Annotated in this window: 51 protein-coding genes (1 of these 51 only partly in view); 22 read left to right on the forward strand and 29 right to left on the reverse strand. The window is 41.2% G+C overall.

Annotated elements, in window-relative coordinates; genetic code table 11:
• The 5 genes from AAEY98_RS08315 to AAEY98_RS08335 form a co-directional block, all read right to left on the reverse strand.
• Positions 1-255 carry the 5' portion of a hypothetical protein gene (locus AAEY98_RS08315; protein ID WP_059745362.1) on the reverse strand. Its footprint begins 75 nt before the window's first position, so the window shows 255 of its 330 coding nt (coding positions 1-255); its start codon is at positions 253-255; its stop codon lies off the left edge, out of view.
• Positions 256-314: 59 nt separating this feature from the next.
• Entirely contained in the window at positions 315-1,016 is a 702-nt protein-coding gene (gene tsaB / locus AAEY98_RS08320) for a tRNA (adenosine(37)-N6)-threonylcarbamoyltransferase complex dimerization subunit type 1 TsaB (RefSeq protein WP_101087574.1), read from the reverse strand.
• Between the two features lie 73 nt (positions 1,017-1,089).
• Complete coding sequence (gene yoaA, locus AAEY98_RS08325) at positions 1,090-3,015, reverse strand: DNA repair helicase YoaA (RefSeq protein WP_351016256.1); 1,926 nt, start codon at positions 3,013-3,015, stop codon at positions 1,090-1,092.
• Positions 3,016-3,413: 398 nt separating this feature from the next.
• Positions 3,414-3,644: a thioredoxin family protein gene (locus AAEY98_RS08330; protein ID WP_162022927.1), complete on the reverse strand. Its 231-nt coding sequence runs from the start codon at positions 3,642-3,644 to the stop codon at positions 3,414-3,416.
• A 16-nt stretch (positions 3,645-3,660) separates the two neighbouring features.
• The gene (locus AAEY98_RS08335; protein WP_182743680.1) at positions 3,661-4,674 is read right to left on the reverse strand and encodes a permease; all 1,014 of its coding nucleotides are present in this window, start codon (positions 4,672-4,674) and stop codon (positions 3,661-3,663) included.
• Between the two features lie 348 nt (positions 4,675-5,022).
• On the opposite strand from AAEY98_RS08335, the gene AAEY98_RS08340 reads away from it, so the two are divergent.
• A complete protein-coding gene (locus tag AAEY98_RS08340; RefSeq protein WP_351016260.1) occupies positions 5,023-6,366 on the forward strand; it encodes a hypothetical protein in 1,344 nt (447 codons plus the stop codon).
• 163 nt (positions 6,367-6,529) lie between these two features.
• Positions 6,530-7,081: a DUF1569 domain-containing protein gene (locus AAEY98_RS08345; RefSeq protein WP_351016263.1), complete on the forward strand. Its 552-nt coding sequence runs from the start codon at positions 6,530-6,532 to the stop codon at positions 7,079-7,081.
• A gap of 55 nt (positions 7,082-7,136) precedes the next feature.
• On the opposite strand, the gene AAEY98_RS08350 is transcribed toward AAEY98_RS08345, so the two are convergent.
• A complete protein-coding gene (locus tag AAEY98_RS08350; RefSeq protein ID WP_192116092.1) occupies positions 7,137-7,520 on the reverse strand; it encodes a Fis family transcriptional regulator in 384 nt (127 codons plus the stop codon).
• Positions 7,521-7,754: 234 nt separating this feature from the next.
• Complete coding sequence (locus AAEY98_RS08355; protein WP_101087565.1) at positions 7,755-8,639, reverse strand: diguanylate cyclase domain-containing protein; 885 nt, start codon at positions 8,637-8,639, stop codon at positions 7,755-7,757.
• Between the two features lie 809 nt (positions 8,640-9,448).
• Between AAEY98_RS08355 and hisG the strand changes: the two genes are divergently transcribed.
• The 8 genes from hisG (at position 9,449) to hisIE (ending at position 16,750) form a co-directional block, all read left to right on the forward strand.
• Positions 9,449-10,348, forward strand: coding sequence for an ATP phosphoribosyltransferase (gene hisG, locus AAEY98_RS08360; RefSeq protein ID WP_101087564.1), 900 nt, complete (start codon positions 9,449-9,451; stop codon positions 10,346-10,348).
• A gap of 5 nt (positions 10,349-10,353) precedes the next feature.
• On the forward strand, positions 10,354-11,640 hold the full coding sequence (gene hisD, locus AAEY98_RS08365) for a histidinol dehydrogenase (protein WP_335692498.1): 1,287 nt from the start codon (positions 10,354-10,356) through the stop codon (positions 11,638-11,640).
• 82 nt (positions 11,641-11,722) lie between these two features.
• Positions 11,723-12,772, forward strand: coding sequence for a histidinol-phosphate transaminase (gene hisC / locus AAEY98_RS08370; protein WP_101087562.1), 1,050 nt, complete (start codon positions 11,723-11,725; stop codon positions 12,770-12,772).
• 88 nt (positions 12,773-12,860) lie between these two features.
• A complete protein-coding gene (hisB, locus tag AAEY98_RS08375; protein WP_351016267.1) occupies positions 12,861-13,928 on the forward strand; it encodes a bifunctional histidinol-phosphatase/imidazoleglycerol-phosphate dehydratase HisB in 1,068 nt (355 codons plus the stop codon).
• 9 nt (positions 13,929-13,937) lie between these two features.
• Complete coding sequence (hisH, locus tag AAEY98_RS08380) at positions 13,938-14,588, forward strand: imidazole glycerol phosphate synthase subunit HisH (RefSeq protein ID WP_162022920.1); 651 nt, start codon at positions 13,938-13,940, stop codon at positions 14,586-14,588.
• Positions 14,585-15,322 (forward strand): 1-(5-phosphoribosyl)-5-[(5-phosphoribosylamino)methylideneamino]imidazole-4-carboxamide isomerase, encoded by a 738-nt coding sequence (gene hisA / locus AAEY98_RS08385; protein WP_350978799.1) that lies wholly within the window; start codon positions 14,585-14,587, stop codon positions 15,320-15,322. The genes hisH and hisA overlap by 4 nt, the downstream gene beginning before the upstream one ends.
• Positions 15,304-16,077, forward strand: a complete 774-nt coding sequence (hisF, locus tag AAEY98_RS08390) for an imidazole glycerol phosphate synthase subunit HisF (RefSeq protein ID WP_101087558.1) — start codon at positions 15,304-15,306, stop codon at positions 16,075-16,077. Before hisA ends, hisF begins: the two co-directional genes overlap by 19 nt.
• Before the next feature lie 52 nt (positions 16,078-16,129).
• A complete protein-coding gene (gene hisIE, locus AAEY98_RS08395) occupies positions 16,130-16,750 on the forward strand; it encodes a bifunctional phosphoribosyl-AMP cyclohydrolase/phosphoribosyl-ATP diphosphatase HisIE (RefSeq protein WP_101087557.1) in 621 nt (206 codons plus the stop codon).
• Positions 16,751-16,833: 83 nt separating this feature from the next.
• Here the strand turns inward: hisIE and AAEY98_RS08400 are convergent, their stop codons facing one another.
• The 14 genes from AAEY98_RS08400 to speA form a co-directional block, all read right to left on the reverse strand.
• Complete coding sequence (locus AAEY98_RS08400; RefSeq protein ID WP_351016271.1) at positions 16,834-17,703, reverse strand: mechanosensitive ion channel family protein; 870 nt, start codon at positions 17,701-17,703, stop codon at positions 16,834-16,836.
• Positions 17,704-17,751: 48 nt separating this feature from the next.
• The gene (lpxM, locus tag AAEY98_RS08405) at positions 17,752-18,687 is read right to left on the reverse strand and encodes a lauroyl-Kdo(2)-lipid IV(A) myristoyltransferase (protein ID WP_101087555.1); all 936 of its coding nucleotides are present in this window, start codon (positions 18,685-18,687) and stop codon (positions 17,752-17,754) included.
• 315 nt (positions 18,688-19,002) lie between these two features.
• Positions 19,003-19,302 (reverse strand): integration host factor subunit alpha, encoded by a 300-nt coding sequence (ihfA, locus tag AAEY98_RS08410; protein WP_011637176.1) that lies wholly within the window; start codon positions 19,300-19,302, stop codon positions 19,003-19,005.
• Positions 19,303-19,305: 3 nt separating this feature from the next.
• Entirely contained in the window at positions 19,306-21,693 is a 2,388-nt protein-coding gene (gene pheT / locus AAEY98_RS08415) for a phenylalanine--tRNA ligase subunit beta (protein WP_351016274.1), read from the reverse strand.
• Positions 21,694-21,708: 15 nt separating this feature from the next.
• Positions 21,709-22,692 carry a phenylalanine--tRNA ligase subunit alpha gene (pheS, locus tag AAEY98_RS08420; protein ID WP_059745381.1) on the reverse strand — a complete coding sequence of 328 codons (984 nt, stop codon included), beginning with the start codon at positions 22,690-22,692 and terminating at the stop codon, positions 21,709-21,711.
• Between the two features lie 479 nt (positions 22,693-23,171).
• Positions 23,172-26,039: an ExeM/NucH family extracellular endonuclease gene (locus tag AAEY98_RS08425; protein ID WP_351016277.1), complete on the reverse strand. Its 2,868-nt coding sequence runs from the start codon at positions 26,037-26,039 to the stop codon at positions 23,172-23,174.
• Positions 26,040-26,590: 551 nt separating this feature from the next.
• Positions 26,591-27,475, reverse strand: coding sequence for a putative ATP-dependent zinc protease (locus tag AAEY98_RS08430; RefSeq protein ID WP_182743689.1), 885 nt, complete (start codon positions 27,473-27,475; stop codon positions 26,591-26,593).
• A gap of 55 nt (positions 27,476-27,530) precedes the next feature.
• Positions 27,531-27,881, reverse strand: coding sequence for a DUF3802 family protein (locus AAEY98_RS08435; protein ID WP_101087551.1), 351 nt, complete (start codon positions 27,879-27,881; stop codon positions 27,531-27,533).
• 82 nt (positions 27,882-27,963) lie between these two features.
• On the reverse strand, positions 27,964-28,539 hold the full coding sequence (locus AAEY98_RS08440; protein ID WP_101087550.1) for a YceI family protein: 576 nt from the start codon (positions 28,537-28,539) through the stop codon (positions 27,964-27,966).
• 60 nt (positions 28,540-28,599) lie between these two features.
• Positions 28,600-29,097 carry a YaiI/YqxD family protein gene (locus AAEY98_RS08445; RefSeq protein ID WP_101087549.1) on the reverse strand — a complete coding sequence of 166 codons (498 nt, stop codon included), beginning with the start codon at positions 29,095-29,097 and terminating at the stop codon, positions 28,600-28,602.
• Positions 29,097-29,735: a pyridoxamine 5'-phosphate oxidase gene (gene pdxH / locus AAEY98_RS08450; RefSeq protein ID WP_101087548.1), complete on the reverse strand. Its 639-nt coding sequence runs from the start codon at positions 29,733-29,735 to the stop codon at positions 29,097-29,099. The genes AAEY98_RS08445 and pdxH overlap by 1 nt, the downstream gene beginning before the upstream one ends.
• Before the next feature lie 102 nt (positions 29,736-29,837).
• Entirely contained in the window at positions 29,838-30,149 is a 312-nt protein-coding gene (locus AAEY98_RS08455) for an arginase family protein (protein WP_351016280.1), read from the reverse strand.
• Positions 30,150-30,484: 335 nt separating this feature from the next.
• The gene (locus AAEY98_RS08460; RefSeq protein ID WP_351016283.1) at positions 30,485-31,414 is read right to left on the reverse strand and encodes an adenosylmethionine decarboxylase; all 930 of its coding nucleotides are present in this window, start codon (positions 31,412-31,414) and stop codon (positions 30,485-30,487) included.
• Between the two features lie 252 nt (positions 31,415-31,666).
• Positions 31,667-33,577, reverse strand: coding sequence for a biosynthetic arginine decarboxylase (speA, locus tag AAEY98_RS08465; protein ID WP_101087546.1), 1,911 nt, complete (start codon positions 33,575-33,577; stop codon positions 31,667-31,669).
• 587 nt (positions 33,578-34,164) lie between these two features.
• Here speA and AAEY98_RS08470 point away from each other — a divergent pair.
• The 4 genes from AAEY98_RS08470 to AAEY98_RS08485 all read left to right on the forward strand — a co-directional run bounded on the left by AAEY98_RS08470 (position 34,165) and on the right by AAEY98_RS08485 (position 37,526).
• Positions 34,165-34,998 carry a CvfB family protein gene (locus AAEY98_RS08470; RefSeq protein ID WP_101087545.1) on the forward strand — a complete coding sequence of 278 codons (834 nt, stop codon included), beginning with the start codon at positions 34,165-34,167 and terminating at the stop codon, positions 34,996-34,998.
• A 105-nt stretch (positions 34,999-35,103) separates the two neighbouring features.
• On the forward strand, positions 35,104-35,757 hold the full coding sequence (locus AAEY98_RS08475; RefSeq protein ID WP_351016286.1) for a YceH family protein: 654 nt from the start codon (positions 35,104-35,106) through the stop codon (positions 35,755-35,757).
• A 39-nt stretch (positions 35,758-35,796) separates the two neighbouring features.
• Positions 35,797-36,630: an ABC transporter permease gene (locus tag AAEY98_RS08480; RefSeq protein ID WP_351016289.1), complete on the forward strand. Its 834-nt coding sequence runs from the start codon at positions 35,797-35,799 to the stop codon at positions 36,628-36,630.
• The gene (locus tag AAEY98_RS08485; RefSeq protein WP_101087542.1) at positions 36,627-37,526 is read left to right on the forward strand and encodes an ABC transporter ATP-binding protein; all 900 of its coding nucleotides are present in this window, start codon (positions 36,627-36,629) and stop codon (positions 37,524-37,526) included. Before AAEY98_RS08480 ends, AAEY98_RS08485 begins: the two co-directional genes overlap by 4 nt.
• 1,179 nt (positions 37,527-38,705) lie before the next feature.
• Here AAEY98_RS08485 and AAEY98_RS08490 read toward each other — a convergent pair.
• The 3 genes from AAEY98_RS08490 to AAEY98_RS08500 all read right to left on the reverse strand — a co-directional run bounded on the left by AAEY98_RS08490 (position 38,706) and on the right by AAEY98_RS08500 (position 40,825).
• Positions 38,706-38,912, reverse strand: a complete 207-nt coding sequence (locus AAEY98_RS08490; RefSeq protein WP_011637160.1) for a cold-shock protein — start codon at positions 38,910-38,912, stop codon at positions 38,706-38,708.
• Between the two features lie 255 nt (positions 38,913-39,167).
• Complete coding sequence (rlmA, locus tag AAEY98_RS08495; protein ID WP_101087541.1) at positions 39,168-39,992, reverse strand: 23S rRNA (guanine(745)-N(1))-methyltransferase; 825 nt, start codon at positions 39,990-39,992, stop codon at positions 39,168-39,170.
• A 26-nt stretch (positions 39,993-40,018) separates the two neighbouring features.
• Positions 40,019-40,825: a hypothetical protein gene (locus tag AAEY98_RS08500; RefSeq protein WP_101087540.1), complete on the reverse strand. Its 807-nt coding sequence runs from the start codon at positions 40,823-40,825 to the stop codon at positions 40,019-40,021.
• A gap of 167 nt (positions 40,826-40,992) precedes the next feature.
• On the opposite strand from AAEY98_RS08500, the gene sbcB reads away from it, so the two are divergent.
• The 5 genes from sbcB (at position 40,993) to AAEY98_RS08525 (ending at position 47,555) form a co-directional block, all read left to right on the forward strand.
• Positions 40,993-42,408: an exodeoxyribonuclease I gene (gene sbcB, locus AAEY98_RS08505; protein WP_101087539.1), complete on the forward strand. Its 1,416-nt coding sequence runs from the start codon at positions 40,993-40,995 to the stop codon at positions 42,406-42,408.
• A 45-nt stretch (positions 42,409-42,453) separates the two neighbouring features.
• Positions 42,454-43,350, forward strand: coding sequence for a cytidine deaminase (gene cdd / locus AAEY98_RS08510; RefSeq protein WP_101087538.1), 897 nt, complete (start codon positions 42,454-42,456; stop codon positions 43,348-43,350).
• 488 nt (positions 43,351-43,838) lie between these two features.
• On the forward strand, positions 43,839-46,985 hold the full coding sequence (locus AAEY98_RS08515) for an intermembrane phospholipid transport YdbH family protein (RefSeq protein ID WP_351016295.1): 3,147 nt from the start codon (positions 43,839-43,841) through the stop codon (positions 46,983-46,985).
• Positions 46,986-47,048: 63 nt separating this feature from the next.
• On the forward strand, positions 47,049-47,207 hold the full coding sequence (locus tag AAEY98_RS08520; protein WP_081430160.1) for a YnbE family lipoprotein: 159 nt from the start codon (positions 47,049-47,051) through the stop codon (positions 47,205-47,207).
• 15 nt (positions 47,208-47,222) lie between these two features.
• Positions 47,223-47,555, forward strand: coding sequence for a YdbL family probable chaperone protein (locus tag AAEY98_RS08525; RefSeq protein ID WP_351016298.1), 333 nt, complete (start codon positions 47,223-47,225; stop codon positions 47,553-47,555).
• Positions 47,556-47,625: 70 nt separating this feature from the next.
• Here the strand turns inward: AAEY98_RS08525 and AAEY98_RS08530 are convergent, their stop codons facing one another.
• The 5 genes from AAEY98_RS08530 to AAEY98_RS08550 all read right to left on the reverse strand — a co-directional run bounded on the left by AAEY98_RS08530 (position 47,626) and on the right by AAEY98_RS08550 (position 53,543).
• Positions 47,626-48,030 (reverse strand): hypothetical protein, encoded by a 405-nt coding sequence (locus AAEY98_RS08530; RefSeq protein ID WP_101087535.1) that lies wholly within the window; start codon positions 48,028-48,030, stop codon positions 47,626-47,628.
• A gap of 18 nt (positions 48,031-48,048) precedes the next feature.
• Positions 48,049-48,639 carry a GNAT family N-acetyltransferase gene (locus AAEY98_RS08535; protein WP_351016379.1) on the reverse strand — a complete coding sequence of 197 codons (591 nt, stop codon included), beginning with the start codon at positions 48,637-48,639 and terminating at the stop codon, positions 48,049-48,051.
• 181 nt (positions 48,640-48,820) lie between these two features.
• A complete protein-coding gene (locus AAEY98_RS08540) occupies positions 48,821-49,444 on the reverse strand; it encodes a 2OG-Fe(II) oxygenase (protein WP_350978774.1) in 624 nt (207 codons plus the stop codon).
• A 228-nt stretch (positions 49,445-49,672) separates the two neighbouring features.
• Entirely contained in the window at positions 49,673-51,475 is a 1,803-nt protein-coding gene (locus AAEY98_RS08545) for a SulP family inorganic anion transporter (protein ID WP_392342719.1), read from the reverse strand.
• 151 nt (positions 51,476-51,626) lie between these two features.
• Entirely contained in the window at positions 51,627-53,543 is a 1,917-nt protein-coding gene (locus AAEY98_RS08550) for a choice-of-anchor I family protein (protein ID WP_351016301.1), read from the reverse strand.
• 304 nt (positions 53,544-53,847) lie between these two features.
• Between AAEY98_RS08550 and AAEY98_RS08555 the strand changes: the two genes are divergently transcribed.
• From AAEY98_RS08555 to ilvN, 3 genes are all read left to right on the forward strand, one after another.
• Entirely contained in the window at positions 53,848-55,008 is a 1,161-nt protein-coding gene (locus tag AAEY98_RS08555; protein WP_182744867.1) for a multidrug effflux MFS transporter, read from the forward strand.
• 396 nt (positions 55,009-55,404) lie between these two features.
• Positions 55,405-57,123, forward strand: a complete 1,719-nt coding sequence (locus AAEY98_RS08560; protein WP_101087533.1) for an acetolactate synthase 3 large subunit — start codon at positions 55,405-55,407, stop codon at positions 57,121-57,123.
• Positions 57,123-57,617 (forward strand): acetolactate synthase small subunit, encoded by a 495-nt coding sequence (gene ilvN, locus AAEY98_RS08565; RefSeq protein ID WP_101087532.1) that lies wholly within the window; start codon positions 57,123-57,125, stop codon positions 57,615-57,617. The genes AAEY98_RS08560 and ilvN overlap by 1 nt, the downstream gene beginning before the upstream one ends.
• The last annotated feature ends 54 nt before the right edge of the window (positions 57,618-57,671 follow it).

Here is a 57,671-nt window from a genome sequence, read left to right on the forward strand (position 1 = left end):
CGCTATAGCGCCACGCTGACTGTAAGTCTCACGGTCGTATTCAACACGCGCTTGCTGTTTGGCCGATAAAGTTGAATCATCAACAATGGCCATGTTGCGAGCTTCAATCCCTTGAACCTCAGTTTCTACAGTAGCAGGATTAACAATAATAGGTTCGTGGGCCGCTATGATCGGCCGATTACCGGCAACAGCTTGGCTCAGGCTAATTGGGCCTGATTGATTATTTGCCATTGATAATGCTGAATTTATCGTCATTAACGACACCGTTTACCTATATTTGAATCTTATACTTTATGTCAAATTGCCGTGAATGGCTATTCTCGGCCCGGAAGTTTTTTCCACGTAACAGTATCACGAAGGTACACAGGCGAAAGTTCATCAACAGTAGTATGCAAACCTTGTTGATAACCTTGTTGTGCCAGAATTAACATGGCTTTCGCATCTGGATAAGTTGCTTGGGTGCATGGTGTCATGTGTGGCGCTATCGTTAATAATTGTGGATAGGCTTCAAAGCCTGTGCCACAAACACTAATGTTTTGTTGTGTATCGAGGGTTAACTCAATCGCTTCTGGCGCGCTAACGTGTTCTTGACCGACTAAGGTAGCAATGCCGTCTTTGGCAATGTATTGGCCCCAATAGACTTCCTTCATACGGGCGTCAATACAGCACAATACTTGCGTAGCACCTTGCTCTGTTATGGCTAATTGGGCCATAGCGGCTAAGGTCGAAATGCCAATAACCGGCAAGTCGAGTCCCAAGGCTAATCCTTGGGTCATGCTGGTACAAATGCGGATACCGGTAAAACTGCCAGGACCGCGGCCATAGGCAATCATGTCCACATCGGCCAGTGTCACTTGGGCTTGGGCTAGCACTTCATCGACCATAGGTAATAATCGTTGACTATGCTCACGTGGTGCATCAGCAATAAGTGCAAACACCTTACCATTAATGGTTAACGCAGCGGAGCAAGTTTCAGTGCAAGTATCAAGAGCGAGGATGGTTAACGGCTTTGGCATTATGATGGGTTACCCAGTAAAAAAACATCAAATAGACTCAATATGATAACTGATGCGTACGGTTTTAAAAAGCTTAAGGGATTTGTTTTAAAAATTGTAATGCACGGTCTAAGTCACGTGTGCGTTGCATGGGTGGCAAAGAATTAATAAACGCCTGGCCATAAGCGCGGTTAACGATGCGGTTATCGCACAAAATAAGCACACCACGGTCTTTCTCATCACGGATTAGCCGCCCGACTCCTTGCTTTAAACTTATGACCGCTTGTGGCAGAGAAATATGGTTAAAGGGGTCAAGCCCTTGACGTTCGGCATTGGCTGCACGGGCTTTGTATAAAGCATCATCTGGCGATACAAACGGCAACTTATCGATAATCACGCAGCTGAGTAACTTACCGCGAACATCGACGCCTTCCCAAAAACTGCTGGTACCGAGTAATACTGCATTACCTAACTGCCTAAATTTATTTAACAAACTTTGTTTACTGGCTTGGCCTTGTACCAGTAAAGGATAAGCGACTTTACCTTGTAAAGCGGATGCAACTTGTTCGAGCATTTGATGGCTAGTAAACAATATGAACGTACGGCCTTGAGCCGCGTTGATAGCTTGAATACACACATCGACTAATTGTTTTACCGTATGTTGCGACTGCCCTACTTTACCTAAATGGCGCGGTACACAAAATACCGCTTGATTAGGGTAATCAAATGGACTGTCTAAAATGATTTGTTGCGCTGATAACAAGCCTAGCTCAGTCGCAAAATGGCCCAAACTTCGGTTTACTTGTAAGGTAGCCGAGGTGAAAATCCAGCGAGTTTTGGCATCAAACAGCTGCTGGCATTGTTTTGCCACATTGATAGGACTCAGTCTTAACAGGATAAAGCGCGGACCTAACTCGACACTATAAGCCGCTTGCATGTCTTTGCATTCAAAATAGTCTTGTAGCTTTTCAGCAAGCTCATGCAATTGTTCAAACGCTAAGTCGAGTTGGTCTTCACGCCCAAGATGATGACGCATTACATTGGTAAGGTCGGTAAGTGCCTGTTGTAGTGCCCACGATACTGTCGCTAAGTGTTTATTGGCGAGTACTTTACGCCAATCAGTTACTTGGTTGTCGTACATAGCATTGTGCCAGTCACTCAAAGCCAACAGCCCACGTTGCGACAGTTGCTCTATTTGAATACTGTCGCGAATGAGTTGTTTGTGTATTTTAATGATGCCATTAAGCAACTGATCAATTTCGCGACTGGAGATATGGCTGCCAAAGTAGTTAATGCAAATATCTGGCACCAAATGGGCTTCATCAAAAATAACCACATCAGGATCTGGCAATAACTCGGCAAACCCGGTGTCTTTGAGTAAGCGGTCGGCAAAAAATAAATGGTGATTAACCACCACCACTTTTGCCTCCATGGCCCTAATACGTGCTTTACGGGTAAAACACACATCATAATGATCGCATTTTTTACCCGTACAGGTTTCTTTGGTGCTCACAACGCTAGGAATAACCTCTGAATGCTCTGCCACCGAGGTTAAATTGCCGATATCGCCATCTTTGCTTAAATGTGCCCATTGGTTAATCTTGAGTAAATCATCAATATAATATTCACTAAATTGACTGGCATTTTGCATCTGCTTTTCAAGACGTAACTGACATAAATAATTGTTACGCCCTTTTAATAACGCAATGGGTACATGTACATCTAACATGGCAAGTAATGCGGGGAGATCTTTGAGGAATAGCTGCTCTTGCAGATTTTTACTGCCGGTACTCACAACCACTTGCTTGCCGCTGAGTAAGGCCGGAATTAAATACGCATAGGTTTTACCCACACCAGTACCCGCTTCTAAAATCAGATTATGCTTTTTAGCAATAGCGTCACTGACCGCAACGGCCATATCTGTCTGACTTTGTCGATGGTGGTAATGATGCACATGTTTGGCTAACGCACCGCGATCGCTAAATTCATGGATTACAGATTGGGTAAGTGTAGAGCTCAAAGCATCCTCAAATTATCGCGCTAATGCTGATGTAGTGTGATTTGGGCTATTATGCTTATAACGGCATCATGTTCCAACTGTTTATCACCAAAAGTTGTAAAGGCAGTTGTATAAACAATATCGATGATTTGACTAAATTTAGACCAGAAACAAAAAATGCTGGCCACCAGCGTGACTCAGCATTTCTTGACTCGTATAAAATATAATCAAACGTTTATTTTTTAGTAATTCAGAGAACAGGTTTTGAATGTGGTGTTCAGGGGTGAATTCAAATACCACTTTTTCATTGGTAACCTTGCGTTTAACACTTATGCTCGTGACTTTTTCGGCCGATTTTGACCAAATAAGTCAAATGACAATATATCAGGCATCACAAAATCATCCGTAAAACATATCTTCTATATCCACATTGCCATCTGTTCTTTGGTGGGCTTACTGCCTTTGTGGACCACTTTTTCATCAACCACTACCGCTGGCGTACTCATTACGTCATAAGCCATAATTTGCGCCATATCGGTCACTTTTTCGATTTTTATTGTAACCCCCTTTTCATCGGCAACAGCTTGGGCAAGCTCAGCAGTTTCAAGACACTTTTTACAACCTGAACCTAATACTTTAATGATTTTCATTTATTGTTCCTTATGACTAATTCGTAGATGATAGCAACGGAGCAAATGCATTAAATATCCAGCCCACTAAAGTGAATGAAACTAATAGAAGGCTAAATAATATTGCCAGTAAACGCCATTGCATGACTTGCTTTAACAAAATAAATTCAGGAAAACTGGCCGCTACAGTGCTCATACAAAATGCTAATGTGGTACCTATTGGTAAACCATTGATAATAAGGCTTTCCATAATCGGAATAACACCTGTCGCATTGGAATAAAGTGGAATGCCGAGCAACACCGCAGCAGGAACAGACCACCATTGTCCGTCGCCCAAATGCGCTTCAATCCAACCGTCTGGTACAAAGCCATGCAGCGCCGCGCCCAAACCCACCCCAATGATGACCCATTTCCACACTCGGCCGAATATATCTAGCATCTCAGTTTTGGCAAATTGATGCCTTTGTGGCAATGACATAGTTTGCACTTTGCCACTATCATCAGCAGTATTGCCAACCCCCTTCTGCTGACCACGTTTTAAGGCTTCGGCCGCAAACGACTGTAGCCAACGTTCAGCCTTAATACTGTCAAGAAACAGGCCGCCTAACATTCCCACACTCATTCCAACGGCAATATACAATAAGGTAAATTTGAGCCCCAATAAGCTCATAAGCAGTAATATTGCGACTTCGTTGATTAAAGGCGAGGTAATCAAAAAGCTCATGGTGATCCCTAATGGGATCCCGGCAGAGGTAAAACCTAAAAAAACAGGAATGCTCGAACAAGAACAGAATGGCGTTATGACACCAAAACCTGATCCCATTAAATAACCTAATCCTCGGTGTTTACCTGCTAAATAATCTCTGACACGCTCAACATTTAACGAAGCCCGGATGAGGGCAATGAAATAAATCATCACCAGCAGTAAAGCAAAAATTTTAGTGACGTCTTCAACAAAAAAATGCAGCGCATCTCCGAGTTTGGTCTCTGGCGACAACCCCAATAAACTGTATATAAGCCAAGATGCAAAATCAGAAAAAATCTGAAACATAAGTTATTGCTCTATAAAAACACTACTGTAAAGATAGCCTTATTTTTAGTCGCAATATAAGATCCAGGTCTCGATTTTGTTGATGATAAAAATAAACATAGATTATCCGAAATAATATCGGGTTAATTTTTTTCTAAGTGGAATGTCTCGTTTTTGTCAGTTTTACCTATGATGACTTATTCAAACTCAAAATTTAAATGTCGATGATAAATTAATATAAAAATTAGTCAGTTAAACTCGTTTTTATTAAATCTATTACTGAATAATTCGTTGCAATGTTAACGGCATCATAATAACGTAGCCCTAGAGATATTTGAACACAGTCAATAAGCTTAAGGAAAAGCAATAATGAAATGGTTAATTGTAGTGGTTATAAGTTGGTGTATCGGGTTTATCAGTTATCCGCTGATATGGCCTAGTGACACCCCAGACACTACCGAACATGCCGATTTATTGTCCAAAACACCACAAGGCAACACTTCAAAATTTGTCTCTGCAGGTCAAGCTAATCTTACTTCGGTAAATGATGTAACCCAGAACACTCACGACCGAGAAGCATTTAAGGCATCGTTAGGCAATGATGAAACGCCTTACATGTCGATTTTTCGCATCATGCAACTGGCCGAACAAGACCCTCTAGAAGCATTATTCGTTGCCGAAGAAACGCAACATGAAGACTTATATGGATTAATTTTAGAAATAGCGGGGAAAATGCAATTTTCAAATGTCATTTCATGGCTAGAACAGCAAAAGTCGACTGAACAATATGAATCATTACTCGACGGTTATTTACGTGGTTTAGCGTCTGTAAATCCGCAACAAGCATTAAGCGATGTAGAGTTATTAGCAGTAGAACCAATGAAGTCGTCGATCATCATGTCGATTGTAGACTCATGGGCCAACACCGATGCAATAGCCGCATTTGAATGGTTAAAATTGCAAACAGAAACTCAATCAACGTTAAAAATGTACTTAAATACCATGTATTACTACATTGAACAGTCACCTAACGAAGCCGCCAATCTCATTTCATCACTGCCATTAAATGAGTCGACTAATTATCTTATTACATCGATGGTATATCAGTTGGTTGAAAAGAATACTCAAGATGCTGTCGATTGGTTAGATACTATTGCCGTAGAGCAACGTGCCAGCGGGATATATATTGTCTCTCGAAAAATGTCAGAAACAGATCCTGAGGCTGCTTTAGTATTTTTAAACAATCAAAAACAAGCTTACGATTTAAATCAAGATTATTTCAACAGTGCCTTAGCTGAAATAGCCAGTGTGGAACCCAATATGATGCTAGCGCGAATAGATAATTATGAAGCGAATGTTCAGCGGGATATTATCATTAATGCTAGCTACGCCCTCGCAGAAAATTCGGAAGTCGATTTTTTGCAGGTAATTAACTCGCTGTCCGATGACAACAAAGATATTGCTTTTCGTCAACGATCAGCCCAGTTGAGCCAAACAGATCCACAACAAGCGTTTAATGTAGCCGAACGCATTAATGATGCCACGACTCGATTAGAATCTATTGCCAGTACCGTCAATGTCTGGAGTGGGTTTGACAAACGAGCAGCGATGACAGCAATTGATAACTCAACCCTCTTAACAGCCAGTCAAAAAGCCGAAATAAGCAGTCAAATACAATTGCAGCTGACATCATCGAATATTATTTACCCTTGAGTAGCCATTTGATTATTTGGCTAACGAGCTTGTTCTATTGATTGCCACGGCAATTAACATCTTGTTATAGAAATAAGCAATCCACACAGATGCACACAGTCGTTAAGTTGATTATGATGATGACATTAAATAGTAAGTTAATGCCTACCAAAAAGGCCACATAATGCAACGCAGACAGTTTTTAAAAGTGGGAATGTTAGGCGCTGCGGTAGGATTTACTGGTGCCAGTGCATTATGGTTAAGCCAAGGCAATGATCCAACACAACTGAACATTGCTGCACTATTAGCCAAGTTGAATAAGTTAACGATGTTATCAACCGAACAACTTGCAGGTTTAAGCACTGGCAAGTGGAACAGTGCTGAAGTGTTTACACATTGCGCGCAAAGTGTTGAATTTTCAATGAGCGGGTTTCCAGAGCATAAATCAGCACTCTTTAAACAAACTGTCGGGGCGCTGGCATTCACCGTATTTGCCACTAAAGGCGCAATGTCTCATAACTTAGCCGAACCAATCCCTGCTGCGCCAGAGTTAGACCGCAGTGTTGATGTTAATCAAGCACTCGCTAGGCTGATACAATCTTTAAAAGATTTTCAACAATATAAAACTGATTTGGCACCACATTTTGCTTATGGTGAATTAAACAAAGCAGATTACGAGCTTGCCCATGTACTGCATTTTTATAATCACCAACAGAACTTTAATCTAATGAGTTAACGGTTAAAAAATTAACATTAAATATCAAGAGCGTAAACAAAATCCCAATGCAACGTTAGTGCAGCTTAGATAGCCCGTTTTTATCGATACTACTGGCATTATGTAATCGCAACGCCCAATTACCATGATGTTGCTGATCACAAGCAGTTTCAGTATCAAAGCTAACATGTTGATTAATATCTTTGAGATCAATCTGGTATTGAGCAAGGGTGCGTTGAATTAGCGTTAACAGTAGCGCTTTATGACCACTTTGATTAAATTGCGTTAGTTGTGTTTCAGTATCAAATATACAAATAATTCGTAAGCTCTTGGGGAATGTCGTGTAATCAACGACGTGCGTAATCCATGCAAAACCAGGATAGCTATCCAGTGCATGTTCGCATACGACGGTTAACCCCTCTCTTAATTTATTATCGATTTTTTTATCGGTTTTTCGCATACTAAAATGTTCTTCCTAATCTGTACAACTAGATGAATACATCATCATATTAAAAGCTATCGAGTACATTATGTTTTTATGCGCAGAACATATCGTTAACCATAGTTCTGGTGACCATTAATGATGAACGGCTATTTCGTTACATAACTCTTGTTAAAGTTTGAGCTAATGACGAGGGCCTGTTTATCTTTGCAAAAACAGCCTTGAAAGATCAACAGGCCCTAAACCGTAACCCTACTTAAGATGGTCTACACCAGTATCGATCCGGTTCCCTCCAGCATTTTTTGCTCTATACATAGCTTGATCTGCATATTGAATTAATTGCTGCTCATCAGCACCATTATCGGGATAACGAGCGACACCAATACTCGGTGAAAGTTGCAAATTAAGGCTATCAAATTGATAAGTTTTCTCCAGTTCAAGTCGAATATTCTCTGCAATAAACAACACACTATCAACTGAATCAATACCATTTAGTACAACGACAAATTCATCGCCACCAAAACGTCCAACCGTATCTGATTTACGAACGCAATCACGCAAACGCTGAGCGATATTCTTAAGTAGCTTGTCACCAACAAGATGCCCATAGCTGTCATTAACATGTTTAAACCCATCAATGTCGATAAATAACAAAGAAAGATGAGAGCCTTCGCGACGCGCCAGTCCAAGCGATGTTTGTAAACGCCCAAACAACAATGCTCTATTAGGTAATTCTGTTAATGGATCATGTCCTGCAATGTAATGAAGTTGCTGCTCCATTAATTTTCGTTCAGTAATATCGTGAGCAACTGCAATTCTAAACTGGTGATCTTCAGACCATCGTGCCGACCAAAGAATATCAATTATTTTGCCATCTTTACGAACCCAACGATTTTCAAAACGAGGTAGTTTTTTGCCACTCAGCAATGATTCAACGACTTTAAGTGTCTTTATACCGTCTTCAGGATAAACATGGTCAAGCATAGGTTTGCCTATCACTTCGTCAGGAGAGTATCCAAAAATATCTTCAAATGCAGCACTAACAAACACAAAATTTCCTGCTTTATCAACCACACAAACTGCATCGAGCATTAAGTCCATAACATCTCTAAGCGCCACTACATCAATGGTCTTCATACTGTGCGTACCTCGAGAAGTTAGCTAAATTAATAAAGCGTAATACACGCCAGCTTATAAGTAGCGTCCAATAAACTCAATGGCTTATAACGATATGATTTAAACATTGCGATTCATAAAGACTAAAGGAACAAGTTTCATCACACTAAAACATCATTTATCCCTTGAATAATCGACTAGCACACGGCTCTTGTTGCATAAGAATCAAGCCATTAAACGGTATCATTAACCTAAGTGATATAGAGTGCCAAATGGGAGGCGTCATTACGCTAACGGTCTACCCTTTGTATTTATTGAGTTCTCAAAGTCATTTATTGACAAACAACAAGTAGAGGTTAATCCCCAAGGGCATTGATAGCTAAAATATTAAGCAGTTGTGTTGTTAACGCTTTCTTAATCGGCTCTAATGATCACAAACAGACAAGAAAGCATATCTTATGCAAAAAATATGGTAATTAAATAACATTAATGCTTTATCCGCTCTTGCAAACAAGCATAAATGCGGTTAAGTTAACTGCAAGTCGATATACACGACATCAGATGAGTGCATAATCTCTCATTTGAACTGATTTACTAATATCAAATAAAGAGTACTGAAATGAACATCCAAGTGACTACAATCCACCATCATCACCATATGCGGTAGCCTTCGGATGCTAACTGCCGAAGGACGATATCCTTCTGGTGGTGAACAATTATTCACATAAACCCCTGGAAGGAATTTCAGGGGTTTTTTGTTTCTAAATTTTTATTTTTATTTAAGCAGTTAAATTTACACATTTTATATTTAATACATAAGGAATTATCACATGAGTGAGTCAAAGCGTTTACGTATAGCCATCCAGAAATCAGGCCGTTTATCTAAAGAATCTCAACAATTGCTGAAAAGCTGTGGCGTTAAATTTAACGTTAATGAGCAACGCTTGATTGCACACGCAGACAACATGCCAATCGACTTATTACGCGTTCGTGATGATGATATTCCAGGCTTAGTAATGGATGGAGTTGTCGACCTAGGTATTATCGGTGAAAACGTTCTAGAAGAAGAACAAATAGAGCGCCAACTAGCAGGTAAACCGGCTGAATGCACTAAATTACGTGAATTAGATTTTGGTTCATGTCGTTTATCACTTGCGGTACCTAATGAGTTTGAATATAAAGATGCCAACTCACTAGAAGGTCTGCGCATCGCGACATCTTACCCGAACTTACTGCGCCGTTTTATGCTAGAAAAAGGCATTAACTACAGCGACTGTATGCTTAAAGGTTCTGTTGAAGTCGCGCCACGGGCAGGATTGTCAGATGGCATTTGTGATTTAGTCTCGACCGGTGCAACCCTTGAAGCGAACGGCTTGTATGAAACCGAAGTCATTTACCGCTCAATGGCTTGCATTATTCAATCAAACAAAACTCAATCTACTGAAAAACAAGCTCTAATCAACAAAATCTTATCGCGTATTAATGGCGTTATCCGTGCCCGTGAAAGTAAGTACATCTTATTGCACGCTCCAATTGAAACGTTAGATCAAATCGTTGCCCTACTCCCAGGCGCTGAAAACCCAACCGTATTACCACTTAATGACGACACTAATCGTGTGGCAATTCACGTAGTAAGCACAGAAGATTTATTCTGGGACACTATGGAAGAATTAACCGCACTAGGTGCAAGCTCAATTCTGGTCATGCCTATTGAAAAAATGATGGGGTAACACAAATGCAAATTCTCGATTGGGCTTCTTTATCTACTGAACAACAACGACAAACGTTAGCGCGTTCGCCATTAATTGGTGATGCAAGTGTAGAGCAACGTGTTCGTGACATTATTGAGCAAGTCAACGCTCAAGGTGATAGCGCATTACTGGCTTATAACAAGCAATTTGACGGTGTTGAACTGACTGAGCTCGCATTATCAACTGACGCCATTGCGGCAGCATGTGCACGTGTAGGTGACGACGTCAAACAAGCTGTTGCGCAAGCGGTGAACAACATTGAAACCTTTCACAAGGCGCAGGTGTTTCAGGGTGTTGATATAGAAACTCAAGCGGGAATTCGTTGTGAATTGCGCAGTGAACCCATCGAGCGAGTCGGCTTATATATTCCCGGTGGTACAGCTCCATTAATATCCACAGTAATGATGTTGGCGTTACCAGCAAGAATTGCCGGTTGCGAAAAGCGTGTGTTAGTCAGTCCACCGCCGATTAATGATGCGATTATTTATGCCGCCAATGTCTGTGGTATTACTGATATTTTCCAGGTGGGTGGTGCCCAAGCCATTGCGGCATTAGCATTTGGGACAGAGTCGGTGCCGAACGTAGATAAAATATTTGGTCCGGGTAATCGTTATGTGACTGAAGCAAAACGATTAGTGTCACAGGACAGCCGTATTAGTGTGTCAATAGACATGCCTGCAGGTCCGTCTGAAGTGTTAGTGATTGCCGACAAAGATGCAAATCCTGGTTTTGTTGCGGCCGATTTATTATCCCAAGCAGAACATGGTGTTGACTCGCAAGTAATGTTAGTGACTGACTCATTAACACTGGCAGAGCAAGTCAACCAAGCGTTAACTGAACAATTAGCACAGTTGAGCCGTAAAGACATCGCCGCACAAGCGCTAGAATGCAGCCGCAGTATTATTGTTAGCGATATGGTGCAAGCTGCAAAAGTATCTAATTTGTATGGCCCAGAACATTTAATTATTCAAACTACTGCCCCACGTGACGTGCTTAGGCAAGTTCGCGGTGCCGGCTCCGTCTTTTTAGGCGCTTATACCCCAGAGTCTGTGGGCGATTATGCTAGCGGTACTAACCATGTTTTACCGACTTATGGTTATAGCCGTTCAGTTTCAAGTTTGTCATTAGCCGATTTTAGTCGACGATTTACAGTGCAAGAGCTCAGCCAACAAGGGCTTAAAACTTTAGGTAACACTGTGATGGTGTTGGCAGAAAATGAATTATTAGATGCACATAAAAATGCTATCGCCATTCGTTTAGCCAGTTTTTAGTCGTTAGCAGTAAATAGTATGTCAGCGCTATAGCTAAGAGCTAGTTAGCACCCTATTAGAGTAGAAAGTAGAGAACACCGCCATGAGCCAGACCGTAGCAGCGTCTTTTGATCCAAAGCAGTTGGCTAGACCCGAATTATTGACATTAACACCCTATCAAAGTGCCAGACGAATTGGTGGTCGCGGTGATATTTGGATTAACGCCAATGAATCGCCATTCAATAATAGCCCGCTTGATAAAGTGAATCGTTACCCAGAATGCCAACCTGCTGAACTCATCAATGCTTACAGCCGTTATTCAGGCGTTAAGGCAAGTAATATTATTGCCAGTCGCGGTGCCGACGAAGCGATCGAATTACTCATTCGTACATTTTGTATCCCTGCCGTCGACAGTATTGCTTGTTTTGGTCCAACTTATGGAATGTATTCAATTAGTGCTGCAACCTTTAATGTAGCTGTCACAGCGTTAAGTTTAACCGATGAATATCAGTTACCGGATGCGTGGCCAACACAAATCGGCAATGCCAAAATTGTATTTATTTGTAACCCAAATAACCCAACCGGCACCGTGATTGCAAAAGACAAAATTGAACAAGCTATTAACGCAGCACCTAAAGCTATTGTGGTGGTAGACGAAGCCTACATTGAGTTTTGCCCAGACTACAGCGTGGCAGATTTACTTGGCGCCTACCCTAACCTTGTGGTGTTGCGCACATTATCAAAAGCATTTGCTTTAGCAGGTGCACGTTGTGGCTTTATGCTCGCCAGTGATGACATTATTGACTTAGTCATGCGAGTCATCGCCCCTTACCCGGTGCCATTACCGGTGTCAGACCTTGCGGTAAAAGCGTTAAGTCCTGCTGGCATTGACACTATGCGAACTCAAGTCGCCAGTTTAATTGAACAAGGCAAACGCTTAAGCGTTGCATTAACAGCCTATGGCGCTAAGGTGTTACCTGCCAACGGTAACTATGTTTTAGCCCAATTTGACGATGTACAAGCAGCCGCTAAACGATTAAGCGATTCCGGCGTGGTTGCTCGAGCATACAAAGACCCACGCCTTGCTGATGCGATTCGTTTTAGCTTTACATCAGCCAAACAAACCGATGTGATTATTCAGTTATTTGGTTAATGCGTTAGTGCGTTAGTGCACGTTGCATATCGGTCAATACCCTATACATCATAAATAAGAATTAGATATCACCATTAAGGTAGTTAGCATGAAACAGAAAATCCTTTTTATCGACCGCGACGGTACATTAGTTGAAGAGCCAGCCATCGATAAACAACTCGATAGTTTGGCTAAATTAGAGTTTGAACCACAAGTGATCCCAGCGTTACTTAAATTGCAGAAAGCCGGTTTCCGTTTAGTCATGGTCAGCAATCAAGACGGTTTGGGCACACCTTCGTTTCCAAAAGCAGACTTTGATGCCCCGCACGACATGATGATGCAAATTTTTTCAAGCCAAGGTGTCGTTTTTGACGATGTGGTTATCTGTCCACACTTTAATGATGAAAACTGCAGCTGTCGTAAGCCTAAACTTGGCTTAGTAAAAGACTACTTAACCCAGGGTAAAGTAGATTTTACTGAATCCGCAGTAATTGGCGATCGTGAAACTGACGTTGAGCTCGCTAATGCCATGGGCATTAAAAGCTTTAAATATAATCGTCAAACACTCGACTGGGACGCTATAACCAGCGCTTTATTAAGTAAAGGTCGCGTGGCAACGGTAGTGCGTACCACCAAAGAAACCGACATCAAAGTCACCATCGACTTAGACAACCAAAGCAAAGGTAAGATTGAAACCGGGATTGGCTTTTTTGACCATATGCTGGATCAAATTCAAACCCACGGTAATTTTAAAATGGACGTGCATGTTGACGGCGACCTAGAAATTGACGACCACCACAGCGTAGAAGACACGGCCCTCGCTATTGGCGATGCCATTCGCCAGGCATTAGGCGACAAGCGCGGTATCGCTCGTTTTGGTTTTAGCTTACCTATGGATGAAGCCAGTGGCGAATGTTTAATGGACATTTCTGGTCGTCCATTCATAAAATTCAATGCTGACTTTGATCGCGAAATGGTCGGTGAAATGGCTATCGAAATGGTGCCTCACTTCTTCCGCTCATTCGCTGATGGCCTACGTTGCACTTTACACATTGGATCGAAAGGCGATAACGATCACCACAAAGTAGAAGCACTGTTTAAAGTGTTAGGCCGTACGCTTCGCCAAGCGGTGAAAGTCGAAGGTGACATACTGCCATCAAGCAAAGGTGTGCTGTAAGGAGTTCATGTGACACAAGTATCGAATACTTCAAACGCTACCAATGATCTTACCGTGATTATTGATACCGGCTGTGCCAATTTAAGCTCTGTACGGTTTGCTTTTGAGCGCCTGAATGCCAATGTCTTAGTCAGTGCTGACTTTGATGTCATCCGCAGCGCCGCAAGAGTGGTACTACCGGGTGTTGGCACCGCTGGTGCGGCCATGGATGCCCTAAAACAAAAGAACCTTATCGAGCTAATTAAAAGCTTAACGCAACCTGTTATGGGCGTGTGTTTAGGCATGCAAATGCTGGCATCATTGTCTAATGAACATGGCGGCCGCAGCGAGCAAAATATCACCTGTCTAGGATTAGTGCCGACAGACATTGGCGACCTAGACAGTAAAGGCTTACCGCTGCCACACATGGGCTGGAATCAAATAGAGGTGAGCGATCACCCATTATTTGTTGGCATTGAAAATGGCAGCTACGTGTATTTTGTTCACAGCTACCGTGCGCCAATCAGTGAGTACACCCTAGCCAGCAGCACTTATGGCGAGTCATTCAGTGCCGCCATTGGTAAAGGTAACTTTTTTGGGGTGCAATTCCACCCAGAAAAAAGTGCCAAAGTAGGCGCACAAATTTTACAGAACTTCTTAAACATGGGGACACCACAGTGATTATTCCTGCCATTGATTTAATTGACGGCCAAGTGGTGCGCTTGTACCAAGGTGACTATGACAAACAGACCACCTTTGACTTAAGTCCACTGGTACAATTGCAGTCTTATCAAGCCCAAGGGGCAAAATTGCTGCATATCGTTGACTTAACGGGTGCTAAAGATCCTAATAAACGCCAAACTCAATTAATTGCTGAACTTGCTGCGGGACTTGATGTTGATATTCAAGTCGGCGGCGGTATTCGCAGCGAAGAGCAAGTCGCGGAATTATTAGCCATTGGTGTTAAACGTGTGGTGATAGGCTCTCTTGCAGTCAAAGAGCCTGAACTGGTCAAAAGTTGGTTTGTAAAATACGGCAGCGATGCCATTTGTTTGGCTCTTGATGTCAATATTAACGATAACGGCGACAAAATTGTCGCGGTATCGGGCTGGCAATCGGGTGGCGGTAAGTCATTAGAGTCGTTAGTGGCTGAATTTGAAACCGTCGGTCTTAAGCATGCTTTAGTGACTGATATCAGCCGTGATGGCACCTTAACAGGCGCCAATACCGAGCTCTACACAGAACTTGCCGCAACGTATCCCCATATCCTTTGGCAAGCCTCTGGTGGCATTGCAACACTTGACAATGTTGCCGCTGTACGCGACAGCAAAGCATCGGGCATTATTATCGGTAAAGCTTTACTGATTAACCAATTTACCGTGAAGGAGGCAATACAATGCTGGCCAAACGCATAGTTCCGTGTCTTGATGTACGCGAAGGTAAAGTGGTTAAAGGGGTGCAGTTTCGCAATCACGAGATTGTTGGAGACATCGTTCCCCTCGCCGCCCGTTATGCAGAAGAAGGCGCTGATGAGTTAGTGTTTTATGACATTACCGCCAGCGCGCACGACCGCGTTATCGATAAATCTTGGGTTAGCCGCGTAGCTGAACAAATTGATATTCCGTTTTGTGTCGCCGGGGGCATTAAAACCATCGAGCAGGCACGCGAAAAACTCGCCTTTGGTGCTGATAAAATATCGATTAACTCGCCTGCATTAAGCGACCCGAGTTTAATATCACGCCTACAAGATGAGTTTGGCCGCCAGTGTATCGTTATCGGCATTGACTCATTTTACGATGCTGTCAGCGATAGTTACAAAGTAAAACAGTTTACCGGGGATGAAGCCGCTACCAAAGACACTCAATGGTATACTCAGGATTGGGTTGAAGAAGTGCAAAAACGCGGTTGTGGCGAGATTGTATTGAACGTCATGAACCAAGACGGCGTGCGCGGTGGTTATGACATCAAACAACTCAGCATTGTACGCGCCATTTGCGATGTACCGTTAATTGCTTCTGGCGGTGCGGGCACCATGGAGCACTTTAAAGAAGTGTTTGAACTTGCCAAGGTTGATGCCGCATTAGCAGCAAGCGTATTTCATAAAGGCATCATTGATATTGGTGAGTTAAAACAATACTTGCACGCCAATAACATCGCGATTCGTTTATAGGCTTAGACTTTTACGAAACTAGAAAATAGCCTTACCCAAAAAGAGATTACAGATGACAGACATCAAATTTGATAGCACAGGCGTAGATTGGGACAAGCAACAAGGCTTGATCCCAGCGGTTGTACAGCACCACCTAACGGGCAAAGTCCTCATGCTAGGTTACATGGACCAAGCTGCATTAGAGAAAACCTTAGCCACCAAACAAGTCACTTTTTTTAGTCGTTCTAAACAACGTTTATGGACCAAAGGCGAAACCTCAGGCAACACGCTTGATCTCATTGCTATCGACAAAGATTGCGACAACGACAGTTTTCTAGTTCAAGTTATTCCTAACGGCCCAACTTGTCACACTGGGACAGAAAGCTGCTGGAAAGATGGTAACGCGCATCCTTTTATCGATAATCTAACCAAGTTGATTATTTCACGTAAAGGCCAAAGTGCTGAGTCAAGCTATACTGCCTCGCTATTTGAACGTGGTACTAAGCGTATTGCGCAAAAAGTCGGTGAGGAAGGTTTAGAAACTGCGCTTGCTGCTGCGACTCATGATAAAGAGGAGCTTGTGAATGAAGCCTCTGATTTGATGTATCACTTAATCGTGTTACTTGAAGACCAAGGCTTATCAATGGCTGATATTAATAAAAACTTATTAGATCGTCACAATAAAGCCAAGTAGTTTTCGAGTCCTTCTGCATTAAATAGAAAAAGACGCTACGGCGTCTTTTTTGTTGATATACATTGATATAAAAATGGTTTTATTTACATTTTATGACTTTGAGTTATCGTCAAATTACCATTAACATGCAAATCACGTTGTGGGTATGCTATCACCACATTATTCTCGTTAAATAGTTCATACATTCTAAAGCGAATTTCGCTACGACGGCGGCGGATATCCGTTTCTGACACTGCACTGACCCAGAATATTAAGTCGAAAATCAATGCGTTGTCGCCAAAGTCCTCAAATAAGACAGAAGGTTTAGGTTGCGGCAGAATATCATCCCGTTCAGCAATAATTTGATAAATCAGCTCACGCACTTTAATCACATCCGAACCGTAAGCGACACCTACACGAACAAATGTACGTGCATTTTTATCGATCAAGGTCCAATTAGTTACGGTATTTTCCAGTAACTGACTGTTAGGCACTAGCATGTGCACCCCGTCATTTCGGCGTATCAAGGTTGAGCGAGTATTGATACATTCCACTACTCCACGGGCTTCACCGACTTCTAAAAAGTCACCAATACGGATTGGCCGTTCCCACATTAAAATCCAACCACTGATAAAGTTATTGATAATGTTTTGTGCACCAAAACCGACCCCAATGGCTATCGCACCAGACACAAACGCAAATGCCGTTAATGGAATATTTAAAATTTCCATACTGGTAAACACCAGCACCGCAATACTGATAATAAAATACATGCGAGTGAACAAGTGAATTGCATCTGCGCCCACTTTTCGACGTTTTAGTGCTTTAACAATCAATCGCCCAACACGAGTGATAATAAACCACGCTAAAAATATGTAGAGAGGCACTTGCAACAGCTGCAATAAGGTGATGTGATGATTATCATAAGTGAACACCACAAACGATAAAGCCGCTAATAACTCATTAAAATCCATATAAACCTCTTATTATTATTGTGTTCATATCATAGTAGTCGTTATATTTTAGTAAAATTCTTGCTCGCCCGGAGGACGAGTTTTAAGTAATTTCAAAAACCACATATATTGCTCTGGATAAGCATTAATGACTTGTTCAACCACTTTGTTTAATGCGATAGCTTCGTTTTCTTTGCCAATCATTTCATCAGGATTCACCGCTGGCATCACTGTCATAATAAATTGTTTAGCTTGTTGATCGTATCCTATTTTAACAGGCATAACTTGTGCGTTGCCGGCTTGAGCTAAGCGCCCTACTACGGGTAATGTCGCTTTAACAGTACCCATAAAAGGTGCAAACACACTCTGTTCAGGGCCTAAGTCTTCATCTGGTAAATAGAAAAAACTGTTATCATTTTTTAACTCTGCTAACAATGCTCTGATGCCTGCTTCACGCATATACACGCGACCATTTTGACTGCTGCGCATCCGGTTACTAAACCAATTAAATAACCCATTGCGATGAGCCTTAGCCATAGTCACTAAAGGTATTTCCATGTTAATACGAAGACCTGCGTACTCCATCGGCCATACATGCGGCATGATGAAAATAATCGGCTGCTTAGCATCGCGAGCTGCTTTAACATGCTCAAAACCGTTAAGTTGAATACGTCGTTTAAGGTGCGCGGTAGAACGAATAAGCAGCTCTGCTTGCGATAATAAAGTAATGACAAATGTCTCAACATTTTTTTTGATTAATTCATCGACTTGTTCAGCTGATTTTTCTGGAAAACAATGGGTAATGTTCACCTTTGCTATTCGCAATGGTTTTTTGGCCACTTTCATCACGACTCGAGCCAATAGTCTCGCAATGGGATCTCTTACGCTTGCGGGAAGTACGCCAAATAGAAACAACACAGCGATAGCTAGCCATGTTCCCCAGTAACGAGGATGCAATAGTGATTTATTAAAGCGAGTATCAAAATATTTTGCTTGTCGTGCCAAAAGAAACTCCAAATAAACTGACCGTGACCCACGGTAAAAAATCATATTATAACGAAGGCATTATACTAGTGATTAATGAGTGTGAAACAGAAATTATACCAGACAATAGCAAACGTCTTTGTTGCACAGCTTACTCACACCTATTTTAGAACAGCCTGGGCAAGATTTATCGAATACACTGGTTACCATGCCAATATCAAGCTGATGCAGCAAACGGTGGGTTACATTCACCAAATTCAAAAACAAAAGAGCCACTCAATTAAGAGTGGCTCTTCGTAATACAGATCCGTTCGGATTGGCGTATTAACTAGTGAACTATTTTTTACCCGAGTTTGCCGCTTCGACACGTGATTTTAACTTCTGTCCAGGACGGAAGGTAACAACACGGCGTGCAGAAATCGGAATATCTTCACCAGTTTTCGGGTTCCTTCCCGGTCTTTGATTCTTGTCCCTAAGGTCAAAGTTGCCAAAGCCAGATAACTTGACCTGCTCACCACTTTCGAGTGCTTCACGAATTTCTTCAAAAAAAGACTCAACCATCTCTTTAGCCACACGTTTGTTAATACCCAATGTTTCAAAAAGATGTTCTGCCATTTCGGCTTTGGTAAGTGCCATACTTTAATCCCTCAACGATGCGTTGAACTCGGTCTTTAGAGCCGATACCACTGATTCCATGGTCTCAGTAATATCTTTATCTTCAAGTGTACGAGTAGTGTCTTGTAACGTAAGTGCGATGGCTAGGCTCTTTTTGCCTGGCTCAACACCTTTACCTTGGTATACATCGAACAAGTTTAAGCCAACCAACTGATTTTCGCCAACTTTTCTTATCAAATTCATAACATCAGTTGCAGAAACTGTTTCATCTACTACTACCGCGATGTCGCGACGATTGGCAGGAAACTTAGATACAGCTTGGGCTAGCGGCAAACGGGCGTGCAATAATGCATCCAGTTCTAACTCAAAAACAATTGTTTTTCCATTGAGTCCAAACGGCTTTTCCAAACTAGGATGGATAGCACCGATGTAACCAATGACTCGATTATTTCGTAATATTTCAGCACATTGACCTGGATGCAGCGCAGGATGTGTTGCCCCTCTAAAGCTAAATTCTGTAGAGGCAACTGTCAAGCCGATTATTGCTTCTAAATCACCTTTTAAATCAAAGAAGTCGACAGTTTTCGATTCCATTGACCAATGTTCTTCGTTTTGAACACCGGAAATAACCGCGCCCAGCATAGCTTGTTGACGAACTCCAGAATCTGCTTGTGCATCAGGAACAAAGCGTAAACCGGTCTCAAATAAACGTACTCTATTTTGCTGACGGCTCTGGTTATAGCCTACTGCGGTCAATAATCCAGTAAACATTGATAAGCGCATTGCTGACATTTCGACAGAAATCGGGTTAGGCAATACCATGGCTTCTTCGCCAGGATGAACAATGTTCTGCATCTTAGGGTCGACAAAGCTGTAGGTCACCGCTTCTTGGAAACCACGAGCCACAAATATACTGCGCACACGTTTTAACGAAATATCCGCTTCTTTGTGATCTGGCATGCTTAACACCGCTTGAGGGGCGATATTAGGAATGTTGTTGTAGCCGTAAATGCGGGCGACTTCTTCGATTAAATCTTCTTCAATCGCCATATCAAAGCGATAGGTAGCCGTTGTCACATGCCATACATCACCGCTGGTCTGCACGCTAAAACCTAAACGTTCTAGAATTTCAACCACGTCAGAATCTGGAATAAAGTGGCCTAAGCTTTTATCTAACTTGCTACGACGCAAAGTGATATTAGCGGCTGCGGGCAAATGCTCAGTAGACACGGCTTCAATCACCTGCCCGGCTTCACCACCACAAATATCTAATACAAGGCGTGTAGCGCGGTCCATAACCTTATGTTGCAACTCAGGGTCTACACCACGTTCAAAACGGTGTGACGCGTCTGTGTGTAAGCCTAAGCGACGAGATTTACCCATGATGGCTAATGGTGCAAAGAAAGCGCACTCTAAAAGAATGTCTTGGGTGTTTTCATTCACACCGGTACTTTCGCCGCCAAACACACCCGCAAGCGCAACCGCTTGTTTGTCGTCTGCAATCACTAAGGTATCGCTTGGAACGGTAATTTCGTTGCTATCCAGTAAGGTTAGCTTTTCAACACCATCAGCTAAACGCACGGTAATACCGCCGTTTAAAGCATTTAAATCAAACGCATGCATTGGCTGACCAAATTCGATCAACACATAGTTGGTGATATCAACGATGGGATCGATTGAGCGAATACCACTACGACGCAATTTTTCTTGCATCCATAATGGCGTAGTAGCCTTAACATTGATGTTTTTAACCACACGGCCTAAGTAACGTGGGCACAAATCTGGTGCAACAACATTTATGCTAAACGGCGCGTCGATAGTGGCCGTTACCGCTTCCCAGGAAGGCTCTGTCACTGCTTGGCGATTTAATACACCCACTTCACGTGCAAGCCCTGCCATGCCTAAACAATCAGCGCGGTTAGCCGTTAAATCAACATCAATAATGGCGTCATCTAATTGCAAGTATTCACGCACATTGACGCCTAAAGGCGCATCTTGTGGTAATTCGATAATGCCATCACTTTCGATGTCCATACCTAACTCGCCATACGAGCACAACATGCCCATTGACGGTTGACCACGTAACTTGGCTTTTTTAATTTTAAAATCGCCAGGTAACACAGCGCCAACCATTGCTACAGCCACTTTTAAGCCTAAACGGCAGTTTGGTGCTCCACAAACAATGTCGATAAGCTCATCGCCGCCAACATTGATTTTGGTGACGCGTAATTTGTCTGCATCTGGGTGTTGGCCACATTCAACCACTTCGCCAATAATAACACCGCTAAAATCGGCAGCTACGGCATCAATACCGTCAACTTCAAGACCGGCCATGGTGATTTGGTGTGATAATGCGTCACGACTTACTGATGGGTTAACCCACTCACGAAGCCAAGATTCACTGAATTTCATCTACTTTTTGCTCCGTTATTTGAATTGCTTAAGAAAACGTAAATCGTTTTCGAAGAAGGCACGTAAATCATTTACGCCGTAGCGCAACATGGTTAAACGCTCAACACCCATACCAAAAGCAAAACCAGAGTATTTTTCAGGGTCAATACCCACACTGCGCAATACATTTGGATGTACCATGCCACAGCCTAATACTTCTAACCACTTACCGTTTTTTCCCATCACGTCTACTTCGGCTGAAGGTTCTGTAAATGGAAAGTAAGATGGGCGGAAACGTACTTCTAAGTCTTCTTCAAAGAAGTTACGTAAAAAATCATGCAAAATGCCCTTAAGCTCGGCAAAGTTAACGTTTTCAGCAACCATTAACCCTTCAACTTGGTGGAACATTGGCGTGTGAGTTTGGTCGTAATCATTACGATAAACACGGCCTGGAGAAATGATCCGAAGTGGCGGCTTTTCATGTTCCATCGTGCGAATTTGTACGCCCGATGTTTGGGTGCGTAACATCACTTTAGGATTAAAGTAAAAAGTGTCATGATCAGCACGAGCAGGATGATGCTCAGAAATATTTAACGCATCGAAATTATGGAAATCATCTTCGATTTCAGGACCTTGCTTAACAACAAAGCCTAACTCACCAAAGAAGGTTTCAATACGTTCGATAGTACGCGTAACCGGATGTAAACCACCGATATCTAAGGTACGACCAGGTAAAGTCACATCAATATTTTCAGCAATTAATTTGGCTTCTAACTCAGATGCTTTTAATCCGTCAATACGCTCAGTCAACTGCTGTTGAACGGCTTGTTTAGCTTGATTGACTGCGGCACCAAAGGCAGGTTTTTCTTCTGCACTTAATGATCCCATCATTTTCATCATGTCAGTGATTTTACCTTTTTTACCAAGGTAATCGACACGGATATCATCCAATGTCTTTAGATCACTGGCCTTATCAATGACTTCTAAGGCTTGTTCTACGATCTCGGTTAACTGCTGCATGTTATCATCCACTGCATTTTTGCATTTAAATGCGATTGGGCGTCTTGTCGGCTATGCGAGTACACAAAAGTGATAACTCGGTAGTGAGTGACGACGCGGTAGTTTGACGCTTATTATGACAAATAAACCATCAAAACTGGGGTTAAAATAAAAGAGTGAAATTTTACGTTAGCGAGTCTAAATTTACTAGTCATTATTGGTATATTTAATGGCAAATAGTTGTATTTAACTACAATTACCCCTCTTAGTGTGTATCGGTGACGACAAGTAATAAGCTAACAGTCTTGCTAAGCAAAATCGTCGGTCTGCTGATGATGAGAATAGATGAATGTCTATTGAGCTTGCATGCAACAATTTAGTGCCGTTGAACAGTCATCATAAAGGTCGGTTTACGCGGATAAAACACAATAAAAAAGGCGCATGTTGCGCCTTCCTCATTATTTTTCGTGAATATTTATTCACATATCGACAATATTTACCTATCTAAAATTGAGTGTTGCAGTGTCTTTTTCATCGTCATTATCGACTACCGTCAGTGACACAGCTTTATCGCGACGACTGAAACTAAACGCGATTGGCCCATGTGCTTTTCGACCATTATTAAATAGCCAGTTTTGACGTTTAATAAAACCGTCTTGGTCATAGCTCGTTGAAATAAATAATTTCATAAACCATAAGTTAACCAAGTGTATTTGTGCAGTTGGCGCTATATTAGCCGGTTCAACAAGCACATTTATGGTTTTCACGGTTGTCACAACCTCACCTTTATTGTCAGTAACAGTAAGCTGAACTTGATAATTACCTGATTGCAGATATTGATGTGAAGCCGTTTCTACATTAGCAACAGTACCATTAACGATAGTACCATCACCAAAATCCCATTCTAATGACGTAATATCACCATCATTATCAACAGAGGTAGACTGAACCTGTAGTTGGCTACCATTGATTTGATGATCAAAACTGGCGATTGGGAGCTCATTTTTCACCTCAAATTGCAGTGAAACAATCACAGGATCATGGTCTGAAGAGCGGAAGCCATCAGCTTGATACAAATCTTGTATCTGAGCAGCAGATTTAAACTCTTGGTTATAATCAAGGATCCTTGGCTCGTCAGCATTGATGTGCCATTCCGTTATGGCTAATACATTATCCAATAACGCTTGGTTTGCTAATGCATGGTCTAATTGGCCTGACTCACCCGAGAACACATAGGAGTATGAATTAACACTGCCAAGATGCTCATTTAATTCGCTATAGCCATGGCTGGCAAGTTGAGTGAGTGGATTTTCTTTGGCATAAGCATTTAAATCACCCATTACCAAGATTTTTTGCTCTGGATACTGCTCCATTAACCATTGCCCAATAGCATCTGTTGCCCGGGTACGGGTTAAATTACAGTTACCTTGGCCATCCAATAAATCAGGATCATTGTTACTGTCGCAACTACTTCCTTTTGATTTTAAATGGTTTACGGCGACAACAATGCTGCCCTCACGGCCATTGAGCATAAATGATTGCGTTAACATCGGACGGTTTTTACCGTCATCAAACAATGCCGCGCCATTTCCATCAACAGGCGAATTAGCTGAAGATAATATTTGAGCATCACCTGTTGGAGTGATTTTATCAGCACGGTAGATCATTCCCACAGCAATTGCATCGGAACCTATTTGTGCCACTGAAGGCACAACATAAGCGTATACCTCCGCTCCCATAGCTTGGTTTAATCCGCTGACTAAGTCGTTAATGGCTGAATCACTACCATAGCCGTCATTTTCAATTTCCATTAAACCAAATACATCAGCGTTAATGGCATGCATTGCACTGATAATTTTCACGCGTTGACGCTCAAATTCAGATAATGTGTCGGCGCCGCGATCAGTCGGAAATCCATTGCCGTTGCCATCACCGTTGAAATAATTAAGCACATTGAAACTGGCGACACGAAGATCTGCGCCAAGCGCTAACTCTGGAGTAGATTGTCGCGGGTTACTTTGCACTACATTGACCACTTGAGTTGGCATCACACGATATTGGCTAAAGCCATAATGCATAATACCCTCGAGCCCGGTAACAGAATCGCCTACCCGTAAGGTATTTGAGGCTGATAACCCTGGAGCTGGATAAGGTATCTGTTCAGGATTTTGGCTGGTTAAGCCATCATCCAACAAGATACTATCTCTGGCATTCGCTTCAGTCACTGCCAGCGCTGCTGCACCAGGTAAAGCAACTTGAGTACCGATAAAATGGCGACTACTGCCTAATGATACTTCACCATAACGGCCTAAGTTATACACTTCATTGACCACCAGAGATTGATCGAATATTACTCGCATGCCTTCAACACGCTCAAGTTGTTGATTGTCGGCTAACGGCAATGTGACAGTAGCAACCACAGGCAATGGTAGGTTAGTACCACATAACGCAAATTGAGTCACATTAGACAACTGAGTTGTGCCTTGATATTCGGCAACAGAAGCTTGTAAACGAATTCTATCACCGGCATTCACGTCAAGTGATTGATTACCACTGTAAACAAAAATACCTTCTGAGGTGTTAATGTCAGCATCAACTTCGCTGTCGGCCATTTGGATAAATATACCCTTTAGCCCAGCTTGTTGATTACTCGTCACAATCGCTTCAACCACCACTTCTGAACCCACTAGAGGGCTTGTGTCATCCATCCCTTGAATGTCATGGATTGCGACTGCGCTTTGTGAACAGACAAATTCTATTGCCTCAGTTGGATCTACTGGGTCTACCGGATCTGTTGGACCTGAATCATTACCCGCGAAAACACCTAAATCGCTGATGTCATCTTGAGCAAAACCTTGCCAGCCAGTAAATGTGACTTCGTCGTCAATGATGGTATCGGCAATTAATTGAGTGGAGTCACGACGAAGAGTATTGTTTTGGGTCGATAAATCACCTGTTCCCCATTGTGAACCGGGGTCTGTACCCACTTGTCCTAGGGAGTCGATAACTAGGTTATTGTGACTGAGTACAATGGCATCATCACCATTAAAAAAGCTCGCAGTACTAGTCTGTTGAGCAAGCGCAAGGATCTCTGCAGATGCGTCATTATCGGCGATAACAAACGTTGAGTTGGCTGCAATATTGCCATCCAATGCAATATTGGTTGTCGCTGCGGTATTGCCATTAAAATAAAACGACAACACATAATTACTCAAATCTATCGCTATCGAACTTGGATTGTACAATTCAATTGCTTTGTTATTACTGCTGCCTTCTATGTACTCTGAAATAAGCACATCTTGAGCAGCAACATTGAATACCATTAAAGATGATATCGATATCGCGAGCAACGACTTTTGAACTAACATAGTGAACCCCTATTCATTATCCATAAATCCAATGAGTTAATTTAATTATTCAATTGATATTTTATTGCTTGGTATAACCTCAGCTCGGAATAACCGTTGTAATAAACAGATAAAGATCCGTTTATGTTCAAATCATCAATATCAAGCTTGCCATTGTTTTGCTAACAAACCGTATTGACGAATCAATAGTGTGCGAGTTGTAAGTTGAGACAACAGCGATAGCGAAATAAGCGCATGTTTGATAAGCATTTATGATCCCGCGTTGAGGCTACATAGCTCAATCAGCGCTTACTATAACGATTACGGATGACAATAAGGTTGCAAAGATGTTGCAGTGAATACAAAAGCAATTTCAGTCAACAACCGCGCCTAACTACCGCTTATTCACACACCTCTTTCTACGATCTTTTTTGGTTACCTAGGCGTGAAAAAAAGCCAAAAAAATACCGCTCATATTGAGCGGTATTGTTAGCTGATGTTATTGAACGATGTTATTGACCAGCGTTATTGATCGATGTTATTGACTGATGTTATTGACCGATAATAAGCAATTAATGCTTTTTAGACACATCAACCATATAGTGACCTTGTAACCAATTTCGGCCAATTAATAATTTATAACCCATTTTGGTACGGTCTTTAAGATTCACATCGACTATAAATTCATGACGAGGCTCACCAACACTTAACCTCACCATGTAACGCCTTTCTGTACCTTGTGCATTACGAATTAACGATGTGCCCCGAATTTTGGTGCGAACATCAGCTTTTTCGCCTTTTTCATTCGCTGTGGTGAACGTAATCATCTTACCGATGTTATTTTCAATGTTCACTTTGTCTTCATTCTCGACTCGAATATTAACTGCATGTAATGAGTTTTCAACGGCGCCGGTATCTATACGCGTATTATACATTAAGCCAGTTTGCTTAATGCTCAGCTCTGCTAAAGGACCAATGGTCTTTTTGTCAGAAACATCCACAATGTAGTTATGTTTTAAAAAGTTACGCCCAATAAGTAATTTGTAATTCATGTGGCTACGATCGCGTAAGTTAACATGAATATTATGCAATTGATCAGGAAAACCTATATCAAGCTTCACCATGTAACGAGTTTCAATACCTTGAGAGTTTTTCACCCTTGAAGTACTGACAATTTCGGCTTGAATGCGTTTTTTCTCACCACGTTCATTTTCAGTAGTGAATTCAACAATTTTACCAACATTGCTTTTCATTTTTTTGGATGCACCGCCAAGGATTTCTAAATTGACAGCGTGCAGTGAAGTGTTCACGGCACCTGTATCAATGCGAGCATTATATTGTAGTCCTGACTTAGCTACGGTCATGGTTTCAACTTGACTTAAAACGGTTTTATCACTCGCAAAAACAGATATAGAAAGCAAACACAGCAGAGTCGAAATCACAATTCTTTTAAACATGATCAATCCCAAAAAATCCACAAATCGCTTTAGTAGCGGCCAGTTTTATGTACGTTTATTGCAATAAATGATCAACTTCTTGATCGAATAAATTTTTAATCAGTCCTGAAAACTCAGTAATAAAAATGCTTTGTTCGGGGGTGGCTTGTTGATTGGCTACAGAGGCTAAAATCTCTTCTAAGTCATATACAATTGCGTCAATTTCGCGAATAACCATATTACGTTGTGCAAATGATAATTGCGGGTTTTGCCCACATACCATAATGATCTGAGCAGATAACTGCTCTTCAAACAATTCCATGACAGTTTCCGTTGCAGCGGCATTACTCTCAGACGACTCAAATAGCCCTAAATGTTCAGTTAAATACTGAATTAAATGCATATATCCGTCTTTGTCAGTAACCATTTCATACCACCTTTCTTAAAAACGACTTAACAGGAAATGGCTCTCAACCTGATGATTGAAAACCATTAATAACCACATATAACTATTGCGCTAAGGTTAGCACAAATGACACTGGCACCGCTAAGCTGATACTCGGCAATCCCGCCATTTCTTTAAGTTTTTCGACACCGGACACTAAACCAAATTCACTTGCTTGAACAATCACTGGCGCTAAGCTTGAAATCACCATTTTCTTATCCGACAATTTAGCGACTAACACATCAAAGCTCTTCTGTTGTTTCTGACCATGTAGCTTAATGGTTGCTTCAACTTGCGTCGTTAGCGTGTCACCGACTTTTAATCCGGCTAGCAATTTAGGGTTAACCACTGCATCCAAGGTTAACTTAGGAAACTGTGCCACTTCAAATAACACTGCTTGCATTCGTTGATCACGAATTTCTATTCCGGTATCAACACTGGTTAAATCAATCGATAAAGAAAATGCACCAGCATCCGTTAATGAACCTGCAACTTGTTTAAAATGATGCACTTCAGCAACATCGGCTTTCTTAATCGAAATGAAGCTCACCCGAGAATGATCTTGATTGACTTGCCAATCGCCTGCCATCACTGATGTACTCAGCAAGCTCGCGGCTAATAATGGTAACCATTTTTTCATCGTAAAGTCCTTTGTATAGAAAGTAAGATTAACAATAAATAAGTATAGAGTAATCTTTGGTTATATCTTGCTGGGGATCAATCTAGCCAGCCATTTGTCTAACGCTTGTGCAAAAGCATGTTTATCCGTTTGCGAAAAACTGTTCGGACCACCAGTATGGATGCCACTGCTGCGCATTTCTTCCATAAAATCGCGCATCGTCAGAATCTGTTTAATATTTTCAGCTGTATACACGGTACCACGAGGGTTTAATACTAGTGCGCCTTTATCAACCGCATCAGATGCCAGAGGAATATCAGCAGTGACGACTAAGTCCCCTTTGACGACTTGTTCCACAATGTAGTTATCTGCTTCATCAAAACCCGAACTCACCCGTATCATGCTAACTAAGGGCGAAATAGGCACTTTAATCATTTGATTGGCCACTAACACTAATCGAACCGATTTACGCTCAGATGCCCTAAACAACATTTCTTTAACTGGGTTGGGGCAAGCATCAGCATCAACCCAGATTTTATTGGTTATCACCGCAAAATGCTCCACTTCATTAACACTCATTAAGGTGCCAACCGATCAATATTCCAATCCGCATCGGTTTTAGTGTAAATAAATCGGTCGTGTAACCGATGTTCACCACCCTGCCAAAACTCAATGCTAGCTGGTCGCACCAAATATCCACCCCAAAACTTAGGTAATGGAACCTCACCTTGGGCAAATTTAGCTTTCATTTCAGCAAATTTACCTTCTAACGCCTGTCGTGCGCTAATCTTGCTTGATTGTTTAGATACCCAGGCAGCAATTTGGCTGTCTTTTGGTCTAGACATAAAATATTTCGCCACGTCCAACATCGATAATGGCTCCGCTTGCCCTAATACAGCCACTTGACGTTCAAGTGGATGCCAAGGAAACAGTAAACTGACTTTACTGTTAATCGCAATTTGTTTTGCTTTGCGGCTTTCTAAATTAGTAAAAAACACAAAACCGTTATCATCAAACTTTTTTAATAACACAATACGTTGAAATGGCTGGCCATCTTCGTCTACCGTCGCGACACACATGGCCGTTGGGTCAGTAAGTTGGGCATCTTTTGCCTGTTGCATCCATTGTTCGAATAGATCCATTGGGTTAACAGGCAAATTCGCTCGTCTTAATCCGCCCTGGGTATATTCACGGCGAATATCACTTAAATCACTCATATTGGTTCCTCATTAAACCTTGCTGAACCTATTCTACGCTGAGCAGACACAAAAAAGCCAACGTCAACTCGTTGGCTAATGTGTTTAATTACAAAGTTGAAATTACTTTTTAATTAAGCCTTTACCTTCAGCCCACACCTGTAGCATTTCAAGGCCCAGTGTTGCTGCAGCTAGCGGGGTAACATCTGTATAATCATAAAAGAGTGCTAGTTCTACAACATCCATGCCGACAATATTTAAACCACGTAAGCCACGAATGATCTCGCTAGTGAACTTACCACAAACGGGCGTAGCTGTAGCGGTTGCAAAAGCTGGGTCTAAACATAAACAGTCAATGTCGAATGTCGAATGTCGAATGTCGAATGCGACGTATAACGGCATATCGCCAACACGCATAATTAACTGTTCAACCATTTGTTGAGCCGTTAAGTTATTGGCGAATCACTTCAAAGCCATGACCTTTTTTGTGCTATTCAGTACAAATAGCAATTTGCATTGAATGCTCAACATCAATAAACCCCTCACGCAGAGCATAGTAAAACATTGTCCCGTAGTCGTACCGTACTTACTGCCTTGGCGGTATCTGTGTGGGCATCAAAAGGTAAACCAATAACAACGTCTGCGTCAGACTCTGCGGGTTTGAAATCAAGCGGTTGGCGTAAATAGCCACATGGGTTTGAATAATACGAATAATCAAATTTTTCTACGAAAGTAGTTATAAACGATCAAAAGATGGCAACTGTTGATAATTATAATAGTGTAGGGTTCAGCAGTTCTGAGCAATCTTGCTGATAGTGGTTAAAGTGTATAGTGAAACCTTGCTCGATTGGCATCGCGCAATGGCTTAAACACAAATAATTTAAAAAGGGTTTATTGGCAATATGACTATTAAAGCCAATAATGTCACAGCTACTAGGGTGCAATAATCTTACCAGTTCAGCAAAAACATCAACCGGCGTTGAGCTAAGATCAATGTTAGTTTCAACACTCACATATGAGCTATTTTCTTGAGGTGTAATGTGTATTGTAAAATATTCAGCACCGCGAATACCGTTTATTGAATAACCTAACGGACTGAATAAATACTGATCAATACTAAAACCATTAAATAATTGTTCCAGTTGCAGCATCTGACTAATTTGAACAGTTGATTGCTGCTCACCACGTAAATAATCAGCTACTGCACCAGAAATATGGTACATCAGCAGCTCATTGGTGGTATCAAGCTGGCTAGCTTGATAGTCTTTGTTGGTCGAAAATATATAGTGATGATGGCTATCTAAATGACCCATTCGATAGGCCTGTCCAGCAATAAACTGCCTTAATCTAAACACATCATCGGTAAAGGAAGTTGCTTGTAAATGGGCATAATATTCATTTTTGCGTTGATAACAAATGTACGCAATCGCCTGTTCACTTAAATGTTCAATGCAGTAGCATGCAGATTCTACCAACGTGCTAGCCCCGCAAGTGAGCATAACGATACGATCATCCCAAACAAATAAACTCGATTCACTCAGCAAATAAGCATCACAATATTCATTATTTATGGAAGATAAAATGTCTGCATTTGAGGCAGCAACGAGCCCCAGCCAAAATATTCGATCTAAGGATCGTAATTTAGGCGCCGATTCATTAACAATAATCTCTAACTTTTTCTCTGAACCTTCAAAAAACATGTGTAACTACTCAGCACTTATTCTAATTAGAGATGTTTGTATAAAAATGTAATGTCTCATGGTTAAGCCATATATGCGCAGTTAAAAGCGAAAAAGCGTAGTTTAGCTGTTTAAATGAGCATTTCCCAACGATAAAATAGGCTTAAATAGAACTGCCTGAATAATTACAAATATGTTAGCAACTTAAAAGCCTAGCGACCTGAGATCGCTAGGCTTTTTTAATAACAAGCTAACATCACTTAGTCGATAAGATTAAAAATCTTCTAAGTAAGTGTAACCCTTAAGCCCTAACTGTAACTCTTCTAGAATACTGGCACGCTCTTCTTCAACTATATGCTGATTTACAAGCTCTTCATAAGTGCGCATAAAGTCAACCGCATCTAAGTTTACATAACGTAAAACGTCAGCTACCGTATCGCCTTCTAAAACAGATTCAATCTGGCTTAATCCACGCTCATCAATGCGTACAACAGCAGAGTTAGTATCACCAAACAAGTTATGCATATCACCCAAAATTTCTTGGTATGCACCCACCATAAAGAAACCAATCAAATATGGGCTGTCGGCACTCCATGCTGGGACTGGCAATGTAGTTTCAATTCCCTGACCGTCTACGTATTGGTCAACAATACCGTCTGAGTCACAGGTAATATCTAACATAACCGCACGGCGCTCAGGTGCTTTATCTAAACCCGATAACGGCAACACTGGGAACACTTGGTCAATACCCCATGCATCAGGTAATGACTGGAATAAAGAAAAGTTAACGAAAAACTTATCAGCTAACTTTTCATTTAATTCGTCAATCACTGGACGGTGATAACGGTTATTGTTGCTTAATAGTCCCTTCACTTCATGGCAAACACGTAAATTAGCTTGTTCTGCCCAAGCTCGGTCAGCCAAACTTAATTGACCCACAGCAAACAATGAGTGTGCTTCAGAAATATCACTTTGACTATCATGGTAAATTTCAATAATTGCACGTTGATCGTATCGACCGCTGATTTCTAACCAAGATTGCCACATATTGTGGAGCAATTGCGGCGCCTCTTCACTTGGTTCCTGAATATTTTCTGGTTGATACGCTTCAGTACCAATAACATCAGTAATTAACACCGCATGATGCGCCGTTAAATGGCGACCAGATTCAGAAATAATACGCGGCATTGGTTGCTCGTACTCATTACATAAATCGGTTAATACGTTGACGATATTGTTAGCATACTCATTTAAACCATAGTTCATTGAGTTATTGCTCTGGCTACGAGTACCGTCGTAGTCAACCGCTAACCCGCCGCCCACATCGAAACAATCAATGCTGGCACCAAGTTGGCGCAATTCACAGTAAAAACGGCCTGCTTCACTTACGCCTTGGCGAATGTCGCGAATATTGGCAATTTGCGAACCTAAATGGAAGTGTAATAGCTGCAGAGAATCAAGCATATTAGCACTTTTTAATTCAGCTATAACTTTCAACACTTGTGCTGCAGACAAACCAAATTTAGACTTTTCACCACCGCTGGCTTGCCATTTGCCTTTGCCCTGGAAAGCCAAACGCACACGTAAACCCAAACGAGGTGTAATACCAAGCTTTTCAGCTTCAATTAATACCATTTTAAGTTCTGACATTTTTTCCAGAACGATATACACCTTATGGCCAAGCTTTTCGCCGATAAGTGCTAAACGAATGTATTCTTTATCTTTGTAACCATTACATACAATGACTGAACTGGCTTTTTGTGCCATGGCAAGTACAGCCATTAACTCTGGCTTACTACCTGCTTCAAGTCCTAACTGAGGGACTTCTTTAGATTTTTGGCTAGCTAAAATTTCTTCAACTACCGTTTTCTGTTGGTTTACTTTAATTGGGTAAACTAACAAGTAATCATTTTGATAATCGTACTTCTTAATTGCATCGTTAAATGCTTCGCATAAACTTTCCACTCTATGGTGTAAGATTTGCGGGAAACGGACTAATACCGGTAACGAGACGCCTGCTTCGACCATACTTTTGGCTAGTTCATTTAAGCCGACTTTATGATCAGGATTTTGTGGGTTAGGTGACACTGTCACTTCGCCATCTTCACGAATACCATAAAAACCTTGGCTCCAGTGAGTCACGTTATAACCCGAGCGAGCATCTTCGATAGACCAATCAGACATAATTATTTTCCGTATTTGTATCAAAGTTAGCAGTTGACCAAAAGTGGCTTCTGCTTGTTAAAAATCCAGATAACACAACAATGCTATCCAAGAAATAAAATGGTTTATTCAGCACTATGATTATGGCTGTAAAACCTGTGACAGACAAAATGAAGGCCCTATATATTGGCTCGAGATCATATCGTCATTGTTATCATGTTTCGCATCTGCTTATATAGAACATCTTACGCAGAAATCCACAAAGCATGCAAATTTTGGCTGCTGAACATCAGTTCGCTGCTGTAACAAGTATTTTACTGATTACGCCTGCAGTTAGTTCACTTTTTAATTGCTAACCAACCACATTTTTAGCCTTTATAAAAACGGCGCAATTAAAACCTGCTATGCGGCGTAATGCAAGTTAATTACCGATTAATTACTATAAAAAATCATCTACAATTGTTGTCATAAACCTCAACAAACAAGGCGATAAGCCTAAATGATTTTCGATAGCGCTTAATTGGCACAACGTGAGCTTAATTTACGTGTATAATTACGTGTTTTTCTTAAGATCATCTTTTTCATTTTAAATTAAAGTAGAGTCATTCATGATACAAATCGGTAAACGTTATTCATTAGAAGTTGTTAAACAAGTTAATTTTGGGGTTTATCTAAATGCTCAAGAGCTTGGACAAGTCTTGCTTCCTAATAAATTTGTCCCTACCGGTTGTAATGTCGGTGATATGGTAGATGTGTTTCTTTACCTAGACTCTGAAGACATTGTGATTGCTACTACCCAAAAGTCGTTAGCTCAAGTGGGTGAATATGCTTATTTAAAAGTAATCGCCACGGGCCCATTCGGCGCATTTTTAGATTGGGGCTTAGACAAAGATTTACTACTCCCTTTTGGCGAGCAACATAAACCGGCAGAAGAAGGCCACTCATATTTAGTTTATGTCCATGCTAACCATGCCGACGAACGTATTATGGCATCGTCAAAACTGGATAAGTTTGTCGATAAAACAGAAGCGCATTATACCGAAGGTGAACAGGTTAATTTAATCATCGGTGGCACTACAGAGTTGGGTTACAAAGCCATTATTAATAACCTGCATTGGGGCGTAATTTACACTAATGAAGTTTTCCAAAAATTGCGATTTGGTCAAAAAGTGACTGGTTATATCAAAACGATTCGCAGTGATGGCAAAATTGATCTTGTACTGCAAAAAGGTGATAAAGACGAGCTAGATAAAAATGCCCGTTTGATCATTAATAAATTGCGTAGCGCTAATGGTTTTTTACCACTACATGACAAAACTGATGCTGATGTCATTTATGACAAACTCGGCATGAGTAAAAAAGCCTTTAAGAAATCAATTGGTGGTTTATTTAAAGCAGGTGAAATCACAATCGAAAGTGAAGGTATTCGCCTAACTGTGTGAACAATCATCGATTAGCCTCGGTAAACTAGTCCAATCCTTTGAGAAAAAGCATGCCTCTGTTATAAAAGTAATAGAATCATGCTTTTTATTAAAAGGATACTGTGTATGGAATTAACCTCACTAGAAGCTAGAGTTATCGGATGTTTACTCGAAAAAGAACTCACGACTCCAGATCAATATCCTCTGTCATTAAATTCACTCGCCTTAGCATGCAATCAAAAAAGCAGCCGCGAACCTGTGCTGTCACTGAGCGAATCTCAAGTAAAAACAGTATTAGACGATCTTACCAAAAAACGCTTACTCAGCGAGCAATCTGGTTTCGGTAGTCGAGTCGTAAAATATAAGCATCGCTTTTGTAATACTGAATTCAGTGAATTGCAGTTAAGCAGTGCGGAAGTCGCTATAATTTGTGTGTTGTTATTGCGGGGACCGCAAACACCAGGCGAACTCAAAACTCGTACCAATCGACTCCATGAATTCAATGATGTCTCACAGGTTGAAACAGCATTACTGGCATTAAGCCAACGTGAAAAGCCTTTAGTAGTTCAACTTGCTCGAGAAGCGAATAAACGTGATTGTCGCTTCCTTGAGTGCTTTAGTGGCAACGTTGATGATTATGATGTGAACAACAGTGATGCCATTGTCGTGTCGACTCACACTCAACAAACTGTACAGCAAGATTCTCGGATTGTAGAACTAGAACAAAGAGTTGAGTTGCTAGAACAAAAGCTAGCCCAATTAGAGTCGCTTTTAAACTAATTAACGCTTTCCAAAACAGGTTAAGCAAGGAAAAAGTATATGGACCGTACCGCCTCTCCATCGACGTTAATTCATATTTGGTTATTAGCCAAATATGAGTTAACCAAACGTTTTACTAACAAAAGCGGTATGATTTCATTAATCGCCTTTATGCTAATTTGGGCAATTTTATTGCTGTACCCTATCAAGAGTGCATCTGAATTTATTATGCAGCCTAACTTCAAAGACTTTACTGAAGCCCTCTTTGGGCCAGGGAGTTTACGCCATCTGTTTGAATGGCCCGTCGAAGAGTTTGCTGTGTTTTGGTTAGCTGCACTGTACCTTTTCCCCATGTTCAGTATTTTTATTGCCGCAGACCAATTTAGTTCAGATAAACAACGTGGTAGTTTGCGATTTCTAACCTTAAGAGTCAGTCGTTCCAGTTTGTTTTTTGGTCGTTTCTTAGGGCAAATGTTTATCCAATTGATGTTGATCATCTTAACGTTATTGGCAACCATCGCATTAGCATTATCACGTGATATATCTTTGTTATTGCCATCAATAACAACTAGCTTAATCGTAATGGTTAATCTAGTGACCGTATTATTACCCTACACTGCTGCTATGGCGGTGCTGTCATTACATGCAAACTCAGCAAGACAAGCCAGCATATTTGCGGTTATCTTGTGGGCTGTAGTATCAATATTTATTGCATTAATTAATATGAATTTCCCACAATTAAGCTGGTTAAACTGGATACTGCCTGGTTCGCAAATAGGTAATTTGATCAATACTCAAGGATTAGGTTCATTCGTATACGCTCCCATTCCTTTACTGCAAACTGCGGTTATTTTATTTGCTGGTAAAGTCTTAATGAGTAGGAGTGCGCTATGAGTATCATTCAATGTGACAACCTTTCTAAACAATACGGTAATAAACTTGCGCTCGACACTGTATCGTTAACGCTTACACAAGGTGCTCCCATTGCATTAGTGGGTCCAAATGGTGCCGGTAAAACAACGCTATTTAGTTTACTATGCGGTTTTATTCAACCCACCAATGGCAGTATTAGCATTTTAGGCCATAAACCCGGTAGCAAAGCGTTACAAGGACTATTGTCGGCATTGCCACAAGATGCAGCATTGGATCCTAATTTTAGTATTGTGTCGCAACTCCAGTTTTTTGCCCAATTACAAGGCATGACAGCAGCGGCAGCAAAACAAGAAGCATTAAGAGTTCTCGCCCTTGTCGACTTAAGTGACTCAGCAGAGGCGAAACCTAAAAGTTTAAGTCATGGTATGAGTAAACGAGTCTCTATTGCCCAAGCCCTCATGGGTTCTCCTAAGATTGTGTTACTCGACGAACCGACAGCGGGACTTGATCCTGCCAATGCGAAAAAAATTCGTCAAATTGTCAAAGATTTATCCGACCATACGACTTTTGTGATCAGCTCACATAACCTTGATGAACTTGAAAAGTTATGCGACCAAGTTGTCTATCTCGAACATGGCAAATTACAGCAATCGGTATCAATTAAAGCCAGCCAAGCGACAGACTTTATCACGCTGACAATGAAGCAATGTGACATGGACAGCCTCCATCAGCAGTTATTAGGCCTTAACGATATCATTGAAGTAAGGCGTATCGGTGATGAGCAATATGTTATCGAGTACCAAAAGCAATCCGGCTTTGCCATTGAAATGCAGTTGTTTGAGCTGTTTACTGCTCACCAGTGGCAATATAAAGCATTACTTAAAGGCCGTACCTTAGAAGAAACCTTGTTTTCTTAACTCACCGCCAATGGTTAAATGAACCTTTAATGCTGACTAAAATCGGTTTGCGTAAAAAGGCTTAACAACAAACCTCATAAGCATCAGTCTCTAATGCCATCGTTTATTAATTAGTGATAACTCACCATATTAATAAACGATGGCATTTTTTAATATATTATTTACGTATCAGGTCGATATAATGAAAATTTAATTGCTTAAAAAACCACATCAAATGAGGTATTTTAAAGTGTCTTCAATCGCTCATCCCTCCTCTACAGCGACTCTAAAACAGCAAATACTCTACATTCAAAATAACGACTAAATGCTAAGAAATCAGTCTAAATGACTAGGCCCTTAAGTAAAGAAGCCTTCCCAGCAACCTCAATGCAATTAACTCAGCGTCCTTCAGTTAGTGAGCTCAACGCTAAAATCTATTAAAAGATTCTAAAATAGACAACATAAATAGGCAAAATTCATAATAATAATGATTTTATAAGCTTAGACTTAAACACGCCCATTGCTGACGTGTGTTTTAATGCGCTAATAACCTGTCGTTACGACTAATACAATCCAGATATTCAATAAGCAACGGCTGAATGAGCGTTTATAACGATGAATTCGTTGTGTATTAGTTCTGAGTCTGCTCTGTATTGTCACTAAATGGCAAACAAGCCATTGCTGTTATTGTGCTTATAATACTCAACAATTTTGGCTGTTAATGTATTTACATAACAAAGACAAACTAATAATCCTCAATTCTAGTCATCTTATTAAGTTGGCTTTATGTGATGACCGTTTATGAGTGAGCCACCTGGTTCTTTAGAAAAGCTAAATCTTAAGTGACGGTACAGCATATAGGGATACGCGGGTCGACCGTATAGCGTCGACAGAAGAACGGTTTTTATCATCTTTGAATGAGTTTCTGGAGTCATTTTGAACTGATAAATGATTTGATGCGCATAACAATATTTCTATGTGTATTAATGATATGAGAGAGAGATAAATAGATTAATGATATACAACATATGATTAGACGATTAGACGATTAGACGATTAGACGATTAGACGATTAGACGATTAGACGATTAGACGATTAGACGATTAGCATGATGACAATACACAATAAAAAAGCAAAAAAAACTGCAGCAATAAATTGCTACAGTTTTAAATCTTTTAACACTTAGCCGAAGCTAAATACTAAACGATTGAAACGTTCTCAGCTTGAGGACCTTTCTGACCTTGAGTCACAGTGAAAGAAACTTTCTGACCTTCGTCAAGAGTTTTGAAACCGTCTGAGTTGATAGCACGGAAATGAACGAATACGTCTGGACCAGACTCTTGCTCAATAAATCCGAAACCTTTATCAGAGTTAAACCACTTAACAACACCAGTAACTTGAGACATAATATAAATCCTGTAAAAAAAAATAGTTAAAGCCTTAACGGCAGTAAAGCTGGAAAATGCCGGTATTACTTATGTTTACAGGACGAAACTGTTCGTATTGATAAATATAAGCCCAACCTTCAAGCTGAGTAAACTATAAACCATTTTCAGGATAAGTCAACAAACATCAACCAAACAATGGTATTTAATTAGTCTCATTTCAAAAAGGTTTATCTTTGAGCATCAAATAGTTATTTATATCAATTATCTGATTGTTTATTGTTCTCGTTGATGAATTTCGATTTTAAAATCTATCTCACACTCGAGCCCTTGCTCTATTATCTGAGACTTCTGTGAATCACTCAACTTCCATGCGTAAGGAGTCATGTTAAGAAAGTGATCAATGTCTTCCGCACGAGTTAATGTTAATGAATAAGCTAACGCTTGGTGTGCTAAGTAAGTAAAGCCATCTAACACCATAGGTTCTTGTGGATGTTGTTTGGGTTCACTATAAATTTTCTTTTTTAACGCATAGTGATGCATCGGCCCGGGAGAAACGGTTATCAGTATTCCGGTCGGTTTTATCACCCGCTGTAACTCTTCAACTTTAGACGGCGCATAAATACGTATCGCTAAATCAAAACTGTCATCAGCAAAAGGCATTTCAAATGCACTTGCCACACAAAAATGTAATCCACTATAGCGTTTGGCAGCATAACGAATTGCAGACTTAGAAATATCTAAACCATAAAACTCACAATGGGGTTTAACCACAGACTGCAACGTTTCAAATAACCGATGACTGTAATACCCTTCGCCACACCCTATATCGAGCACCTTAGTGGCATCTCCTCCAGCAAACTCTAGCGCTAACTGATTTACTTTGTCGCTTAAAGGTTGATAAAAGCCTTGATTAAGAAACTCTCGTCTGGCAATCATCATTTCTTTGTTATCACCAGGATCTTTTGTTTTCTTTTTTTGTACAGGCAATAAATTAACGTAACCTTCTTTAGCACAATCAAATTGATGACGCAGTTCACATTGCCAAGAATGTTGTTGTTGTACTAATGGCGCGCTACAAATAGGGCAAATATAAGACATGGGTGGGCTCTAGAGTTACTGAAAAGTTAAAGATCGTCATCACACAGCTTATTGACCATTTCCGACACGTCTTTAGGGGCTAAAAGTTCAAAACAATCCAATTTACGCTGTAATTGTTCATTATTATAAAATTGTTCATTAGACGAGCGGCCGAAGTTGGAACGCTCTAATGACTGATGATAGGTCCGTAACAACCATTGATGCTTATTTTGCAATAAATGATCGAGTTTTAGTAGCTCAGTTGAGACACCTGGGTGGATTTTGCCCGACTCGCCTCGGAGGTAATCACGTAATTCTCGTCGAACTTGCTCTAATTCACTGATATGAACCGCAAGCATGGTAGAAGGCTCATCATAATCAAACTTACGTCCTAATATCGCTTTAGCCATAACTAGAGCTTGAGGTTCACTCAAAATCCGTAAGTCATTCTCTAACGTCACTAGTTCAAAACGAGCTTCAGCAGCTACACTAAAGTGCACATCTTCATCAGCGTGAATATTAATCGTCACCCCATTTCTGAGTTGTTCAATACACACACGTGGAGCTACCCCCATTGAAGGATATAACTTAATTCCCTGCCCTACGAGCCTTGGCTGAGTAGGCGTTTCAATCATTGTTTGTGTATGTTCAAAAGCAAAAGTCAAAAAAGGTTGAATACGTAAAATGAGTGTCGTTTGTTTATGCTCAACTTGGCTAACCACAAACTCAACTAAAGGATTACTCATCGTTGAAAGTACTAATAAATCACTCACACTATCCGGTAAACGAAGTGTCAACGCAGTCGGTTGAGTTATTTCACTGACGCATGGTTGAGTAAATACATGATGATGCATACAATATTCCTTTACTACTTCACTAAATTGTAACCAGCAAATCCACATTAGTCACCAGTAAACAAGGTTATATTAGAAAAATCATATTGAAGGTTACCTCATTATCATTTTTTTATGCTGATAAATGTTAACATGGTTTTAATCGCGAAAAGGATCTTATACTTACTATGGCTAACGCAATTCAACCCACCTTATTCTGGCACGATTATGAAACATTCGGGGCAAACCCAAGCAAAGATCGTCCGTCTCAGTTTGCGGGTATTCGAACCGATCTAGAACTCAACATTATCGGTGAGCCTGAAACCTTTTATTGCAAACTCGCGCCTGACTATTTACCGTCTCCCGAAGCCATATTAATTACGGGGATAACCCCACAACTGGCCAACCTTAAGGGCGTACCAGAAGCTGAGTTTATGAAACGTATTAATACGCTGTTTAGCCAACCCAGCACCTGTGTTGTGGGCTATAACTCATTACGTTTTGATGATGAGGTCAGTCGCTATGGTTTCTATCGTAATTTTATAGACCCTTACGCGCGAGAATGGCAAAACGGTAATTCTCGTTGGGATATCATTGATTTAGTTCGAGCTTGCTATGCATTTCGTCCAGACGGAATAAATTGGCCGAAGAAAGAAGATGGCTCGCCGAGTTTCAAGCTAGAGTTACTCACCCAAGCGAATGGTTTAAGTCATGAAAAAGCCCATGATGCTATGTCAGACGTTTATGCCACGATTGCTATGGCTAAACTGATAAAGCAGACACAACCCAAGCTGTACGAATATTATTTTAATTTAAGGCGTAAACAAGCGGTTGCGGATCATATTGATGTCCTTAAAATGCAGCCTTTGGTTCATGTCAGTTCAAAAATTAGTGCGCTGCAAGGCTGTACTACGTTAATCGCGCCAGTGGCATATCACCCAACTAATAAAAATGCGGTGATATGCGTTAATTTGGCCATGGATATCTCGCCATTATTAGAATTGTCTGCTCAAGAAATAAACGACCGTATGTATACGTCTCGTCAAAACTTAGCTGAAAATGAGCTCGCTATACCACTCAAACAAATCCACCTTAACAAGTGTCCCTTTATCGGATCGCCAAAATTACTTGACGACGAGGTAGCTGAAAAATTACAGTTCGATAAAGCATTTGCACGTGAGCAATATAAACGCTTAAAAAACCACCCAGAATTGCGCGAAAAGCTTAACCAAGTATTTGAACTTGAATCAGATCGTAAACCGATCACCGATCCTGATTTAATGCTATATAGCGGTGGATTTTTCAGTCATGCTGATAAAACAAAAATGGACATTATTTGCCATACTGCACCACATAATTTAGCAGCTTTGGCATTGCAATTCGATGATCCGCGGATCAATGAAATGTTGTTTCGTTTTCGGGCACGTAATTATCCAGAAACATTAAGCGACAGTGAAGTCCGTAAATGGCGTGATTTCTGTCAACAACGCTTATCGGATGCCGATTATGTGATTAAACTCGAGAACCTGGTCGAAGAAACCAGCGAGAATGAACACAAACAAAAGCTATTAAAAGCCCTATATCAATATTTACAGTCACTATAGTAAATTTTATTTTTACCCAATTTATTTCATCTAAGGATTAAGGGAATGCAAAATCGTTTTTTAGAAAGCATTACTCAACTAGACAAACCTTTGGCCAATGCGCTTGTGCCATTATTACACGAGCAATTTTGCGGTCATATTGATGCAAGTCAATTTGCAGGCCTAGTTAACGCAAGCGGTAAAACAGAGCAACAAGTGCTCATGGATTTATTACCTATTGCCGCAGCACTCGCTAACCCACCGATAAGCGAATTTTATGTCGGTGCTATTGCAAAAGGTGGCAGTGGCGACTTGTACATGGGTGCTAATTTAGAATTACCCGGAGAAGCGTTATTTCACAGTGTTCATGCTGAACAAAGTGCCATCAGTCATGCATGGTTAAGTGGTGAAACAGAAATTGTTGATATCATTGTAAACTTCAGTCCTTGTGGTCATTGTCGCCAATTTATGAACGAACTAGTCAATGGCAGTAAGATAAATATTCACCTGCCTAATCAACCAACCCAAACATTAGCGCATTATTTACCTTATGCGTTTGGGCCGGCAGACTTAGATATAACCGTGCCACTATTATGTAAGCGCGAGCAAGAATTTAATTGTGATTCAGATGACCCAATGATCATCGAAGCCATTGATCAAATGGGCCTCAGTTACGCGCCATATACTAATAGCAATGCCGCTGTTGTATTAGAAACTAACGACGGCGCCACTTTCTGTGGTCGTTATGCTGAAAGTGCGGCATTTAATCCATCAATGCAACCGATGCAAATGGCATTATCCAATTTAATCCGCCATAACCGTCAATACAGCGAAATAAAGCGCGCGGTATTAGTCGAATCATCAGTAGGCAAAATTACCTTGGTCGGCGCTGCTATGGATGCTCTGCATGCAATCGCACCGATTGAGCTTCAACATATGGTTGTAGAACCATTGCTGGGATAAATAACAGCAAACTTACTATGTTAAATATTCAGATAGATGGAAGGCGCTAATAAGCGCCTTTTTTTATTTGGATTAACACTACATTAAACCTAGATTAATAATGTATTATATTTTAACAATCTACTGCTGATACCATGCTAAGCTAATTGACATTTTTAGCATGGATAACATTAATTTAGCATGGATAACATTAAATTATCGGTGTACACATCGTTAAACAAACAACTGTTTATTGCTATTTTAATTATTTACTGGCTAATAATTTTCATCTAATGCAGCGTTTAATCAACAACAGTCTGTAGATAATTTATCTCCTTTAATGGCAGATAATGAGTAGGATTATTACCATGGCCGATATTAATCAATCTTATAGCCAAATTCAGATAATAACTGCAACATTATTAACGGGCACATCGTTATCTATGAACAAACAAATGTAAAGCGAGTCACTATTGCGCATATCGAGCCTTAGCAAAGTTTTACTCTTTATGCTGTTTTGTACAGTCGCTTTAGTATGGGCCATTATCGAAAATGCCAAACCTCTTACGGTCAAAATACTCAACAACTTATTAGCCGACAACCACATAGAAGTGCTTAATTTTGATGCCGAATATGTCTCATTTAATCATATTCGGATCCCCAGGTTAGTCCTAAAAATTGAAGACAGTCATATCGCTATCCAAGAGTTCAATCTTGAGCTGCGTGACAGCCTGCAAATTCTTAAAAACCAACAAATCAACGCCGACGATATCGTTAGCATCAAAACCCAGAGTGTCTATGTTGATTTGGGCGACAGTTTTTTCATTCGTCAATCACAACAAACTGAAGAATCTCCAGCGGCAATGCAACTCAACCTCGCAAAATTACCCACTATTGAGCTAGGTGAAATAAACATTAAGCTACCAGTGCTGGATAAAGATCTCCCACAGCAACACACTTTAAAGATGGACCAGCTTACGTTGACACAAAAAGGTCAACTAAATACCTTGTGGCGATTTAATGACTTCCCGCTATTTAGCCTAGATGCCAGCTTAGACAAACGTGCTTGGCAATTTAACACCCTTGTTGATTTAGGGTTAAGCTATCAAGGGCTTGATTCATTAGAACAATATTTAAGCTTATTAAACAATAAACAACAGTCACAACAAGCGCAAAGCAACAATATGCTTCATGGTTTGCATACGCAGCTATCACAACTTCTACAACCCATTCGTCAACAGCAAGTCACCATAGAAGGCCAATGGACAGCCAACAGTAAAATTAACTTAATCAGCGGCGAGATGAGCAGTCAGCAATCGATAGACGGATTATCTTTACACTCGCCACTGTGGCCTAGTGTCTATTTTTCGCCGCAACAACCCATTAAGGCGATGCTTAATTTGGGCAATTACCCGCTACAGGCCTCACTAGACAACAGTAAAACCATCGATGCCTTCGCGCTAAAACTTGATATTGCCCCGCTACACTACCAACTGTCGCCCTCACAAGACGACAGAAATAAATTAATTGCATTGTTAGCCGATGATCACGCCAATCAAATAGTTCATATCATTGAACAGTTAACCCCTAAATCACCTTCTCAGCTAGCCAGTATCGATGTAGGCATGGCCTATCCCGTTGAAGTCGTTATCCCGCTGCAAAATGATGCTCTACCTCTGCAGGTGTCAATTCCTGACCTAAGCGTCAGCATTGAAGGGTTATTGCTCCAAAGCAAATTAAAACTGGCGCACACCACATTCAATAGTCATCAACAATTTAACAGTCATTTCGATTGGGGTATGGCATTGTCGACCCCGGAAGCAACAGCCAAGACACAACAACAGCCAGTTAACACACTCACCACAGCCAACACAACCGTAACCGTCAGTGAAAATATATCCGAACCAACATCAGCACCAGTAACCGCGATGGCTCCAAGTCTAATTGATATAAAAGCCTTATTCCCTGAGATCCCGTTAGAGCAGCTGTCACTTTCTAATGCGAAAGTGAATCTAGTCGGTCAAATATCGCAGTGGCAACAAAATCAACTCGAACTGTCATTGCTGCCAAGCTCCAGCGTAGCCGTCAACAACACAAGTATATTGCGCAGTATTACCAGTGAGAATGAACAACATACCAAGCAGACCAAAAAATCTTCTGCACTATTAGGGTCATTCGGACTTGTGCTTAACGACACCTCGACCATGTCATTCAAACAAAATAATACTCAACTCAATCTATCTCCGTTTACACTGCAAATTGGCCAATTGATTGTTCAGCAAGCAACCCAAGTGGACAACAGTAAACTATCAACCACACTGGCCTCGGTTAACAAAGCCGATATTGCCATCAATCAAGGTATAATCTTGGCGTTACATCAAGATGAGCCCATCGACAAGTCGCTAGAACGTTGGTTACAAAACCCTGCAACCAACGACATAGCTTGGCGTATCAATAAACTCGATATCACCAAGCAACTGGGCAAAAGTCGCCGCCAGCCACTACTTGCGCTTGATAAGATTACGGTTACTCAGCAGCTCAATTTATCCAAAGGATTACTGGTTGGTAGCGAACAATGGCAACTCGATACCCTTAACTTAAGCAGTTATCACTTACTTAAATTTGCTGATAAAAAAAGCCCATTATCATTAGCTGGCCAATGGACTTTTGATACCGATATTGAAACAGCAATCAAGACATTACAAAAAGTCCAACCCCTGCCAGATAACTTTACAATTCAAGGCCACAGCAAACTAATCGCAGGTTTTGCATTAAGCGAAATAGGCAACACCAGTCAGTTTGAAATGAAAATTCAACAACAGTTATCATCTTTGTCAGGCCAATGGGAAGATAAAACCTTTAACGGCGGTGACGTGTTTGCCCAATGCCAATTTAACTGGCAGCAAACTCACGATGGTCCTAATACTCCTGCGGCTGAAAAACACTTTGCTCACAGTCAATTAGTCTGCCCACAAACCGCAATCAGTTTACAGCAAGCTAAACTTGGTTTATCGCTAACAAACTTGAATTTGAATGCCGATATCGAACTCAATAAAGACGGCAATAAAACGCCGACCAATTGGTTACAGCAAGTTACAGGGTTAAGCGAGACCAACATCAACCTTACCGCCAGCGGCGACATGCTTGATGGACGCTTTTTATTACCTGAGTTTGTACTAAAACTGCATGATAAATCTTATGGATACTTATTATTACAAGGGTTGAGCCTAGAAAAATTCTTAGAAGAGCAACCGCAAGTGGGTGTTAAAGCCAATGGCTTATTTGATGGCGTATTACCCGCGGTACTGGTTGATGGCAAAGTGACTGTTACTGGTGGCAAACTGGCTGCGCGAGCACCTGGAGGATTAATTGAAGTTGCCGGAAATCCTGCAATGGATCAGCTAGAATTATCTCAGCCTTATCTTGGATTAGTCTTTACCGCACTTGAGCATCTTAACTATACTGAATTGTCGAGCTCCTTTGACATGATACCCAACGGCGATGCACAGATTAATATTGCAGTAAAAGGTAACAGCCGTGACATTGAGCGCCCTGTTCACCTTAATTACTCTCACCAAGAAAACTTAATTCAGTTATACAAAAGTACTCAGATCGGTAATCAGCTACAAAGCAAAATTGAAGCAAAAGTCCAATAGCAGCATAAAAGGATCGTCCACGTGAAATATTCATCGACATATTTAGTCAGTATCAGCACCATAATGGCATCGTTATGGTTATCAGCTTGTACGCCTACCGTAAAGATAGAGCCACCTGACAAGCCAATTGTCATTAACTTAAATGTTAAAATTGAGCATGAAATTAGAATTAAAGTGGAAAAAGAACTCAATAATTTACTTGAGAATGACGAGTTATTTTAAGCAGAGGTTATCAAGATGAAATCTAGATTCGCTTTAGCCACTGCCGTATGCTTAACCAGTTTATTATGGTGTGCCACTGCTTGGGCAATGACATTGCAACAAGCCAAAACGGCCAGACTAGTAGGTGAGCAAACAAACGGTTATTTAGGTGTTGTCATTCAATCAAAAGAAACACAACAGCTAGTACTCACGGTTAATACCAAACGCAAACACTATTATCAACTCATCGCTGAGAGAAATAAAATTAGCCTAGATAAAATTGCCACTCTTGCGGCTCAAAAAGCGATTGAAGCAGCGGAACCTGGGCATATGATCCAAACGCCACAAGGGCAATGGCTAAAAAAATAACCACGAGAGTTGCCTCTACGTGGTTATGTCTATGTCTATGTCTATGTCTATATCTATATCTAACAAACCATTACATGGTCGCCATAACCCAATAATCTAAGCGCTTCTGTGGGTCTGTGACAATCGATTTGCAAGAGTCTTTGTATTTTGACATCAATGCGCCTAAGTTATTCGACCCAGCTAATTTATCAATTTGCTTTTGTTTAGCAGCAACAACATCTTTTTCAACTTGCTCTGGGGCACGGTACTTACCCGCTATCGCCACGGCATCAATTGCAGAGGTTTTTAAACGATCACCCACCGCTTTCATTTGTGGGGCATTCATCGCAGCAATCGCTTCCGAGCTAATTTGATAATACGCTGCACATTCAAGTAGTTCATCAGTGAATGCTTTTTCTGCAGCATCTTCTGCGTGTGCAGTTACACTCATGCATATAGCCGACACAGTAAAAACCCACATAGCAGATTTGTTCATGGTTGTTTCCCTTCGTTTTTAGAAATTTGGAGATAAAGTTAACGATTGATAATGCGCTAAGCGAAATGTTAAAAATTGTTCAACTTGAGGCCATTCGGTTTCAATAATCGAAAACACCACAGTGTCACGAATAGTCCCGTCAGCTTGAATTTTATGATTGCGTATAATGCCATCTTGCTTAGCACCCAACCGTGCGATAGCGTTTCGAGAGGCATGATTATGCCAATGCGTCCTGAATTCGACCGCGATAGCATCTAAGGTATTAAATGCATAGCGGAGTAATAATAACTTGGACTCAGTATTAATAGCACTACGTTGATAAGATTTAGCGTACCAAGTGTAGCCTATTTCGAGTCTACGATTAGGTTGGTCCCAGTGGCAAATTCGAGTACAACCAATAATATTGCCAGAGACTTTATCACGCACCGCAAACGCGACCGCTTCGCCTTTTTTTTCACAAGCTAAAGCGTGCTCGACATACGCTTTCATACCATCGGCATTAGGAATTTGCGTAAACCATAATGTCCACAAATCGCCATCACTGGCAGCCACAGTTAATCCAGGAACGTGATCGAAAGACAGTGGCTCTAGGATAACATGTTCGCCCATTAAGCAATCTTGTCTATTAATCCAGCTCAAATTAACGCTCCTTATAGTAAAAGGTTACATTACCTTAACTGCATATAGATTTACAGCCAGCAACTACAATGTTTTTAGCTATCGCGTAAAAACATTGTTTTGCTGTTGATACAACCAATCACTAAAGACGGATCCCTTGCCAACGGTAGAATTAAAAACCGTGATTCGCGTTACTCACCCTAAACCAGCCGGCAATACTATTACGGGTTTTTGTGGTCGGCCTGACTTCATGCGGAAAGCGTTCACTTAAAAACAATACCAAGGTACCAATTTTAGGATTAACGACTTCTAAAGGTGCATCAAACTCATCATAAATGATCAATTCGCCACCATCGCTGTGTTGCCAATCTGGATTCAAGAAAAATACTGTCGATAAAATACGATTTTGGCTGCCATGCAACGCATCAACATGTTTTTTATAAAAAGCACCAGGCTCATAAACAGCATAGTGACTTTCAAAGTCAAACAGCCCCATAAACAAACGACGATTTAACCCGTCTTTCAATTGGCTCATAATCGATAAATATTCACGGTCAATATGATCTTGATTGTCTAACCAGCTAATTTTATCCGAGCGAATTTCAGTATTGATTTGTTGTTCAATCCCTCGACCAATGGCGGCTTTTTTAAAATCAATATCTTGCTGAGCTTGCACTTTTTCAAGCAAGGCTAAACTTACATAATCAGGAATGATATCAGATAAAAGGATATACCCTTTATCGACTAACGCATCTGCGATCACATCCAGCATTGCTTCACTTACTTGCGAAACCATATATGCCACATCCAACAGAAAGACTACGCTTTTTACTTTACTCAAGGGCACAGAAAGGAAATTAAGGGCCTGATTTTCGAGGGGGCGTCATTACAAAGTATGATTGCCATACCTTGGTTATTTTCGGCGATTTTATAGAATAAAACCGCCATGAACAACATTTATTAAAATCATTAAAATTCATAAACTTAAACCAAGCTAACACACAGTACCAGGTAAACCTAATGGTTAAATTTGACTATGTGTTAATACGGCCTCGGTTGAATCATCGCTATGACTATCATCAAGCTTTTGTGCTTCACACGCTGCAACATGACTTTGTTGCATTTTTAAGGCGAGATATAAATCTGAGCGAATAGTAATACCTTCTTCGCCAGACACCATATCTGTTTGTTCAAACCAGCTAATTAACTGCCGCTTACGCCCTGCCAACACTAAACTGACACCACGCTTTCTTAATAACACATCGATGTCGGTCAGCATTGCCATTACGCTTAGATCTAAATGAGTAAAGCAAGGTACCGCATCTATAATCACACATTCGACCGTTTCAAGTTGGTTCTGCCGAGCAAAGCGTTCCAGTAGACGGCGCTTAAAATAGGTGGCATTAAAATAGGTCAACGGAGAGTTGAACCGATAAATAAACACACCAGGTACCGATGAGGCTTTGTCGCTGCTATCTAAGCTGCGAATAATGCCTTTAGCATCCAGTCCCAACACTTGATCCGTCGGTCGCATAACCGTACGAAGAAACTGAAACAATCCTAATAACACTGCAAGGGTGATCCCAGGGATCACGCCAATAAAAAGTACTGCGAGGAAAGTGGTTAAAGCTAAATAAAAGGCTTGGCGATCACGTAAACGTAAGCCCCAAATCGCTTTTAAGTCGATAAGGTGCACAGACGCTATCACTAATACTACCCCGAGCGCTGCGCTGGGAATAAACTCTAACGGCGCGGTTAAAAACACCGCCACTACGGCGATTAACACTGCAGCAATCACCGACACTAACTGAGTTTTACCGCCATTCGCATCGTTTACCGCAGTACGAGAATCGGCACCACTCACGGCAAAACCTTGCGATAATGCGGAAGCAATATTGGCTAAGCCCAAGGCTTTAAACTCTTTGTCAGCATCAATGTCGTAACCATTTTTAGCGGCAAAACTGCGCGCGGTCAGCATCATACTCACAAAACTGACCATGGCTAAGTTGAGTGCCGGCATCACTAATTCACGCGCAATACCAATGTTAAACACAGGAGCTTGAAATGATGGCAAGCCACCTGCCACGCTACCAATAACCGCCACATCATAATCGGTTAAATGAAAAGCCCACACCAATGCACCACCGACTGCAATAGCAAACATTGATGCTGGCCATGTCGGTTTTAACCGCTTCATCACAAAATAAACAACCACAGTGAGAATGGCCATCATCAATGTCGGTATGTGAGTTTGTGATAAATAACTTGGCGCACCGCCTAGGCGTTCAAGCAAGTATTTTTCATCAAAGGTAAAACCGAATATTTTTGAGAATTGCCCCACAATAATGGTAATGGCGACACCGTTAAGCAGCCCCATCAGAATGGGTTTGGATAAGAAATCGGCTAACACGCCTAATTTAAATCGACTTGCAATCAAGCACCAAAACCCTGTCATCACGGTCATGGTCATCACTAATTGCCAATGTTTTAGGCTATCGCCGGCCGCTAGAGGGGTCACAACGGCGGCAATTACCGCACATGTTGCAGCATCAGGGCCAACGATTAGTTGTCTTGAGGTGCCAAATAAGGCATAGATGAGCATCGGCAACACGCATGAATACAAACCTACAGCTGCATTCACGCCCGTTAACTGCGCATACGCAATTGCCACGGGTAAAGCGACTGCAGCAACAGATAAACCAGCACGAACATCATCTTTAAGCCAGCTTCGCTCGTAACGAGAAAAGGTTTCTAAACCAGGCATAAATCCATATAACCGACTCAGTAACACAACAACCTCAATAATAATAAAGCAGGTTGTTATCATAGTTTTATTTCAAATTAATTACGACATATTCACCAACGATAAATAAAATTTCATCCAATAAAAAACGCCAAGCGAGTTAGACTTGGCGTTTTGAGTTACTAATTTGTGGCTAATATAAAATAGCCATAATGATACAGAAGTAGCGATATCGTTACTGTAAACGTAATTGATATACCACAGTGGTGCCGCTGACTTCATTACCAATTAACAATAATGGCAATCCGGTAGGGCTGTATTGACTAGCAATAAACTTCATCCCCTCAGGACCTAAATCACCCGCTAAAGAGGCATCACCTTCTACTTCGCCGGTGTCGGTATCAATGGCAAAGTCGGCATCAAAATTACGATTACGAACATAATCGACAAACGATACGGCAAAAGGGTTAGTAATGTCGTAGATCATAAAACCACCGGTGCGTTCTAAACCAATAAAGGCATAAGTATGTGAACCTATTTGGCCAATAGCTAATGCCTCTGGCTCCGGGCCTTTGTCGTCGCTGCGGCTATCACCTTTGTTTTCATCGTTGTTGTTATTGAAGTTCATCGCTAATAACGCCGCGGTAATACGCTCGAAATCACTGCCACTGTCAAAAACTTGTTGCCCCTCTGCAGTCCAAATCGAAAATGAACGGCCACCGTAAGCGACTATTTTATCCATTAAGCCATCATTATTCTCATCGCCCATACTCGTGGTGACTTTTAAGCGCCCAAGTTGGGTTTTATCTTGTGCGGCAGCAAACTGCGGATGGTTAGGGTCTAAATTCAAATCTTCAGCTCGAGCTTCTTCAGAAAAACCGTCATAGTCGCGGGCATCACCTTCGTTGGCCGTTACGATAAAATCAGTATTATTCCATCGATAACTAGCAATAGTATCAGGCTGATACATACCATAAACACCTTCATAAGCTTGTAAATTTATGGCATCGTCTTTGTCACTGGCATCAATTTTATTAGCGTCTAAACCAAAATCTTTAAGCCCTAATGCAATAATACGCTTTACCGTTGCTGTTGCTATATCAATCACAGCAATAGCATTGTTTTCTTGTAAACTGACATACGCAAATTGACTGTCAGCTGATACTGAAATGTACTCAGGTTCTAAATCTTGCGCCACACTCGCGCCAGGACCATTAATTTTAATCAATGGATTAAGCTCTGAATTACGCGTACCACCAATATTAAAATCTTTAAAATCAATGACAGTTGCCGTGGTTGCTGGCACACCACCCACAATGGCAATTAACGCAACAGAACCTTCAGGGTCAACATCATAAGCGCTATTAGGCTCACCTTCATCGGCAACTAACAACACACTACCGTCAGGGCTAAAAGTGACATTATCAGGTAATGCACCCACCTCAACAAACGACAAATAAACGGGTAATGCGCTTTCAGATAATCGATAGAACGCCACTATACCATTACCTTGAGTAGCGTTACCTAACGCATCGCCTCGCTCAACGGCTGCCGCTAACAAATTACCCGAGACACTGACACTGTTCACGGCGCCCAGTAGGGTTAACCCGGTATCGACGCTAATATTCAATTCGGTCTTTTTGGCAATATTATTTAAACTGTAGCCTGCTTCATCTTGAACGGCTGTTTGAGTTAATGTCGATAAATCGAGTACATCTACTTTGCCACTTTGAGCATTCACCACAAATGCGCTCTGACTCAACGGATGATAATCGACAATTTCTGCAGCACTTAAGCCATAAACACCAGACTGATAACGCCCCACTAAATCAACTGCCAAAGTATTTTGGGTAACATTACAAATCGTTTGAGTTTGGTTGCTATCAACCTCACTCATCTCTAATACACCGTTACCATTAGTGTCTAATCCAGTGTCAATTTGCTGACCACCAAACGCGCACTGAGCATGACCTACAGCAAGAGGGGTTACACTAACCAAAGCAGATAAACCATTATTACCACTGGCTCCATCTACGCCACTATCACCCTTTGAGCCCATTTGGCCGTCATCGCCATCGCATGCTGTTAGTAGCATGGTGGTCATTATTGCAGACACTAACAGTGCCGTTTTTCCTTGAACAAAGCGCATCATAAACTAAAGTTCCGAATAGAGGTTGGTAATCTAAAGCGAATAATCTAATCAAAAACAATGAAGCTTTAATGACAATAATGTTGCATTTATGTGCCATCAATAAAAATCAATATAATGAAAATGTAAGCACAATCTGTACATATTATTCATTACAAAATCAGCCGCAGTAAATGTCTAATATCGTGGTAAACTAGCGTTGATTAAATTAGCATCGTCTGCAACACCTAAAGCACATGAGGTTCACGTGGTATCGCCATCAAAATTCGACTCGTCTCCAGTCTCTGCGGGTATTCCCCACTTAGCGATGCTAATCCCTATGCTTGCCGCTATTGTCGCCATTACGCCTTTAGCCATAGACATGTACTTACCGGCAATGTCCATGCTGGCATTAGGTTTTGAGACCGACATCACCACAGTACAACAGTCACTCAGTATTTATCTTGCAGGTTATGCCTTAGGCATGCTGATTTTTGGCCCCCTTGCCGATAAAATTGGTCGTCGACCACTGGTGATTTTTGGGTTGTTAGGTTTCACCATTATCAGTTTGTTAATTGCACTTAGTACCAGTATTGAACAGTTTTTAATATTGCGTTTTGCACAAGCTCTCATTGGCGCAGCTGCCACGGTTGTGGTACCGGGTTATATTAAAGAGATCTATGGCGACAACACCGCCAAAGGTATGTCTTATGTAAGTCTTATCATGATGTTAGCACCATTGCTCGCCCCTACTTTAGGCAGTTTAATTATGGAGCTCGGTGATTGGCATCTTATCTTTTTAAGCCAAAGTTGTTATGCCATCACATTATTGGTATTAGTATTATTTAAACTAAAAATGCCCAGCGATAAAGATCTTGGCAGTCGCAGTCAAAAGACATTTTTAGGCGGTTACTACACAGTCTTTGCTCGCAATGGCGTCAAACTGAATTTATCCAGCGGTGTATTAACGTCATTTGCTTTCTTTTGTTACTTAACCGCTTCGCCATTTATTTACATGGAAGTGTTTAATTTAGATAAATCGCTGTTTGCGATTTTATTTAGCACCAATGTGGGAGCCTTGATGCTCGCCAATATTGTTAACTCTAGAGTGGTAACCCGATTCGGATCTAAACGGATGTTACACGTAGCAACATTCTTCGGCGTCATTGCCGCAACCGGCCTACTAGCGGTTAATTTACTTGATTTAAGTTATCATTTTACCGTGTTAATGCTTATCCCTTTAATGGGTTCGCTCGGGGTCATGTCGGTCAATGCAGACGCCATTGTATTAATGAAGTTCAAGCAAGAAACCGGCACCGCAACTGCCGTCATTGGTACGCTAAGATTTGGTTTTGGTGCAGTAGCGGGGCCACTGTTGGCGTACTTTTATGATGGTACTGCCGTGCCCTTTTCAGCGCTGATGCTTGGCGCAATATTGCTAGTCGGATTATGTCAGTTTTTTCAAAGTACCTTACCTAAAACTGAATAACGCAAAATATTTCTGAAATAACATTATGCAGAGGCCACTATTTTAGTGGTCTTTTTATTGCCTTATTATTGGTGATAGACACTATCAATCCCCTTTCGCCGAGCAAATAGCAGCACTTAAACATCAAACTCATCACAACAACCAAAAACAGCCCATAAACATGAAATGATTTCAACCTTGAAAAATAATTAACTAAAGGGGTTGCAGTAAAAATAAATTTACATAAGATGGAGACTAGTTACTTGTTCAGTAACAATGAAACCAGCCATTGAATATTGCGACAGCAATTTCAATCTTCGAGTTTGGATTATCCTTCAAACTTATTTTTTAAAACGATTACCGTCGTTGTATACAAGATACTGTTTACCATACGGTAACTTAACAAGGATTCATTTCATGGAAAAGCTTTCTGGCGCGAGTATGATCGTGCGCTCATTAATAGATGAAGGTGTCAGCCATATCTTCGGTTATCCCGGTGGTTCGGTATTAGACATCTATGATTCTCTGCATAAAATATCTGGTATTGAACACATCCTAGTTCGTCATGAACAAGCCGCTGTGCACATGGCTGATGGTTATGCCCGTGCAACTGGCAAAGTTGGCGTCGTGTTAGTCACTTCAGGCCCTGGTGCTACCAATGCTATTACTGGTATTGCCACTGCTTACATGGATTCAATCCCACTGGTTGTGTTGTCTGGTCAAGTGCCGAGTAATTTGATTGGTAATGATGCCTTCCAAGAATGCGACATGATTGGTATTTCACGCCCTATCGTAAAGCACAGTTTTTTAATAACAGACGCAAAAGACATTCCAGAAACGGTTAAAAAAGCCTTTTTCATTGCCGCTACCGGTCGCCCTGGCCCTGTGGTCATTGATTTGCCTAAAGACTGTTTAAGCCCAGATATACTGCATGATTATGTTTATCCGGACAGCGTTAAAATGCGTTCGTATAACCCCACTACATCGGGTCATAAAGGCCAAATTCGTCGCGGTTTACAAGCCCTGTTAGCGGCTAAAAAACCGGTATTATATGTCGGTGGTGGCGCGATTATTTCGGGTTGTGATGCACAAATACTTGCCCTTGCCGAACGTTTAAACATCCCTGTCGTGAGTACTTTGATGGGCTTAGGCGCGTTTCCTGGCACCCATAAGCAGAGTTTAGGCATGCTAGGAATGCATGGTTTATACGAAGCGAATATGGCAATGCACAACACCGATTTAATCTTTGGTATTGGGGTCCGTTTTGACGACCGCACCACCAACAATGTTGAAAAATATTGTCCTAACGCCACCATTTTACACATCGATATTGATCCATCTTCTATCTCTAAAACGGTTCGGGTCGATATTCCAATTGTTGGCTCTGCCGACAATATTTTAGACGGCATGTTAGATCTACTTGATGAATCCAAGGACACCAATGATGCTACTGCTATGGCAGCATGGTGGAGCGACATTGAAATTTGGCGTTCACGAAAGAGCTTAGAGTTCGATCGCACTACAGATAGAATCAAACCACAGCAAGTTATTGAAACATTGTACAAACTCACCAATGGTGACGCTTATGTGGCGTCGGATGTCGGCCAACATCAAATGTTTGCCGCGTTATATTATCCGTTCGATAAACCACGCCGTTGGATTAACTCAGGTGGATTAGGCACCATGGGCTTTGGTTTACCTGCGGCAATGGGCGTTAAAATGGCGTTCCCTGAAGCGACTGTAGTGTGCGTTACGGGTGATGGTTCTATCCAAATGAATATTCAGGAGCTTTCAACGGCACTGCAATATGATACTCCGGTTAAAATTATCAACTTAAACAACCGCTTCCTTGGCATGGTGAAACAGTGGCAGGACATGATTTATTCAGGTCGTCATTCCCATTCTTATATGGATTCTGTGCCTAACTTTGCCAAAATTGCTGAAGCCTATGGCCATGTGGGAATGAACATTAATCATCCAGATGAATTAGAATCTAAGCTGGCTGAAGCCTTGGCGATGAAAGACAAGTTAGTGTTTGTTGATATCAGCGTAGACGAGACTGAACATGTGTACCCAATGCTGATTCGCGGCGGCGCGATGAACGAAATGTGGCTAAGCAAAACGGAGAAAAGCTAATGCGTCGTATTATTTCTGTATTACTTGAAAACCAACCAGGCGCTTTGTCACGAGTGGTGGGATTATTTTCTCAACGCGGTTACAACATCGAAAGCTTAACCGTTGCGCCGACTGAAGATGTGACCTTGTCACGCTTAAATATTACCGTGATTGCTGATGCCAATATTCTTGAGCAAATTGAAAAACAATTGCATAAGCTTATCGATATTTTGAAAGTGGCTAACATTACCGAGTCGGCCTATATTGAACGTGAAATTGCCTTAGTTAAAGTGAAAGCTCAAGGCGATCAACGCGAAGAAGTCAAACGCACTGCGGATATTTTTCGTGGCCAAATCGTTGATGTTACCGCCAATATTTATACGATCCAAATGGTCGGAACCAGCGATAAAATTGATGCGTTTATCCATGCGATCACCGATATGACCAAAGTGATTGAAATATCGCGTTCTGGTGTGGTTGGTTTAGCCCGAGGTGAAAAATCAATGAGAGCCTAATTACAGGTTGTCTGACACAAAAAAGCAGAGTCCTATTGGGCTCTGCTTTTTTAT

The sequence above is a fragment of the Shewanella sp. AC91-MNA-CIBAN-0169 genome, assembly GCF_040310165.1.
Lineage (GTDB): Bacteria > Pseudomonadota > Gammaproteobacteria > Enterobacterales > Shewanellaceae > Shewanella.

What these genes read in the sequence shown, in the direction of transcription:
- tsaB (WP_101087574.1), bottom strand. Translation starts at nt 1,016, where the DNA reads ATGCCAAAGCCGTTAACCATCCTCGCTCTTGATACTTGCACTGAAACT.
- AAEY98_RS08330 (WP_162022927.1), bottom strand. Translation starts at nt 3,644, where the DNA reads ATGAAAATCATTAAAGTATTAGGTTCAGGTTGTAAAAAGTGTCTTGAA.
- AAEY98_RS08335 (WP_182743680.1), bottom strand. Translation starts at nt 4,674, where the DNA reads ATGTTTCAGATTTTTTCTGATTTTGCATCTTGGCTTATATACAGTTTA.
- AAEY98_RS08340 (WP_351016260.1), top strand. Translation starts at nt 5,023, where the DNA reads ATGAAATGGTTAATTGTAGTGGTTATAAGTTGGTGTATCGGGTTTATC.
- AAEY98_RS08345 (WP_351016263.1), top strand. Translation starts at nt 6,530, where the DNA reads ATGCAACGCAGACAGTTTTTAAAAGTGGGAATGTTAGGCGCTGCGGTA.
- AAEY98_RS08350 (WP_192116092.1), bottom strand. Translation starts at nt 7,520, where the DNA reads ATGCGAAAAACCGATAAAAAAATCGATAATAAATTAAGAGAGGGGTTA.
- AAEY98_RS08355 (WP_101087565.1), bottom strand. Translation starts at nt 8,639, where the DNA reads ATGAAGACCATTGATGTAGTGGCGCTTAGAGATGTTATGGACTTAATG.
- hisG (WP_101087564.1), top strand. Translation starts at nt 9,449, where the DNA reads ATGAGTGAGTCAAAGCGTTTACGTATAGCCATCCAGAAATCAGGCCGT.
- hisD (WP_335692498.1), top strand. Translation starts at nt 10,354, where the DNA reads ATGCAAATTCTCGATTGGGCTTCTTTATCTACTGAACAACAACGACAA.
- hisC (WP_101087562.1), top strand. Translation starts at nt 11,723, where the DNA reads ATGAGCCAGACCGTAGCAGCGTCTTTTGATCCAAAGCAGTTGGCTAGA.
- hisB (WP_351016267.1), top strand. Translation starts at nt 12,861, where the DNA reads ATGAAACAGAAAATCCTTTTTATCGACCGCGACGGTACATTAGTTGAA.
- hisF (WP_101087558.1), top strand. Translation starts at nt 15,304, where the DNA reads ATGCTGGCCAAACGCATAGTTCCGTGTCTTGATGTACGCGAAGGTAAA.
- hisIE (WP_101087557.1), top strand. Translation starts at nt 16,130, where the DNA reads ATGACAGACATCAAATTTGATAGCACAGGCGTAGATTGGGACAAGCAA.
- AAEY98_RS08400 (WP_351016271.1), bottom strand. Translation starts at nt 17,703, where the DNA reads ATGGATTTTAATGAGTTATTAGCGGCTTTATCGTTTGTGGTGTTCACT.
- ihfA (WP_011637176.1), bottom strand. Translation starts at nt 19,302, where the DNA reads ATGGCACTTACCAAAGCCGAAATGGCAGAACATCTTTTTGAAACATTG.
- pheT (WP_351016274.1), bottom strand. Translation starts at nt 21,693, where the DNA reads ATGAAATTCAGTGAATCTTGGCTTCGTGAGTGGGTTAACCCATCAGTA.
- pheS (WP_059745381.1), bottom strand. Translation starts at nt 22,692, where the DNA reads ATGCAGCAGTTAACCGAGATCGTAGAACAAGCCTTAGAAGTCATTGAT.
- AAEY98_RS08425 (WP_351016277.1), bottom strand. Translation starts at nt 26,039, where the DNA reads ATGTTAGTTCAAAAGTCGTTGCTCGCGATATCGATATCATCTTTAATG.
- AAEY98_RS08430 (WP_182743689.1), bottom strand. Translation starts at nt 27,475, where the DNA reads ATGTTTAAAAGAATTGTGATTTCGACTCTGCTGTGTTTGCTTTCTATA.
- AAEY98_RS08435 (WP_101087551.1), bottom strand. Translation starts at nt 27,881, where the DNA reads ATGGTTACTGACAAAGACGGATATATGCATTTAATTCAGTATTTAACT.
- AAEY98_RS08440 (WP_101087550.1), bottom strand. Translation starts at nt 28,539, where the DNA reads ATGAAAAAATGGTTACCATTATTAGCCGCGAGCTTGCTGAGTACATCA.
- AAEY98_RS08445 (WP_101087549.1), bottom strand. Translation starts at nt 29,097, where the DNA reads ATGAGTGTTAATGAAGTGGAGCATTTTGCGGTGATAACCAATAAAATC.
- pdxH (WP_101087548.1), bottom strand. Translation starts at nt 29,735, where the DNA reads ATGAGTGATTTAAGTGATATTCGCCGTGAATATACCCAGGGCGGATTA.
- AAEY98_RS08455 (WP_351016280.1), bottom strand. Translation starts at nt 30,149, where the DNA reads ATGGTTGAACAGTTAATTATGCGTGTTGGCGATATGCCGTTATACGTC.
- AAEY98_RS08460 (WP_351016283.1), bottom strand. Translation starts at nt 31,414, where the DNA reads ATGTTTTTTGAAGGTTCAGAGAAAAAGTTAGAGATTATTGTTAATGAA.
- speA (WP_101087546.1), bottom strand. Translation starts at nt 33,577, where the DNA reads ATGTCTGATTGGTCTATCGAAGATGCTCGCTCGGGTTATAACGTGACT.
- AAEY98_RS08470 (WP_101087545.1), top strand. Translation starts at nt 34,165, where the DNA reads ATGATACAAATCGGTAAACGTTATTCATTAGAAGTTGTTAAACAAGTT.
- AAEY98_RS08475 (WP_351016286.1), top strand. Translation starts at nt 35,104, where the DNA reads ATGGAATTAACCTCACTAGAAGCTAGAGTTATCGGATGTTTACTCGAA.
- AAEY98_RS08480 (WP_351016289.1), top strand. Translation starts at nt 35,797, where the DNA reads ATGGACCGTACCGCCTCTCCATCGACGTTAATTCATATTTGGTTATTA.
- AAEY98_RS08485 (WP_101087542.1), top strand. Translation starts at nt 36,627, where the DNA reads ATGAGTATCATTCAATGTGACAACCTTTCTAAACAATACGGTAATAAA.
- AAEY98_RS08490 (WP_011637160.1), bottom strand. Translation starts at nt 38,912, where the DNA reads ATGTCTCAAGTTACTGGTGTTGTTAAGTGGTTTAACTCTGATAAAGGT.
- rlmA (WP_101087541.1), bottom strand. Translation starts at nt 39,992, where the DNA reads ATGTCTTATATTTGCCCTATTTGTAGCGCGCCATTAGTACAACAACAA.
- AAEY98_RS08500 (WP_101087540.1), bottom strand. Translation starts at nt 40,825, where the DNA reads ATGCATCATCATGTATTTACTCAACCATGCGTCAGTGAAATAACTCAA.
- sbcB (WP_101087539.1), top strand. Translation starts at nt 40,993, where the DNA reads ATGGCTAACGCAATTCAACCCACCTTATTCTGGCACGATTATGAAACA.
- cdd (WP_101087538.1), top strand. Translation starts at nt 42,454, where the DNA reads ATGCAAAATCGTTTTTTAGAAAGCATTACTCAACTAGACAAACCTTTG.
- AAEY98_RS08515 (WP_351016295.1), top strand. Translation starts at nt 43,839, where the DNA reads ATGCTGTTTTGTACAGTCGCTTTAGTATGGGCCATTATCGAAAATGCC.
- AAEY98_RS08520 (WP_081430160.1), top strand. Translation starts at nt 47,049, where the DNA reads ATGGCATCGTTATGGTTATCAGCTTGTACGCCTACCGTAAAGATAGAG.
- AAEY98_RS08525 (WP_351016298.1), top strand. Translation starts at nt 47,223, where the DNA reads ATGAAATCTAGATTCGCTTTAGCCACTGCCGTATGCTTAACCAGTTTA.
- AAEY98_RS08530 (WP_101087535.1), bottom strand. Translation starts at nt 48,030, where the DNA reads ATGAACAAATCTGCTATGTGGGTTTTTACTGTGTCGGCTATATGCATG.
- AAEY98_RS08535 (WP_351016379.1), bottom strand. Translation starts at nt 48,639, where the DNA reads ATGGGCGAACATGTTATCCTAGAGCCACTGTCTTTCGATCACGTTCCT.
- AAEY98_RS08540 (WP_350978774.1), bottom strand. Translation starts at nt 49,444, where the DNA reads ATGGTTTCGCAAGTAAGTGAAGCAATGCTGGATGTGATCGCAGATGCG.
- AAEY98_RS08545 (WP_392342719.1), bottom strand. Translation starts at nt 51,475, where the DNA reads ATGATAACAACCTGCTTTATTATTATTGAGGTTGTTGTGTTACTGAGT.
- AAEY98_RS08550 (WP_351016301.1), bottom strand. Translation starts at nt 53,543, where the DNA reads ATGATGCGCTTTGTTCAAGGAAAAACGGCACTGTTAGTGTCTGCAATA.
- AAEY98_RS08555 (WP_182744867.1), top strand. Translation starts at nt 53,848, where the DNA reads ATGCTAATCCCTATGCTTGCCGCTATTGTCGCCATTACGCCTTTAGCC.
- AAEY98_RS08560 (WP_101087533.1), top strand. Translation starts at nt 55,405, where the DNA reads ATGGAAAAGCTTTCTGGCGCGAGTATGATCGTGCGCTCATTAATAGAT.
- ilvN (WP_101087532.1), top strand. Translation starts at nt 57,123, where the DNA reads ATGCGTCGTATTATTTCTGTATTACTTGAAAACCAACCAGGCGCTTTG.